General features: G+C 55.9%; 46 protein-coding genes, 1 tRNA gene, 1 pseudogene, 1 CRISPR repeat array and 1 riboswitch (2 of these 50 running past the window's edge). Of the genes and pseudogenes, 21 read left to right on the top strand and 27 right to left on the bottom strand.

Annotation, left to right across the window (positions count from 1 at the left end; genetic code table 11):
• The 4 genes in view from ACZ5EH_RS11795 to ACZ5EH_RS11780 are tightly spaced (at most 3 nt apart) and all read left to right on the top strand, a layout consistent with a single transcriptional unit that may run on beyond the window.
• Nucleotides 1–528: the 3' portion of a metal ABC transporter solute-binding protein, Zn/Mn family gene (locus tag ACZ5EH_RS11795; protein WP_464274077.1), read on the top strand. It extends 375 nt beyond the left edge of the window; only the last 528 of its 903 coding nucleotides appear in the window; its start codon lies beyond the left edge, outside the window; the stop codon is at nt 526–528.
• Between the two features lie 3 nt (nt 529–531).
• A complete protein-coding gene (locus ACZ5EH_RS11790; RefSeq protein WP_464274076.1) occupies nt 532–1,035 on the top strand; it encodes a hypothetical protein in 504 nt (167 codons plus the stop codon).
• Nucleotides 1,032–1,829: a metal ABC transporter ATP-binding protein gene (locus ACZ5EH_RS11785; protein ID WP_464274075.1), complete on the top strand. Its 798-nt coding sequence runs from the start codon at nt 1,032–1,034 to the stop codon at nt 1,827–1,829. The genes ACZ5EH_RS11790 and ACZ5EH_RS11785 overlap by 4 nt, the downstream gene beginning before the upstream one ends.
• Nucleotides 1,826–3,355, top strand: coding sequence for a metal ABC transporter permease (locus ACZ5EH_RS11780; RefSeq protein WP_464274074.1), 1,530 nt, complete (start codon nt 1,826–1,828; stop codon nt 3,353–3,355). Before ACZ5EH_RS11785 ends, ACZ5EH_RS11780 begins: the two co-directional genes overlap by 4 nt.
• 157 nt (nt 3,356–3,512) lie before the next feature.
• Here the strand turns inward: ACZ5EH_RS11780 and ACZ5EH_RS11775 are convergent, their stop codons facing one another.
• The gene (locus tag ACZ5EH_RS11775; protein WP_464274073.1) at nt 3,513–4,727 is read right to left on the bottom strand and encodes a Fic family protein; all 1,215 of its coding nucleotides are present in this window, start codon (nt 4,725–4,727) and stop codon (nt 3,513–3,515) included.
• 253 nt (nt 4,728–4,980) lie between these two features.
• Between ACZ5EH_RS11775 and ACZ5EH_RS11770 the strand changes: the two genes are divergently transcribed.
• Both ACZ5EH_RS11770 and ACZ5EH_RS11765 read left to right on the top strand, forming a co-directional pair.
• Entirely contained in the window at nt 4,981–5,958 is a 978-nt protein-coding gene (locus ACZ5EH_RS11770) for a 2-hydroxyacid dehydrogenase (RefSeq protein WP_464274072.1), read from the top strand.
• Nucleotides 5,959–5,970: 12 nt separating this feature from the next.
• Nucleotides 5,971–7,365: a glycerate kinase type-2 family protein gene (locus tag ACZ5EH_RS11765; protein WP_464274071.1), complete on the top strand. Its 1,395-nt coding sequence runs from the start codon at nt 5,971–5,973 to the stop codon at nt 7,363–7,365.
• A gap of 132 nt (nt 7,366–7,497) precedes the next feature.
• Here the strand turns inward: ACZ5EH_RS11765 and ACZ5EH_RS11760 are convergent, their stop codons facing one another.
• The 5 genes from ACZ5EH_RS11760 to ACZ5EH_RS11740 form a co-directional block, all read right to left on the bottom strand.
• Entirely contained in the window at nt 7,498–8,040 is a 543-nt protein-coding gene (locus tag ACZ5EH_RS11760; protein WP_464274070.1) for a hypothetical protein, read from the bottom strand.
• A 79-nt stretch (nt 8,041–8,119) separates the two neighbouring features.
• A complete protein-coding gene (gene selB, locus ACZ5EH_RS11755) occupies nt 8,120–10,057 on the bottom strand; it encodes a selenocysteine-specific translation elongation factor (RefSeq protein WP_464274069.1) in 1,938 nt (645 codons plus the stop codon).
• A gap of 101 nt (nt 10,058–10,158) precedes the next feature.
• Nucleotides 10,159–11,580 carry an aminopeptidase gene (locus tag ACZ5EH_RS11750; RefSeq protein ID WP_464274068.1) on the bottom strand — a complete coding sequence of 474 codons (1,422 nt, stop codon included), beginning with the start codon at nt 11,578–11,580 and terminating at the stop codon, nt 10,159–10,161.
• A 24-nt stretch (nt 11,581–11,604) separates the two neighbouring features.
• Nucleotides 11,605–13,044 (bottom strand): L-seryl-tRNA(Sec) selenium transferase, encoded by a 1,440-nt coding sequence (gene selA / locus ACZ5EH_RS11745; RefSeq protein ID WP_464274067.1) that lies wholly within the window; start codon nt 13,042–13,044, stop codon nt 11,605–11,607.
• Between the two features lie 54 nt (nt 13,045–13,098).
• Nucleotides 13,099–14,442: a bifunctional folylpolyglutamate synthase/dihydrofolate synthase gene (locus tag ACZ5EH_RS11740; protein ID WP_464274066.1), complete on the bottom strand. Its 1,344-nt coding sequence runs from the start codon at nt 14,440–14,442 to the stop codon at nt 13,099–13,101.
• Nucleotides 14,443–14,624: 182 nt separating this feature from the next.
• On the opposite strand from ACZ5EH_RS11740, the gene ACZ5EH_RS11735 reads away from it, so the two are divergent.
• A complete protein-coding gene (locus tag ACZ5EH_RS11735) occupies nt 14,625–16,940 on the top strand; it encodes a methyl-accepting chemotaxis protein (RefSeq protein WP_464274065.1) in 2,316 nt (771 codons plus the stop codon).
• 443 nt (nt 16,941–17,383) lie between these two features.
• Nucleotides 17,384–18,409: a CRISPR direct-repeat array (repeat unit 36 nt; unit sequence GCCGTGGTTCCCCTCCAAAAAGGACTGTGCTAGTCT).
• A gap of 100 nt (nt 18,410–18,509) precedes the next feature.
• On the opposite strand, the gene cas2 is transcribed toward ACZ5EH_RS11735, so the two are convergent.
• Genes cas2 through cas9 form a run of 3 tightly spaced genes read right to left on the bottom strand, consistent with a single transcriptional unit; the run spans nt 18,510 to nt 22,985 of the window.
• Complete coding sequence (gene cas2, locus ACZ5EH_RS11730) at nt 18,510–18,839, bottom strand: CRISPR-associated endonuclease Cas2 (RefSeq protein ID WP_464274064.1); 330 nt, start codon at nt 18,837–18,839, stop codon at nt 18,510–18,512.
• Nucleotides 18,829–19,767 (bottom strand): type II CRISPR-associated endonuclease Cas1, encoded by a 939-nt coding sequence (gene cas1 / locus ACZ5EH_RS11725; protein ID WP_464274063.1) that lies wholly within the window; start codon nt 19,765–19,767, stop codon nt 18,829–18,831. Before cas1 ends, cas2 begins: the two co-directional genes overlap by 11 nt.
• Nucleotides 19,743–22,985 carry a type II CRISPR RNA-guided endonuclease Cas9 gene (gene cas9 / locus ACZ5EH_RS11720; RefSeq protein WP_464274062.1) on the bottom strand — a complete coding sequence of 1,081 codons (3,243 nt, stop codon included), beginning with the start codon at nt 22,983–22,985 and terminating at the stop codon, nt 19,743–19,745. The genes cas1 and cas9 overlap by 25 nt, the downstream gene beginning before the upstream one ends.
• Before the next feature lie 613 nt (nt 22,986–23,598).
• Between cas9 and ACZ5EH_RS11715 the strand changes: the two are divergent.
• Nucleotides 23,599–25,077 (top strand): annotated as a pseudogene (locus ACZ5EH_RS11715) (sensor histidine kinase).
• Between the two features lie 52 nt (nt 25,078–25,129).
• Here the strand turns inward: ACZ5EH_RS11715 and ACZ5EH_RS11710 are convergent.
• The gene (locus ACZ5EH_RS11710; RefSeq protein ID WP_464274061.1) at nt 25,130–25,642 is read right to left on the bottom strand and encodes a hypothetical protein; all 513 of its coding nucleotides are present in this window, start codon (nt 25,640–25,642) and stop codon (nt 25,130–25,132) included.
• 532 nt (nt 25,643–26,174) lie between these two features.
• Here ACZ5EH_RS11710 and ACZ5EH_RS11705 point away from each other — a divergent pair.
• Entirely contained in the window at nt 26,175–27,086 is a 912-nt protein-coding gene (locus ACZ5EH_RS11705; RefSeq protein ID WP_464274060.1) for an AraC family transcriptional regulator, read from the top strand.
• Between the two features lie 26 nt (nt 27,087–27,112).
• On the opposite strand, the gene ACZ5EH_RS11700 is transcribed toward ACZ5EH_RS11705, so the two are convergent.
• Together ACZ5EH_RS11700 and ACZ5EH_RS11695 are read right to left on the bottom strand one after the other, a co-directional pair.
• Nucleotides 27,113–27,772, bottom strand: a complete 660-nt coding sequence (locus ACZ5EH_RS11700; RefSeq protein ID WP_464274059.1) for a cysteine hydrolase family protein — start codon at nt 27,770–27,772, stop codon at nt 27,113–27,115.
• A gap of 258 nt (nt 27,773–28,030) precedes the next feature.
• The gene (locus tag ACZ5EH_RS11695; protein ID WP_464274058.1) at nt 28,031–28,240 is read right to left on the bottom strand and encodes a hypothetical protein; all 210 of its coding nucleotides are present in this window, start codon (nt 28,238–28,240) and stop codon (nt 28,031–28,033) included.
• A 208-nt stretch (nt 28,241–28,448) separates the two neighbouring features.
• Between ACZ5EH_RS11695 and ACZ5EH_RS11690 the strand changes: the two genes are divergently transcribed.
• Together ACZ5EH_RS11690 and ACZ5EH_RS11685 are read left to right on the top strand one after the other, a co-directional pair.
• Nucleotides 28,449–29,765, top strand: a complete 1,317-nt coding sequence (locus ACZ5EH_RS11690) for an MFS transporter (RefSeq protein ID WP_464274057.1) — start codon at nt 28,449–28,451, stop codon at nt 29,763–29,765.
• A gap of 134 nt (nt 29,766–29,899) precedes the next feature.
• The gene (locus tag ACZ5EH_RS11685) at nt 29,900–31,276 is read left to right on the top strand and encodes an OmpA family protein (RefSeq protein WP_464274056.1); all 1,377 of its coding nucleotides are present in this window, start codon (nt 29,900–29,902) and stop codon (nt 31,274–31,276) included.
• 159 nt (nt 31,277–31,435) lie between these two features.
• Here ACZ5EH_RS11685 and ACZ5EH_RS11680 read toward each other — a convergent pair whose 3' ends face one another.
• The 14 genes from ACZ5EH_RS11680 to ACZ5EH_RS11615 all read right to left on the bottom strand — a co-directional run bounded on the left by ACZ5EH_RS11680 (nt 31,436) and on the right by ACZ5EH_RS11615 (nt 46,252).
• Entirely contained in the window at nt 31,436–31,594 is a 159-nt protein-coding gene (locus ACZ5EH_RS11680) for a YqaE/Pmp3 family membrane protein (RefSeq protein WP_464274055.1), read from the bottom strand.
• Between the two features lie 142 nt (nt 31,595–31,736).
• The gene (cobI, locus tag ACZ5EH_RS11675) at nt 31,737–32,483 is read right to left on the bottom strand and encodes a precorrin-2 C(20)-methyltransferase (protein ID WP_464274054.1); all 747 of its coding nucleotides are present in this window, start codon (nt 32,481–32,483) and stop codon (nt 31,737–31,739) included.
• The gene (locus ACZ5EH_RS11670) at nt 32,480–33,322 is read right to left on the bottom strand and encodes an ABC transporter substrate-binding protein (protein ID WP_464278295.1); all 843 of its coding nucleotides are present in this window, start codon (nt 33,320–33,322) and stop codon (nt 32,480–32,482) included. Before ACZ5EH_RS11670 ends, cobI begins: the two co-directional genes overlap by 4 nt.
• Nucleotides 33,291–34,136: an ABC transporter ATP-binding protein gene (locus ACZ5EH_RS11665; protein ID WP_464274053.1), complete on the bottom strand. Its 846-nt coding sequence runs from the start codon at nt 34,134–34,136 to the stop codon at nt 33,291–33,293. Before ACZ5EH_RS11665 ends, ACZ5EH_RS11670 begins: the two co-directional genes overlap by 32 nt.
• A complete protein-coding gene (locus tag ACZ5EH_RS11660) occupies nt 34,133–35,164 on the bottom strand; it encodes a FecCD family ABC transporter permease (protein ID WP_464274052.1) in 1,032 nt (343 codons plus the stop codon). Before ACZ5EH_RS11660 ends, ACZ5EH_RS11665 begins: the two co-directional genes overlap by 4 nt.
• 62 nt (nt 35,165–35,226) lie before the next feature.
• Nucleotides 35,227–36,132, bottom strand: coding sequence for a sirohydrochlorin cobaltochelatase (locus tag ACZ5EH_RS11655; protein WP_464274051.1), 906 nt, complete (start codon nt 36,130–36,132; stop codon nt 35,227–35,229).
• A 103-nt stretch (nt 36,133–36,235) separates the two neighbouring features.
• Nucleotides 36,236–36,423, bottom strand: a riboswitch (cobalamin riboswitch).
• A gap of 114 nt (nt 36,424–36,537) precedes the next feature.
• Complete coding sequence (locus tag ACZ5EH_RS11650) at nt 36,538–37,620, bottom strand: aminotransferase class I/II-fold pyridoxal phosphate-dependent enzyme (RefSeq protein ID WP_464274050.1); 1,083 nt, start codon at nt 37,618–37,620, stop codon at nt 36,538–36,540.
• 93 nt (nt 37,621–37,713) lie between these two features.
• Nucleotides 37,714–39,633 carry a chloride channel protein gene (locus ACZ5EH_RS11645; protein ID WP_464274049.1) on the bottom strand — a complete coding sequence of 640 codons (1,920 nt, stop codon included), beginning with the start codon at nt 39,631–39,633 and terminating at the stop codon, nt 37,714–37,716.
• A 19-nt stretch (nt 39,634–39,652) separates the two neighbouring features.
• Nucleotides 39,653–40,516, bottom strand: a complete 864-nt coding sequence (locus ACZ5EH_RS11640; protein ID WP_464274048.1) for a universal stress protein — start codon at nt 40,514–40,516, stop codon at nt 39,653–39,655.
• A gap of 138 nt (nt 40,517–40,654) precedes the next feature.
• A complete protein-coding gene (locus ACZ5EH_RS11635; protein WP_464274047.1) occupies nt 40,655–42,754 on the bottom strand; it encodes a tetratricopeptide repeat protein in 2,100 nt (699 codons plus the stop codon).
• A 56-nt stretch (nt 42,755–42,810) separates the two neighbouring features.
• Nucleotides 42,811–43,227, bottom strand: a complete 417-nt coding sequence (locus tag ACZ5EH_RS11630) for a response regulator (RefSeq protein ID WP_464274046.1) — start codon at nt 43,225–43,227, stop codon at nt 42,811–42,813.
• Nucleotides 43,228–43,426: 199 nt separating this feature from the next.
• The gene (locus tag ACZ5EH_RS11625) at nt 43,427–44,149 is read right to left on the bottom strand and encodes a metal-dependent hydrolase (protein ID WP_464274045.1); all 723 of its coding nucleotides are present in this window, start codon (nt 44,147–44,149) and stop codon (nt 43,427–43,429) included.
• 76 nt (nt 44,150–44,225) lie between these two features.
• Nucleotides 44,226–44,801, bottom strand: a complete 576-nt coding sequence (locus tag ACZ5EH_RS11620; protein ID WP_464274044.1) for a UbiX family flavin prenyltransferase — start codon at nt 44,799–44,801, stop codon at nt 44,226–44,228.
• A 2-nt stretch (nt 44,802–44,803) separates the two neighbouring features.
• Nucleotides 44,804–46,252 carry a menaquinone biosynthesis decarboxylase gene (locus ACZ5EH_RS11615; RefSeq protein ID WP_464274043.1) on the bottom strand — a complete coding sequence of 483 codons (1,449 nt, stop codon included), beginning with the start codon at nt 46,250–46,252 and terminating at the stop codon, nt 44,804–44,806.
• Nucleotides 46,253–46,393: 141 nt separating this feature from the next.
• On the opposite strand from ACZ5EH_RS11615, the gene ACZ5EH_RS11610 reads away from it, so the two are divergent.
• The 10 genes from ACZ5EH_RS11610 to ACZ5EH_RS11565 all read left to right on the top strand — a co-directional run bounded on the left by ACZ5EH_RS11610 (nt 46,394) and on the right by ACZ5EH_RS11565 (nt 56,205).
• Entirely contained in the window at nt 46,394–47,392 is a 999-nt protein-coding gene (locus ACZ5EH_RS11610; RefSeq protein WP_464274042.1) for a beta-keto acid cleavage family enzyme, read from the top strand.
• Nucleotides 47,393–47,673: 281 nt separating this feature from the next.
• Entirely contained in the window at nt 47,674–48,324 is a 651-nt protein-coding gene (locus tag ACZ5EH_RS11605; protein WP_464274041.1) for a helix-turn-helix transcriptional regulator, read from the top strand.
• A 20-nt stretch (nt 48,325–48,344) separates the two neighbouring features.
• Nucleotides 48,345–48,725 (top strand): RidA family protein, encoded by a 381-nt coding sequence (locus ACZ5EH_RS11600; RefSeq protein WP_464274040.1) that lies wholly within the window; start codon nt 48,345–48,347, stop codon nt 48,723–48,725.
• A gap of 31 nt (nt 48,726–48,756) precedes the next feature.
• A complete protein-coding gene (locus ACZ5EH_RS11595; RefSeq protein ID WP_464274039.1) occupies nt 48,757–49,695 on the top strand; it encodes a Bug family tripartite tricarboxylate transporter substrate binding protein in 939 nt (312 codons plus the stop codon).
• Between the two features lie 90 nt (nt 49,696–49,785).
• Nucleotides 49,786–50,235, top strand: coding sequence for a tripartite tricarboxylate transporter TctB family protein (locus ACZ5EH_RS11590; RefSeq protein ID WP_464274038.1), 450 nt, complete (start codon nt 49,786–49,788; stop codon nt 50,233–50,235).
• A 36-nt stretch (nt 50,236–50,271) separates the two neighbouring features.
• On the top strand, nt 50,272–51,807 hold the full coding sequence (locus ACZ5EH_RS11585) for a tripartite tricarboxylate transporter permease (protein ID WP_464274037.1): 1,536 nt from the start codon (nt 50,272–50,274) through the stop codon (nt 51,805–51,807).
• Complete coding sequence (locus tag ACZ5EH_RS11580; protein ID WP_464274036.1) at nt 51,804–53,171, top strand: MmgE/PrpD family protein; 1,368 nt, start codon at nt 51,804–51,806, stop codon at nt 53,169–53,171. Before ACZ5EH_RS11585 ends, ACZ5EH_RS11580 begins: the two co-directional genes overlap by 4 nt.
• A gap of 11 nt (nt 53,172–53,182) precedes the next feature.
• The gene (locus tag ACZ5EH_RS11575) at nt 53,183–54,565 is read left to right on the top strand and encodes a class-II fumarase/aspartase family protein (RefSeq protein ID WP_464274035.1); all 1,383 of its coding nucleotides are present in this window, start codon (nt 53,183–53,185) and stop codon (nt 54,563–54,565) included.
• An 84-nt stretch (nt 54,566–54,649) separates the two neighbouring features.
• On the top strand, nt 54,650–55,930 hold the full coding sequence (locus tag ACZ5EH_RS11570) for an L-cysteine desulfidase family protein (protein ID WP_464274034.1): 1,281 nt from the start codon (nt 54,650–54,652) through the stop codon (nt 55,928–55,930).
• Nucleotides 55,931–56,128: 198 nt separating this feature from the next.
• A tRNA-Arg gene (locus ACZ5EH_RS11565) sits at nt 56,129–56,205 on the top strand.
• Between the two features lie 476 nt (nt 56,206–56,681).
• Here the strand turns inward: ACZ5EH_RS11565 and ACZ5EH_RS11560 are convergent.
• Nucleotides 56,682–57,671: the 3' portion of a hypothetical protein gene (locus tag ACZ5EH_RS11560; protein ID WP_464274033.1), read on the bottom strand. It continues 306 nt past the right edge of the window; only the last 990 of its 1,296 coding nucleotides appear in the window; the start codon falls outside the window, past its right edge; it ends in the stop codon at nt 56,682–56,684.

The raw sequence follows: 57,671 nt of genomic DNA, 5'->3' as shown, positions 1-57,671 counted from the left end.
AATGCAGCCATATATATTACGAACATCACCCACGCCCTTTCCAAGGTGATGCCGGACAAGGCCTGGAAGTTCAAAGCCCGCGCAGCCCTCTATCTGCAAGAGCTCCGCGCCCTGGACGCCTGGGTTCGTATTCAGGTTGGGCGCATACCGCCGAATCAACGGGTCCTGGTCACCAGCCATGACGCCTTCAATTACTTTTGCCGGGAATACGGCTTTAACCCGGCAAACGGGTACATGAGTCTTGCGCCTGTAGGCTGGAGCACGGGCAGTGAAGTTGGCGCCGGCATGACCCCTGAGCGGCGCAAGCAGGTAGTGTCATCCATCCGGAAAAGCGGTGCAAAGGCTGTCTTCGTGGAAACAAGCGTGAATCCGAAGCTCATCCGCCAGATAGCCGAAGAAGCCGGTGTAGAAATCGGCGGCATGCTCTACTCCGACTCCATGGGAGAAAAAGGAACGGCCGGGGAGCGCTATATCGGCATGATCCGCGAAAATGTGCTGACCATCATCGGCGCTTTGACGGGGGAATAGCCCATGTCCACACGGCTCGCCCTTGTCGCACTTGTCTGGCTGGTAATAATCGGCGGCACCGCCCTGCTACAGCAGAAAGAGACACCCAAAAGTTCCACTGAAGCGCCAACTGAAATCTCCGTACAGGGAGACTACTCCCTGGAACTGACTCCCACGTTCAAGACGGAAAAAGACCCCTTTGCCCTGCAGGATGACGACTCGCAGCCTTCGGCGGTAACGGTGGCAGTCTCCGGCAAACAGTTTTTTGCCAGCGATGCCCTTGATGCTGACGTTCCGGTCCGCATCACCCTCCCCGAGGGACTGGTGGCAGGCGTCAACGAGATACTCGTCAAGGCCTCGCCCCCTTTGTATGAGGAAGGCTCACAGCCCCAGAGCAACGCCGTGCGGCTGCAACTGCTGCGAGGTGAAATCCCCATTGCCCAGGACACTTTCTGGGCGGAAGCTGGACAAAATGTTGTGGGCACCTTGCGTGTCACAATCGAAACCCCACACGGGGGAGAAGAATGAGCACCCCGGCGATAGAAGTCGAACACCTTACTGTCAGTTACGGGCCCAAGCCAGCCCTCCTGGATATTTCTTTGACCATAGACCCCGGTTTGCTGGTGGGCGTCATCGGCCCCAACGGCGGCGGCAAATCCACCCTTATCAAGGCCATACTCGGCTTTGTGAAACGCGACGTAGGGCAGGTACGCATCAAGGGGCAGACTGCAGAATCAGCCAAGGGTCTGGTGGCCTACGTGCCGCAACGTGGCAGCGTGGACTGGGACTTTCCCATCACAGTGGAGCAGGTCGCCATGATGGGGCGCTACGGGCATGTATCCTGGTTTCGTGACCCGGGGCCGGAAGACCGGCGCATCGTGGACGAAGCATTGACCATGGTCCGCATGCAGGACTTTCGCCACCGCCAGATAGGCCAGCTTTCAGGCGGCCAGCAACAGCGCGTATTCATGGCCCGCGCCCTGGCCCAGGGGTCGGATATTCTGCTCCTGGACGAGCCATTTGCCGGTGTGGACGCGGCAACGGAACGCGCCATTCTCGACGTTCTCGAGCGCGCCAAAAATGCAGGACGCACACTGGTGGTGGTGCACCACGACCTGACAACAGCAGCCGAGTATTTTGACCGCCTGGCGCTCATCAAACAGCGGCTGTACGCATACGGCGCCCCGGAAGCGGTCCTGCAGGAAGAGTTCCTGAGCGAAGTGTACGAAGGCACGCTCAAGGCCTTTGCGCTCATGGCCCAAGCGCGCGAAAACCAGGCGCAGCTGGACGCTGCAGCTAATGGAAAAGGAGCGGCATCATGATCGAGACGCTCCACCATCTATTTATCGCACCCTTCCATGAAGCATTCTTTCTCAAGTCGCTCATCGGCGGCGGCGTGGTTGCCATCGTCAGCGGCGTTATCGGCTGCCTGGTGGTGCTCCGGCGCATGGCCTTTCTGGGCGATGCCCTCTCCCATGCCATGATTGCCGGCGTTGCGGGGGGGTATCTTTTCATGAAGCTGCTCTTCGGCCTCGAAGCCTACGCGCCAGGCATGCTCATCGGCTCCCTGCTCGCCGCAGTGCTCACGGTAATGTGCATCGGCTTTGTCTCACGGGTCTCCCGCGTCAAGGAGGATACAGCCATCGGCATCATGTACACCGGCATTTTCGCTGCCGGCGTGGTGCTTGTTTCCATGTTCCGCAACTACATCCATATCGACCTGATGCACTTTATCATGGGCGACGTGCTGGCCGTGGGCGACGCCGACCTCTGGGCCTCCGCCATCACCTCGGCTCTTGTGCTCAGCATCGTCGTCATCATGTTCCGTCAATTCCAGCTCATCAGCTTTGACCCAGTCATGGCCGCCAGTATAGGCCTGCCCGTGGTGCTCCTCGACTACCTCTTCACCAGTTGCGTTTCCCTGGTGGTGGTCAGCGCCGTAAGCATGGTGGGCGTCATCCTGGTGGTAGGGCTGTTGATCACACCAGCCGCCACGGCCTACCTGCTCAGTGACCGGCTGGACAGAATGATGCTGCTCTCCGCCTTTTTCGGCTTCACCAGCGTACTTGGCGGGCTCTACCTCTGCGTCTGGCTCGATTCAGCAGGCGGCGGCGCAATCATGCTCTTTTGCACCTTGCAATTCCTGGTCGTACTGATCTTCGCCCCCCGCTATGGAATGCTCGCAAGAAAGATGCGCCTCAAACGCATGGTGCCGCAGCAACTGCAGGAAGACATTCTGGGAGCGCTTCTCAGAGCAGAACAGGCAGACCACCCTGCATTGTCCCTGGAGGACCTGCAAAAGAAACTCGAAGAAGAGCAGCACAAGCCCGCGGCTGTGGCCAGAGGCGCGCGCTCCATGGCGCAACAGGGAATACTGCAGCAGAAAGACAAACAAATCTCCCTGAGCGACAAAGGGCGCAACGAAGCACGACGCATCCAACGCGCCCACAGACTCTGGGAAGCCTATCTGGCCCATGTGGGTACCCCTGCTGCGGAACTGCACGAAAAAGCTCATGAGCTTGAGCACTTGCACGACAACGATGCCTACAACTACATCGACGACCTGCTCGGGCACCCCACCCTGGACCCCCACGGGGAGCCCATTCCGCAAGACCCCACGGCAGTGCGCCCCGGTGCGCGTGTGCCAGTAAGCCTGCTACGCGAAGGGCAGGCCTGCGTTGTAAGACTGCTGCTACCAGCCGCCGAAAATCTGGATATCAAGGAAGGCGACGCCCTCAGCGTGCTGCCCCGTGAAGACAACGGACAAACCTGGGTGCTGCAAAAAGGTGACGAAAACCTGCGCCTGACCCATGACGCGGCAGACGCCGTGATGGTAAGCTGCGATTAGCCTGGACGTAATACGCGTAGACGTTATAAGCGTAGACGTTATAAGCGTAGACGTGATTAGCGTTGACGTTATAAGCTTAGACGTGATGGAGACAGACTCCAACTACAGCGTGCGGGGGGGCTCCCTCGCACGCTTTTTTGATGCCGCACGTACAGTGTCACAGCGAACTCTCAGAGAAAGCGCCCGGGTCGCATAAGCCCGGAAAAATAAATTCCACGGCTCTGGCTGGAAAACCTATGGTATAAGGGGCGTTGCGGGATTCGTTTTCCAACAACCCTTCTGCCTCCAAAATCTTCACAACACCACGTGCGGTCTTGTCGGAAGTACCAATCAGATCGTGGACCTCTCCTTTGCCCAATGTGCCAAACGTAAAAACATGTATAAGAATCTTGGCGGCATGTTTAGGAAGAGGACCTTGCCCAGCCAAGTTTCCTTCGGAACGAAGTCTGCAGTAGTGCACGATATTTCTAGGCACAGCATCAACGGCCAGTAGTTTGTTCATGAATGCAGCCTGATCCAAGGCCGTCTCCAACATATACCGACAAAAATTACGCAGTCCCCGTTCGGTAAGGGCCCCCCTGCCATCGTAATCTCCCTGTCTTGGAACATCCGCTTTTGCCAAATATTCTTTGTAGCGTTGCTGATCGCGGGCGAGCCCCCTGCTCAACGTCCAGAGACCATACCCATCCAGCCCAGCGCATTTGAGGTAGGCGTCGGTGAACAGCCGCGCCACGCGGCCGTTGCCTTCCAGAAAAGGGTGTATCCAGAGCAGGCGGTGATGGCTGGCGGCCGCGGCCACAAGTCTTGTCGTCGCGGAAAGTTTGTCCAGCGCATAAACCTCCCCAAATCGAGCCAGCAGATGATGGAGATCACCTGCGTCCGGAGGCATATATCCGCCGACCGTGACATTTTCGCTCCGCAACTGGCCTGGAACCATACAGGCTTCGCGGCTGCCGTTGTCAGTCCTTTGTATAAGGAATTCCTCGGGAAGGCCTTCAAACAGCAGTAGGTGGAGCCTGCAAATGAATTCCAAGGTCGTTACATTGCTTGCATTTTGCAAACATTCGGCTTCAATCTGGTTTTGCGCCAAAATGTTTTGCTTATGTAAAAGCTGCAAACGCCTAGTTTTAGCGTCAACCGAGACCTGCCGTAGTCCTTGTTTGATATCGGCCAACGTTGTGCGCACCCCCTCTATGAGGTTAGAATAATAGCTATTTACATCGCGCAGAAGAATTTTGAGGGACTTTACCGTTGGTTCTGAAAGGCTTTGGCCGGAAAGTTTGGCCGATGCCTTGTAGACACTGACTGCCAGGTTTTCCAAATCTTCTCGCTGGGCGGGCAGCATGGGCTCCATGCGTGTAGCGACCGGCATAATCTCTCCTACTTTTACCAAAACTTTTACTGAAACGTCATTCCAATAACCATTGAAATTTTCTCATGTATTAATATTATATAGCATATTATTGTAGACTTCTATTATAATTATTTCCGAAACTTTTTCCGAAACTTTTTCGGTTGATTTTCCCTGACGCTCTCTTTGCGTTGCCCCCCGTGGTGGACATCCGCTGCCGCAATCCGTACTCTGCCGCCTATTCTTGTCATGTACCAAAACAAGGAGCACTTGCATGTATAAAGTCTTTGTTACCCGTAGGATACCGCAGGCTGGCCTGGATTTGCTGGCCGAGAAATGCGACGTGGAAGTTTACCCGGAAGACGGCCCCTTACCGCGCGAGAAACTGCTTGAAATTGTGCGCGACAAGCATGGCGTGCTCGGCCTGCTTTCCGACAAAATCGACGCGGCCTTCTTTGACGCCGCTAAGGAACTCAAGGGCTACGCCAACTATGCTGTCGGCTTCGACAACATCGACGTTCCAGAAGCCACCCGCCGCGGCATTCCCGTATCGAACACTCCGGACGTACTCACCGAAGCCACGGCCGAGCTGTCCTGGGCGCTGCTCTTTGGGGTTGCCCGTCGTGTGGCGGAAGGCGATCGCGACGTACGCGCCGACGCCTGGCCCGGCTGGGGGCCATTGCAGTATCTTGGCCAGGGCGTGACAGGCAAGACACTCGGCATTGTCGGCGCAGGGCGCATTGGCGCTGCCATGGCCCTGATGTCCAAAGGCTTCAAAATGCCCGTGTTGTACACCAACCACTCCGGACGCCCCAACAAGACACTGGAGCAGGAGCTTAACGCCAAACTCGTGCCCTTTGAGCAGCTGGTACGGGAGTCCGACTACATCAGCATTCATGCGCCGCTGACGCCCGACTCGCGCCACATGTTCAACGCCGCGACCTTCAAGGCCATGAAGTCGACAGTCATCATCGTCAACACAGGGCGTGGACCCGTTATTGACGAGGCTGCCCTGGTGGATGCGCTGCGTAACGAGGAGATTGCCGGCGCGGGGCTGGATGTGTACGAGCATGAACCCGCCCTGGTGGAGGGGCTGGCCGATTTGCGCAACACCGTTCTGCTCCCGCACGTGGGATCTGCCACCAAGGAAACACGCGATGCCATGGCCCTGCTTGCAGCCCGCAACCTGCTGGCCATGCTTGAAGGACGCGAGCCTGAAACCTGCCTGAATCCTGAAATCTACTCCAGTTAAAGGTTCCCCATCATGCATGACAATATCAAGGAATTGGGCATCATCCCTGCTTCACCGCCCCCTGCCGCCGCGAGCGAAAGCCGTCGCCCTACACTGGAACGCATCGTGCGCAGCGCCATTGCGGCTGTCTCGCCGCGCCAGGCCGTGCAGCGCACCGTCAAACTCGATGGCGACATCCTCACCGTGGCGGGCAGGGCCTACAACCTGAACGACTACAACCGTGTGCGCCTGCTCGGCGCGGGCAAAGCCGCAGCGCCCATGGCGGAAGCCCTGGAGGAAATCCTCGGCGACCGCCTCTACGACGGGCTCATTGTTGTCAAATATGGCCACACGCTGGAACTGAAGCACACGGAACTGCTGGAAGCAGCCCACCCCGTGCCGGACGAAGCCGGGGTAAAAGGCGCCAACGCCCTGCTGGAACGCGCAGAGGCCTGCGGCGCCAAGGACCTCGTGCTGTTTATGTTGTCAGGTGGCGCCAGCGCCTTGATCCCGGCGCCGCGTCCCCCTGTCACACTGGACATGACCCAGCAACTTACCCAGGCCTTGCTCGATTGCGGCGCCAGCATTGACGAAGTAAACGCCCTGCGCAAGCACGTCTCGCTGATCAAAGGCGGAGGGCTGGCCCGCGCCCTGCACCCTGCAACTACGGAAACCCTTATCATTTCCGATGTCGTAGGCGACCGGCTGGATGTGATCGGCTCCGGCCCCACTGCGCCGGATCAGAGCAGCTATCGCCGGTGTCTGGATATTGTGGGCAAATACGGCATTACCGACAGACTGCCCAAGGAAGTGAACAACCTGCTGCGGCAAGGCGCTGCCGGTGAACAGCCCGAGACTTGCAAAGAGCACGAGCACTGCTTCACCACGGTGCGCAACACAATCGTGGCATCCAACCGCATGGCGCTGGATCAGGCAGCCGCTGCGGCCAAGGAGGCGGGCTATACGCCTGTGATTCTGACCTCCCACCTGCAAGGGGAAGCCCGGGAAGCCGCCCAGGTGATGGTGGCCATGCTGCGCGATGTATGCACAGGACATGGCATTGCCAAGGCCCCGTGCTGCCTGCTTTTTGGGGGGGAGACCACGGTGACCATCCGCGGTACAGGAAAGGGAGGGCGCAATCAGGAGATGGCCTTGGCCGCCGGTCTTGCCCTTGAAGGCGTGCCCGAGTGCCAGGGGCGCGTTTCCCTGGTGTGTGCCGGCACGGACGGCAACGACGGCCCCACGGATGCAGCGGGGGCGCTGGTGCTGCCCGAAACCCTGGCCCACGCCAAAAGCATGGGTGCGGACCCCGTAGCCTATCTGGCCAACAACGACGCATACGCCTTCTTCAAACAGACAGGCACCTTGCTGCTGACCGGCCCCACCCTGACAAACGTGATGGACGTGGCCGTTTTTCTGGTGGACTAGCTGCGACTGACAGCCCAGCTTGTTTGCTGCGTCCGAGAACTTCCCCAAAAAGGGGTGGACATAAAAAAAGGCGGCCGCCACTGCATACTTGCAGCAGGCGGCCGCCTTGTCGTCATCTGAAATAGGGCAGAATCAGGCAAACCCCAAACAGGTAAGCCCCTTGTCGGAAAGGATAAGCCCCTTGCGTTTAACGCCGGAGCCGAGTTCCGCCTTGATACGGATCACAAACCCCTGGGCAAACAGCTCGTTGACGGAGCGCTGATCGTATATCCCCACCTCTTCCTGGGGCATGAGCCCGCCAAAACGGGGGATATTGGTGTAGTGGTAGACATCGGACAGAATCTGCCATTGCTCCTGGCTCAGGTGGGCGCACTCTCTGTGCGTCACTACCTTCTCCGCCCTGCGCCGTAACCTGGCCAGGGCTTCCGCATCACCCTCCGCCAGGTCCATCAGCAAAACCTCTCCTGCATCTGTAAGCTTGAGCAGCGTGGCTTCCTGCCCGCAGGCATAGCTGATCTGGATCCGCTCTATGAGCCCGGCTTCCACGAGTTCTGCAATACGCAGTTCGTCAAAGCACATGGCCAGCTTCATGGGCATCATTCCTCGGTACCGCTCGATTGTACTGAAGCTAGCGATATCCTGGAGAATTTCTTTATGTACAGCGTCGACTTGCATGGCGTACATATACTCCTGCCGCCATAACAATGCAACACATGACACATAAATGTAACAAATATGTACATACGAGCACAAACTAGCGTTTGCGCAATCTACGCTTGTCTCCAACGCGGACGGTGAGCTTTTCCTTATCCAGGTGTTCCAGCAGAGGAATGGCGAACTTGCGGGAAAGGCTGGTAATCTCGCGAAATTCCTGGGGCCCCATTTCCTCGTTCTCTTGCAGGTAGGCCACAACCTGGCCGCGTACCGTATCCAGGGCTTCCTTGGCGTAGAACATCTCTTCCTTGATCTTTACCAGCGCCCCTTCTTTCTGCAGCAGGGTCAGCACGGGTTGGGCCTCGCGCGGGGAGAGTTCCAGGGGTTCCAGCACGTCTTTCAGGTTTGGCGGGGTGACACCGCCCTGCAAATATGCCTGCAGGATGGTTTCGCGTAGTGTTTTCTGATCTGCAGCCAGGGAAACCTTGTGGTCTTTGTGGCGCAACACTTCCTGCTCCACAACCAGCTCCCCCTGCTTGAGCAGGCGTTCAAGGATGAAGTGCTGGAGTTTGGGTTTGAGTCGCCGCCCCCATGTGGAGGCCAGTGCCGCCCTTGAGAGCCCTTGCTTCATTGGCTCCTTGGCATGGAACGCCAATACCTGGTCAAGCGCGCCCTTTGCCAGTGTTTCCACCGTAGCGTCAGCAACGTACCAGCGTTCTTCGCGGTCAAAGAGAAAGGCCTGCTGCTTGCCCAAAAGATCCTGCAGCGCTTTTTCCAACCCTTTTGTTTCCAGGTTACAAAGTATGCGCAGGCGGGCGAAATTCAGGCCCTCCTTGCCGGCAAGACGCAAATGCGTCAGTACCCGGCGTTGTTCCACCTCCGCCACATTGCCGTCCACCTCTTCTTCATTCAGGCTGGCAATGCTGTTCACCGTTTCTGAAAAGCGCTTTACCTTGCGCCCCAAGGGGTTGAGGAGAACGCCCCCCGCCACCGTACGCAACGGGGAATAGGCGCGAACCACGACATGGTCGCCATGCACGCCCACCATTGGCTCTTCAAAACGCACCTGGCAGACAGCTTTCTCGCCTGGGGCAAGTTTGTCCCGATCCAAAAAATAGAGCCTGGCCAAGGTCTCTCGCGAGCCATGGTGGAAATGCACCTGTGTTCTGTGACGCAGCGCCCTTGGCGAGGACTTCAGACAGGAAAGCTCCACATCCCAAACCGCATGGGGGAACAGTGTGCCAGGGCGGGCCACCACATTGCCCCGCTCGATATCCGCCACTTCCATCCCTTGCAGATTCACGGCCGTACGTCGTCCGGCAGGGGCGGTCTCCACTGTCGATCCATGGGATTGCAGACCGCGCACTTTACTGCCGTGCTCCTGTGGATAGAGAAAAACCTCATCCCCCACTGAAATGCTGCCCGAGATCATCGTGCCCGTCACCACAGTGCCGTAGCCCTTCATGGTAAAAATCCTGTCCACTGGCAGCCGGAAAAGGTCGATCCTGCGTTTGGGCTTGAGTGCGGCAGCAAATTCGCCCAATTGTTGCCGCAGTTCGTCCATGCCTTCTCCGGACTGGGCCGAGACAGGCACCATTGCAGCATCTTCCAGAAAGGTTCCCTGCAGGAAATTGGCAACGTCCTCTTTGACCAACTCCAACCACTCTTCGTCCACCATGTCCAGCTTGGTCAACGCCACCATGCCGCGCTTGATGCCAAGCAGACTGCAAATTTCCAGGTGTTCCCGCGTCTGGGGCATCACGCCTTCGTCCGCCGCGATGACCAGCAGCACAAAGTCGATGCCGGCGGCTCCCGCCACCATGTTTTTAACGAAACGCTCGTGCCCGGGGACGTCCACTATGCCAAGGCGGGCTTCATCCCCTTCGCCGCCAAGGTCCATGAAGGCAAAGCCCAGCTCAATGGTAATGCCGCGACGCTTTTCCTCCTCAAGCCGGTCGCAGTCGATCCCGGTCAAGGTTCGTATCAGCGTGGTTTTGCCGTGGTCTATGTGCCCGGCCGTTCCCATGATGACAGGCATGCGCCCCTCCTCGGCTAAGGCTCTTTGCCAGTTGTAGTGCGTTCCCGGCGGTGAAGTTCCAGCAGGAGCTCCACCGCCGCACAATCACATTGCTGTTTTATCTAACTCTGCAAAAAGGCGCCAAAGGCTTTGACCGTGGCGTAGAGATCGGCCTTGCTGCTGATTTCAAAGGGGCTGTGCATGGCCAGAATCGGGGGGCCGCAGTCGATAATGTCCATGCCGTAGGCAGCCAGATATTTGGCCACCGTGCCACCGCCGCCACCGTCCACCTTGCCAAGCTCGGCCATTTGCCAGGGCACCTGGGCGCGGTTCAAGACCCCCCGCAGCCAGGCAACGTATTCGGCATGGGCGTCGTTTGCGGCGATCTTGCCCCTGTGTCCCGTGAATTTACAAAACGTGGGTCCATGGCCGATGAGCGCGGCATTGAGCTTTTCGTGCAGCTCCTGATAGTCCGGGTCCAGCGCGCCATGAACATCTGCAGAGATGGCCTTTGCATGCAGCATGGCCTCCCGCAGCGGCGTTCCGGGCTCCCAGGTCTGGGTCAGGGCTTCCAGACAGTATTCCAAAAACATGGACTTTGCGCCCGTGGACCCGTCGGAGCCGATCTCCTCCTTGTCCCAGACCACCAGCACCTGGGTATATTCAGGAGGTTCCTGTTCCTGCAGCATGGCCTCCATGGCGGCGAAAACGCAAATACGGTCATCCTGCCCATAGCCGCCAATGAGGGAGCGGTCCAACCCCACCCAACGGGCAGGCCCGGCCGGCACAGCCTGCAGCTCTGCGCTGTAAAGGTCTTCTTCCACAATGCCATACTTGGCGTGCAGAATCTCCAGCACATGGCGCTTTACCGGACTCTTCACCGTCGCCGAAGCTGCATCTTCATCCCCGTCGCCATTTTCGGCCGACTTCCAGGGCGCATGCCCCAGAACAATATTCATTTTTTCGGCTTCAAAAGCCTTGGACAATTTCTTTTCGTTCTGATCCTGCGCCAGATGCGGCAGCAGGTCGAGCACGGTGAAAACAGGCTCGTCCGCTTCTTCGCCAATGCAGACCTTCACCTTCTGGCCATCGCCCTTGACCACCACGCCATGCAGCGCCAGGGGGCGCGAAAGCCACTGATACTTCCTGATGCCACCGTAGTAATGGGTCTTTGCCTGCCCCATGTGGCAGTCTTCATACAAAGGGTGCTGCTTCAGATCCAACCGGGGTGTATCACCGTGAGCGCCCAACAGCCTGAATCCCTGTGAAAGGGGGTGCAAGCCGCGTCTGGCCACAAACAGGGTCTTGCCGCGAAATTCCCGCAGCACCAACTCCCCGGAAAAATCTTCTGTGTATCCGGCCTGGGCAAAACGCTCCAGCAGATAGTCCACCGTCTCCCGTTCGGTTTTGCAGGTGGAAAGAAACTCCAGATAGCGCCCTGCCAGGGCGTCCATGGCGTCACGGTCCTCTGCGGCGGCAAAGCGCTCCCAGCAATTTGTGGGGGAATATTCCAGCTCGTTTTGTTTTTTTTCTTCGTTACTCATTGTCTATCTTATTGGGTTACGGTTTCAGGCCTGTTGTGCGTCCAGCAGGCCAAGGGATTCGAGTGCCTGGCGCAAGGCATCGGCAACGGCGGCAAACTCCGCATCGTCCAGGGTGCGTGGGTCCAGGCAAAAAAGATCGTCCTCAATGCGCCCTATAAGCGGGGGGTCGGTCTGCAACAAGGCGTCACGCAGCGCTTCTGCCGAAGCGCCCTTGCACTCCAGGGTGACCAGTGTTGTAGGCAGTCCGTATTCCGGAAAGGAACCGCCCCCAACCCGTGACATGCCGGAACGCATACCAGTATCCATGGCGCTGGTCAGGGAGGCATCGCGCTTCAGCCGGCGGGCCAGCTTACGCGCCTTGGCCTGCAGTTCGTCCGGCTTTGCCGTAATCATGCGCAGCGTGGGTACGTTCTTGCGCGCAACCTCCGGGTCCAGATACTGGCGCAAAGTGGCTTCCAGGGCAGCCAGGGTCATCTTGTCTATACGCAGGGCGCGGTTCATGGGGTTCTTTTTGATGCGCTCGATGATTTCCTTGCGGCCTACGATGATGCCGGCCTGGGGGCCGCCAAGCACCTTATCGCCGCTGAAAGTGACCACGTCCGCCCCTGATGCGACGGCTTCCTGCACCGTGGGTTCGTGCCCCAGCCCAATGGGGCGAAAATCCATAAAGTTGCCGCTGCCCAGGTCTTCTATGACGGGCAAACCGCGCTCGCGTCCCAATGTCACAAGCTCCTCCAGGGTGACTTCCTTGGTAAAGCCGATGATCCGGAAATTGGAGGCGTGCACTTTCATCAACGCGGCGGTCTCTTCGTTGATGGCGTTCTCATAATCGCGCAGATGGGTACGGTTGGTGGCGCCCACCTCATGCAGTATGGCGCCGCTCTTGGCCATGACCTCGGGTATACGAAAACTGCCGCCGATCTCCACGAGCTGTCCGCGCGAAACCACGACCTCGCGCCCCTTGGCAAGGGTTTCCAGTACCAGCATCACCGCAGCGGCATTGTTGTTGACCACAAGGCCGGCTTCGGCGCCACTGACGCGGCACAACAGTTCTTCCACATGGCTGTAGCGCGAACCGCGCTTGCCCTTGGCAAGGTCGAACTCCAGGTTGGAATACCAGCGGTTGGCCTCGTGCACGGCGTGGATGGCTTCATCACACAGCAAAGAGCGCCCAAGATTTGTATGCACCACCACGCCTGTGGCGTTGATGGTTCTGCGAAAATGGGGGCGCGAACGCATGCGTACATACACAGCCAGGCGCTTGAGCAATGCCGCTTCTTCCAGCTGTTCCGGAGCGTTCAAAATGCCAGCGCGTATTTCCTCGCGGCAGAGGTCCAGAAACTCGTTGGCCAGGTCGCGCAACATTGTTCGCGGCGGGCGCGGTGCGCCCTTGCCTGTATTCTCCACGTCCAGGCTACGTAAAACCACATCAACAGAGGGCAACAGCTTGTAAAGGTTCGCCACCGGCAGCTCCCGTTGGCAGGCGGTCTGCAGCCAACCTGCGACAGATGTTACGGATTATTGCCAAACAAGTGTTTCGGGCCGCAGCTTAAAGAACTCGCCCAGCAAAAACAAGGAGCCACAGAGCAATACCGGCCTTTGCGGACTACTCTGCATATCTTTCAATGCGTCCATGGCTGCGGCCAAGTGCGGCATGGGGTGTGTGAGGCACCCGTGTTCCTCCAGGATAGCAGCGGCTGTTTCTGGTGCGGCAGCCCGTGGAATATCTGAAAGCGCAGGCAGATACACCGGCGCCCCAGTTGCCAGAGCGGCAAGAACCGGGGCCACCTCTTTCATGTCCTTATCCGCCATGAACGCCGCCACCACAGCCCGAGGGCGAATGTTTGCACTGGTGAGGGCGCTTTGCAACGCCAAAAAGGCATCCTCGTTATGCGCGCCATCCAGCAAAAGATATGGAAATCTGCCAGGCACCGCGGCAACGCTCTGCAATCTCCCCGGCAGGGCGGCATGCTCACAGACCCTGCGGCACAGCTCTTCTTCCACATCCACCCCCCGCCAACCGGCGATAACACGCCAGGCAGCCATTGCCAGCCGGGCGTTTTGGGCCTGATGCCCGCCCATCATACCCAGGTGGGGTGCCGGGTCAAAAGTAGTTGCGGGGGCCAGGTTTACCGCCATGAGCGGTGTGCCCCCTTCCTGAGATGCACGCTCCAACTCGCCCCATGCTTCTGGGGTTTGCGGGCTGGCCAGCCCCAGGCGGGCGCCCTGTCTGAGCGCATGCCCCTTTTCCTTGGCAATGGCGGCAACACCTTTTCCCAAGATGTGCTCGTGGTCCAGGCCGATACGCGTGATGCAGGCCAGGTGCGCGCCAAGGGCTGCGGTGGCGTCCCACCGTGCGCCGAGGCCGGCTTCGTACACGGCCACATCCACCCCCTGCTGTCCAAAAAATTCTGCGGCCATGACAGTCAGATACTCAAAATAACTGAGCCCCTCGGCACAGCGCATATCCTCGCCCGCATAATCAGTGGGCACCACGGGACCGGCCGCATAGACGGTGTTGGCCAGTTCCAGCCATTCGCTATCAGTGGCCATGCGCGCGCCTTGGGTATCGAGAATCATAATCCGCTCACGGGGGGAGATGAAATGGGGAGACGTGAAAAGCCCTACCCGCAATCCATGCGCGGCCGCCAGACGAGCCAGCAACCAACTTGTCGTGCCCTTGCCGTTGGTGCCGACAACCCGCGCCACCGTTTGGGTGGAACGCGCGCCAGCAGTAGCGTGCGCCAACGCACGCAAGGAGGACAGGACCCGTTCGAGCCCCAATTGCATGCGGAACTGTCCAAGCTGCTCCAGATATGCTTCAAAAACAGTAAGGGAAGCGAATTCGTTTGTGTTTGTCATGCTACCGGAATGTTACCCAGTGCCTTATGCGCAGTGGTTTGCTTTTCATTTATTTGCCAATGTGGACCTAAAAATGTAGCTTCTTTTTTCCGACATCGTGCAAAGGCATGCATACTTCAATCGGCTTTTCCTTTGCGTAATCCATCGGCCAAAACTCGTAATAGCAGCACAGGAGACGCGGTATGGGGCTCAAAAGCATAGGCGGCCAGCTTGCACTGGCTGTGCTTCTGGTCGTTGCGCTTACAATTGGCGCATTGGTCTTTTACGTCAACGGTTCCACCTCGTCCATGGCCTTGAAGCTGGAGAAAGGCACCATGCAGACTGCGGGGCAGTTTACGGCCAGCGTTGTTGACAATTATTTCGACAATGCCCTGGCCCTGGCGCAGTCTCTCTCGGCGCAGTCCGCTTTTCAAAGCGCGCTCCAGTCAGATTATTTTTTGAAGGACGCGAGCAAGATCATCCAGGACTTCCTCAAAGGCTACAAAGGACTGTGGGCCATCTGCCTTTTTGATTACGAAGGCTACGTCATGGCCGGCGTGGATGCGGCTGGACATGACATGACGGATATGGAGCTGGCTGCCACTCCTTATGTAAAGCATATTCTGGATACGGGCGAAGTCTACGTTGACCACGATATCCGCCTTGCAGGAGAACAGGAAAAAGCCGCGGTTTTCGCCGTGGCCGCCCCTGTTCTGGACCTTGGCGGGGACCTTGCCGGCGGTATTGTCATCTATCCAAGGTGGGACAACTTTGCTGACGAATTCATCAACCCCGTGACTGTGGGCTCCACCGGTTATGTCAGCATCATTGACGGGCAAGGCAGACTGCTTGCCGGGCCGCCCTCTGGCGACATGAGCGCCCTGATGGAGCTGTCCCCCCATGCAGATATGGCCAAAAGTGAAGGATTTGCGGAGTATGAGGTTGACGGGCACGCCAAACTGACCGCAGTGACGCCCCTCCCAATGGGCGAGTGGAAACTGCTGGTCACCGCGGACATGTCCGAACTGACGTCCACCTCCACGCAACAGCGCAACACATTGCTGGTGGCGGGAATTTGCATAGTGATTCTCCTGGTGGGGCTCATTGTCTTTGCCATGCGCAAACTGCTCATCGCCCCCTTGCATGCAATAGAGATATACACTGACCAGGTAGCCTCGGGGCAATACACTGCCCCCTTGAAAGGGCACTTCCGCTACGAGCTTGCCCACCTGGCAAGCAACCTCAGCAGAATGGTCGACAAGCTGAAGGCCGAGCTTGGTTTTACCCGGGGAATACTGGACTCCATATCCGGCGCATTTCCGTATCTGATTCTGGATAACGAATCCCGCATCACCCACACCAACGACATTCTTATCAAGACAATGGAAAAGCCTGGCACCCCGGAGACATATATCGGCAAAAAAGCGGGCGAGTTCTTTTTCAACGATGCCACCCGCTCCACCCGTTCGCAGCATGCCATCGAGAAAAATGAACGCATCTCAGGGGAAATGGAAGTCCAGACGGACACGGTCAAACGTATTTTGAGCGTCAATGCCAACCCCATCTATGACTTTGACGGCAAACTCACAGGGGCCTTCACCCTTTACTTCGACCTGACAACGGTGCGCGAACAGGAAGCCGCCATCCGCGAGCATAACGAAAAAATATCCGGTGTGGCGCGCCGCGTGGACGCCATCGCCACGGAAGTGTTCGCCGCAGTAAAAGACATTACGCAGCAGGTTGAGCAGGCGGCCCAGGGAACGCAGCGCCAAGACCAACGCACCCAAGAAACCGCCACTGCCATGGAACAGATGAACAACACCGTCTACGAGGTCGCCAGCAACGCCACCGCATCCGCTCAAGGGGCGGAGGACGCGCGCAACACGGCCCTGCAGGGGCAAAAAGCCGTTACCGAAGTTGTGGCTTCCATATCCGACATCAATAATCAGGCGGATGAACTGCAAAGCATCATGGCGGACCTTGGCGAACACGCCCAGGGCATTGGCCAGATAATCACCGTTATCGAAGACATTGCCGACCAGACCAACCTGCTGGCGCTGAACGCGGCCATCGAAGCGGCGCGCGCCGGCGAAGCAGGCCGCGGTTTTGCCGTGGTGGCCGACGAAGTCCGCAAGCTGGCGGAAAAGACCATGAGCGCCACCAAGGAAGTTTCACAAACTGTGGGGCGCATCCAGACCGGCACCGAGAAAAGCGTGATGGCCACCAAATCCGCGGCTTCCGCCATTGCTACCAGCTCCGAACTGGCGGAAAACGCCGGCCAGGCTCTGCGCGAGATAGTGCGCATTGTGGAAGGCAACGCCGACCAGGTCAGCGCCATTGCCACAGCGGCGGAAGAGCAAAGCGCCTCCAGCGAGGAGGTCAACCGCGCCATGGATGAAATCAACTCCATCGCCAGTGAAACGGCGCGGGGCATGCGCCAGGCCAGCGAGGCCATCGGCGCCCTGGAAGAACAAATGCGGCGCCTCATGGAATTGATTCAGGAAATGCAACAAGGTTGAAAAGACGATAACAAGAAGCCTTGACCCCAAGGGGCATGGCGATATAGTGAATGCTTCCTGCCGCGAGGGGTACTTCCCTTGCGTCAGCGTCCCAGTAGCTCAGTCGGATAGAGCATCGGCCTTCTGAATGGAGTGCCCCGGGGGAAACCCCGGGAGTAGAACCGGCCAAATTCGGGGAAGCCTTCCTGCCGCACACGCAGATGGTAATCCCGAGCCAAGCCGGGGGGCATACCCCCGGAAGGTGTAGAGACTAGACGGCCGGCGCCTGCGCCCCCTTGCGGGGCATGGCGAAGGGATAGTCCAGACCACGAACACGCACAGCGCGTGGCGGGGAAATCCGTGGTGGTACGCTAAGCCGACGGTCGTGGGTTCGAATCCTACCTGGGACGCCAACCGATCTTCAAGCCCCTGATTTTTCGGGGGCTTTTTTACTTTCAGGGTTTAGCTGTGGTTCCCTCCAAAAAGGACTGTGCTAGTCTCAGAACTGGGGCCATTACCGGCGGGCGTTAGCCGTGGTTCCCCTCCAAAAAGGACTGTGCTAGTCTTAAGTTCGTCCGCCCATTCATTGCACTTGGGCCGTGGTTCCCCTCCAAAAAGGACTGTGCTAGTCTCGGTACACTTCATGGACAACGACGCCAGCGGCCGTGGTTCCCCTCCAAAAAGGACTGTGCTAGTCTCACCTTTTGTGTTGGTCGGCGCGCCTTCTCGCCGTGGTTCCCCTCCAAAAAGGACTGTGCTAGTCTCTCGCAATTCGTCCGACAGAGGCGCCGCACGCCGTGGTTCCCCTCCAAAAAGGACTGTGCTAGTCTCAGTCATCAGGGTTTGAGATAAAAAAGGGTGCCGTGGTTCCCCTCCAAAAAGGACTGTGCTAGTCTCCCCTCGAAATGTTATAGTTTTCGAGGGGCGCCGTGGTTCCCCTCCAAAAAGGACTGTGCTAGTCTGGCAAAAGCTGAAACGGGAGAAGTCCCTGCGCCGTGGTTCCCCTCCAAAAAGGACTGTGCTAGTCTTCGAGATGTGGCCAGCAACGTTTTCAAACAGCCGTGGTTCCCCTCCAAAAAGGACTGTGCTAGTCTTTGGCCGGCGCTTCCATGCCGGCCAGGTCAGCCGTGGTTCCCCTCCAAAAAGGACTGTGCTAGTCTTGGCACCAGCGTCTGGGAACTGCTTACCATGCCGTGGTTCCCCTCCAAAAAGGACTGTGCTAGTCTCAGTTCTGTGAAACCCAGCCAATGGCGTACGCCGTGGTTCCCCTCCAAAAAGGACTGTGCTAGTCTAAGAAGGATTTGTGGGGTATATATAGTTGCGCCGTGGTTCCCCTCCAAAAAGGACTGTGCTAGTCTGGTTTGACAAGAACGTCCCTTCTGTGTCATGCCGTGGTTCCCCTCCAAAAAGGACTGTGCTAGTCTACTGGACGCAGCATCAAGCCAGCGTCACTAGCCGTGGTTCCCCTCCAAAAAGGACTGTGCTAGTCTGGATGGGATGCAACCTTCAGTTTTTCCCGGGGATATTCTAAATCCCCGGGACTTTTTCCACTAATCTTCACTCTTTGCACAACGCAACCTCTTCTGTTTTTTAAAAAAGCAGCAATTGTTGTGTTGCTGTTATCTCAACAGGCTTTTCCTGCCCCACAAGAATCTCCATGCGCGCATACTGCCTGTCTGTAAGTTCCAAAACGCGTACACTACCGTGTGGCGGCAAGCTTGCTCGTAAACGGCGCATATGTTTTTCTATGGCTTCGCGCCCCCGGCAGATGCGCATGTACACAGAAAGCTGCAACATATCGTACCCGTCTTTTAGCAAAAAATTCCTGAACTTGGACGCCTCACTCCTGTCCTTCTTCTCCTTGACCGGAAGATCGAAAAGAACGATCAGCCTCATGTAGCGCACCTCCTCACTGGGCATGCGTCCCTCCTCCGCTATCCGCCATCACCGGCAGAAGAATATCCTTGCCGTTTCCAGGAGAAAGAGTTGCACGAAACGCCTCAACGTATCGACGCACCCCTTCGAGCAATACATGCCTTTCTGTTTTCAGAAACACATCCTTATGGAGCACCATGGTCATGGCGCGCCTGTCGTGAATGTCGAGGTTTTCTTTCTCGGGCGAAGTGAGAAAAACGTTTCTGGCGTGCACATCCACCAAGGGGCGCAATGGCTCCAAAAGGTCATCCGCCAAATTAAAAGGATTTTGGTCGTTGGCGTGGTGCACCCCAAGTGAAGGCCAAAAGCCATATGCAGAAAGATACCGGGCGATGCACGCACGAACAATGGCGTAGCCATAGTCCAGCAGAGAATCGAGCCTGTCCCCTCTCCGTGGGGTGCGGCCACCGGTGCGCACCCCGCAACTCAGTCTGTACCCTGGCCAATACTGCCGGGCCGCCTGAGCCTCCACATTTCCAGTGTCCCCACTGTGAACTTTCTTGACCAGGGAAAGCAGCAATTGCGCCTCAGCCGTTACGCCACCAAGTTCAAGACTTAGCGCCTGGCTTTCAATCTTTCGCCTGACAATGGCTTGCCAGAGACGTTTCCTACGGGGCGATGTAAGGGCCATCTGCAGCCTGGCTGTCTGTGCCTGACGATGATAGCCGTTGCAAGGGAGAAGAGCGCCATTGGGCATGTGCCGCCTGTCAGTCGTAATAACCAGGCATCCATTTGCTGCAGCAGCGGAAAGCAATGCAGCTGTCAGCATCACCCGGGGGGTGTCCAGCACAACATACGCCACGTCTTCCAGGGGTACGGCAACAGAGGCGCCGCTTTCAGGCTCAACCAACAACCGTCCCTTGTTCAGGGAGATTCTAGCTGCTTCGCTCAAGTGCAGGCCGCGCCATGCCATGTCCGCGTCTCCCCTTTTACCAGATGCAAATTTCCAAGCCGATCAACACGGTATTTGTCGAAGCTCTTCAGATTCTTGACTCCCACTTTGATTGTCTCGGAGTGGTCATATGCAGCAGCCAATACTATGGCAGCTACGCTTCTGTCTGTACCTACATAATATCCCTCATGCACTTCACCATTATTTTTTGTTGCAACGACGTAGCAATTTTTGGTTATGGTAAAACAAAATGCAGATTCCGCGTCCATTAACAGCCATTCATCTTCATTTTTATTTCCCACAATGGCCTTGTTTGGTGGAGCTGGTTCAGAAATTTGACTCGCGTAGACTGGGACAAGGTAATACTTCCCCTGCATTTTAAAGACATCGGTACGTACTATGGAGGCATTGTCGGCCTGACAAACGCCACCTCCCCTTGGCAGTGTCACTCCGCTGGTAAAAGGCCCTCGTTTTATGCGCACGCGACGAATAACATCACCTTTGGGTGAATACGGTGGGGCGTCAGCTGGTTTTCCTGCATTGATCCAACCTTGCAGAATATCCCGCAGCCAAGCGTTACGTTCCAGGTCTTTGATGCGATCGAGATCCTTTAGGCTCAAGTCTTTTACGGCTTTACGTTCATACAGCATCGCAACAGCTTCGCCATTCGCATCAGTTTCCTGTCGTATCTGCCGCAACGTATCTTCGTGAAGCCGCCCCTTTTCTTTGCCGCGCTCTTTTCGAGAAACAAAGACGCCACGCAGCAGACGAGCGGTATCTTCCCTGAAATCAGGCCATGGGAGTTCTAGGTCAGGAACAAGCCGATACTTATCCTGCCACGTATCCATCCGCTGGTAGGCTCTCGTAAGACGCTGCAGCATGCCCTCGCTGCAAAGAGCAACTAAAAGAGCGTCTAAGGCGTGGTGTCTGTCCCCGATTCGCCTGCCATGAGCGTCTTTTTTCAGGCTCTCCACCCCCCATGCTCGTCGCAGGTCAGAGGTTATTCTTCCTGGTCTGACAAAAATCCTTCTTATACCGCTGCCGTCTTGTCTTTGCATGGGAACATTAAATTCCTGTTCATATTCCTTGGCCAGCCATTGTAATGTCAATTTAGCTGCATAACTGCTATCGTGCTTGTTACGCTCGTGAAATTTCCCCTCCATTTCACTATCCAGATTCTTGAGTGTATAGTTGCGCTTCTTGAAGCCCTTTATCCGCAAGGAACGAACCCACTCTTCAAAAACGTGCCACGTCTCAGGATGATCTTTGCCTATCCACTCGTATGGAGTACGTCCTGCCTTGGCCTGATTAGCTTCAACTCTTACTAGGCAGAGATTGTAAAATCGATTGTCGAAAGTCCTGCTACGGGGAAGGATGTGGTCGATCTGCGCAGCATTAGGTCCGTCCAACAATTCCACGGGAGAGATGTGCCCCTGGTTACCGGCATAGGCCTGCCTTCCTCCATGATCTTTCCAGAGTAGATAATATGCGCACTGCTCCCCCTGTTCTTTCCAAAGTTCGTAGCGCATGAGTTCCGTCCTGGACACATGCTCAGGATTCTTTCCCACCAATTCGGCGAATCGGTTGCGATGCACTTCTCTTTCATCCGTGCGACGATCAAGTCCCTTTTTGATTGCGTTTCTATCTTCAACGCTCTTTCCTACATCTCGCAACAATTCGACATGCACCCTTCCTGGGATAACACCAAGTTCATACACAATAGTCTTAAACTGCCTGCGAACCTCACTCATGATGCGCTGCACAACTGGATTTCGCACAGAATGCATATCCACTTGCCGCGCGGCCGCATGCTCATAGCCCACTTCCTTGCATCCAAGATCGTAATCACCGGTATCTATCATATGGGGCAAAATGGACTGCATGGCCTTGAGCGATAGTTTTGCCACCTGACGAAAATTGGCGAACCGCCCCTCTTTCAACGCCATGAGTAAAGCTTTTCGCTCTCTTTCTTCGAGTGGTAAATTTTGCATACCTGCCTCGATGAGAGCGAGGTCATCATGGATGGTAAAAAGCCAAGCCAAAGAGTCGACAACCAGCTGCCCATCAGACATTCTCTTTTGCACGAGTCTTTGGAACCCCTCCCATCCCAAGACGGAGGCGAAGATATAGCTTCCCTGAGTACACCCACCACTCATGCCCAAAATGTCCTTACTTTCCGGGTCGGTAATCTTTCCGTTTGCGTCCTTACGTGCGTAGTTAAGCTTATCGAAGCTGGCTTCCTCTCTACCAAGCCTTTTTTTCAATTGTTTGAAAGTCAAGCTCTTCTTTTTTCCAACTTCGCCCACAATTGCTTTCACTTTTTGTGGAGGTATTCGCTCAAGGTTTCCGCCCGGACTGCGCAAACGCAGGGTGCTCAGTTTCTGGGCCAAGCGAAAACGCTCGGCTGTATACGATTTTGCAGGAGCTCGTTTTTCGTTTACTTCAAAAAGGCAATAACCGATCAAGTCTTCACGACTTTTCAAGGGTTTCTGATCAAACGCCAAAGGTCGATAGGCCGATAGAAGTTCATCTGTTGCTACGTTACTTCCATACTCACGCTGTTTTTCAAAAAGCAGAATAATTTCGTCCTCAAGCAACTTTCGGAGCAGCGTGCGTTCATACACTGGCTTGCCGTCGATGCCAGCCCTATTCCGCTTGCGAGGAAGCTCAACCATGTATTCTCCTACAGTCCTACAACCTGCCTCGCGAAAGCGTTCTTCCAAATGGCTTACCGCCTGCAACATTTTTCCTGTTTCGGAGTTGCTAGCACTGGATTTGTCTGCCTTGCTGTTAGATTTAAACCCTCTATGTTTTGCAATATGCAACATGACTACAGCTAATTCTTCAGGTGATAGTAACGTGTCCAAACCCTTTTTCCGTAAAAGCCATGGATCATGTTGGCGTTGATTTACAGGCAAGTGCAATTGTTCTGGACTCAACGACCCAATAAGGCCAAATTCTTCAAGCAATTCTCTAATTCTTTTCATTCTCCAACGCCGCCGCCGAATTGTTACTCGCTGTCGTTTCGCAGTCTGCCGCTGCTTGCTGAGCAATTCTTTGGTCTTGGGATTTTCAGGCACGTCGAATGTACGAACTCCTAAAGCAGGAAAACTTCTCCCGCCCTTTCCTTCATAATTATAAATTGAGGCCATACCGTCAGGCTGCAATCGGACCATCGCCCACCCTATTGAGCCTATCCCGATATCTAATCCAAGACATACGCTCTCATCCAGATACATATTGTTGGCCTCCTACTTGACATATTATGATTACATGAGTAGCTTCTATATAGCACAGTTCATTCTGGAGCGGAACCACGGTAATCTCCAGAGAAGCCGGCCGCCCTGCACTGCAATGGTACGGGGCGGCCGTGGTTTGTTCTGGTGCTAAAATACACTCTCCACTTTTTCAGCCAGTACTTGGATGTGCCCCCGTTCGTCATAACCAATCATTCTGCGAGCACTTCCTTTTCTTGCTGCACAGAAAAATCATGTGCTGTTCAAGTATATGAGCAGTTCATAAAGGCTTGCGCAGCGATACGCGCCTTCAGCTTCGCTTCACCAAGCCGCAGCAAAGTAAAAAACAATAAAAATAAAATGCTTAGCACAATCAGACATTACCCATAGGGCTTTGACAAGCTTTTTCAATTCAGCTAGGTGCTTCGTCTACACTGCATGCAGCACAGTGAGCACAGTGAAGGGCAAGGGCTTAGTACAGTCATGCAATATCGATTTATGGTCTGCTTTTCATGCGATATTGCGATCTACCACGCCTTTAAAAACGCTCTTTTTATACAAAGTATTCATTCATCACACCAAGTATATACAGCGCTATCATTGAGTATCGTTTCCAATGGCAACAACGAATAACAGCCATGGGCTTCCTGGCCAGAAAAGAATGGTGCGAACGTACACCATGGTGTTTCTTGGCTATATTGGGATTGTGGTAATATTTGCCTTTTTGGTCGGCCACTACCAGAAACAAAAGCAGATGGCCGAGATTGACCGGCAGCTCCATACAGCAGCCAGCGCCCTGAAATTCATGCTGGCGGATGATTTCCACGACCGCGCCGTGGATGCGGATTCCATATCCTTTGAAGAAGAATTGAAAAATCGTCGCGCCATCTCGCAGTATGCTTCCCAATCCGGCTTTGTGTACGCCTACACGCTTGTTGAAAAAAATGGCGCGTTTTACTTTGCAGCGCCAACCGTGACCGAAGAAGAAGCAAAAGAGCGCGAACGCTGGTATTTCTACCCTTATAAGGATGTGCCAGAGGAGTTTGTGCGGGCATGGCGTACTGGGGAAGCAACCTACGCCACCTATTCCGACCAGTGGGGGACCTTCCGCTCTGTGGCCCTCCCCCAGACATCTGCTGGGGGCAGGCGGTATCTTGCCTGCGTGGACATGGATATCTCCTCTATTAAAAAGCTGCTTTATCGAGAAGCTGCTCTCGGTGGCGGCATTGCATTACTGCTCATTTTCAGTTCTTTTCCATTACTGCTCTTGTATCGCCGATCACACGCCATGTACGTCGGCGTTCTAAAACATACGAACGCGGAGCTCTCCAAATCCAATAAGCAGTTGGCCATTTTGGATGCAGCCAAGTCTTCCCTTTTGAACAAGGTTTCCCATGAACTGCGAACCCCGCTGACCTCAATTATGGGTTTTGTGAAGCTTTCTGAGCGTGAGTTCAGGCGCCATTTCGCCCCACTTGCCATGGGGAAACCGGAACTGGAAGCCAAACAGAAACGTATCGACAACAACCTGAACACAGTTTGGGCGGAAAGCGATCGCCTGCGGCGTCTCATCAATGACTTGCTGGATCTTTCCAAAATCGAATCGGGCAAGATGGAGTGGCACGACGAAAGGATTTCACCAGTAACGGTGACAGAAGCTGCCCTGGCGTCCGTGAGTGGCGAATTGGAAAAGAAGCAAGAGGTGGAACTGACGCTGGAGACCGAAGGTGACTTGCCACACATTTTTGCCGAGTCGGACAAAATTCACCAGGTGCTCATCAACCTGCTCAACAACGCGCTCAAGTTCACCAATCGAGGAATGATACGTGTTCAGATATCGCGTCACGCCGGCTATGTGTGCTGGGATGTGCGTGATTCCGGCATTGGCATCCAGCCTGAGGATCTGGGCAAAGTATTTGACGAATTCCACAGTTCGCCACACAACGACACCCTGCCCGACCCGCGCTAAGGTACGGGGCTGGGGCTCACCATTTGCAAACAGATCATCGAACATTACGGGGGGTCAATTTCCGTGACGTCGAAAGTAGGCGTGGGAAGCACCTTCACGTTCTTGCTCCCCGCCATGGGCGCGTAGCCGACTGTTTTAGTGCAGGATTACAGCCGTGCACCATACTACAGAAAGGGCATCAATATTGTGAAGACGATCTGCGCCGGCGTGGCGTCAGCACGGAATACGGGTCCGAGCGGACGCATTCATCAAAAAAGAGCTTGGCATTCAATAGTTGCACAAATCCGTTGCGCACGCAGTCCTTGTTTGAATACCCCGCCGTTTCTCGCATAAAGCTTTTGAGGCAGCGTTCTATTCTGAACAGTTTCGACCGCATATACTGAACACATTCACTGGTTGACGCATGCCCATTCAGATGCAGTAATGCATACGCTGATGAAGCGTACGCTTTGAAAAGCGCCTTTTCGATCTGTTCGCCAAAGTCATAGCAATCCGTGATGGCCACAAATGGGTAGAACGTGTTGCACCCGGACATGGCAAGCATGTTGATCATGAGAAAGGCAAAGCACGATGATGCGTTGCTTTTCACCGAGTAGGTGCAGTTTTCGCTTTTTCTGATAAGGGTCGTGGCGGCAAAGGAAGGGACGTCAGAGAAATCATGGATGATGGATCGTATATCCTGGAAGACCATGCAATTTCTCTCACCCCCCGCGGTACATTTGACATCACCGTCCTGCATAAGACCATGCGGGTACGTTTTGCGCGCAGGATTTTCAGGTACTTGGTATTTAAATCTAATACCATGTTCTTTTATTCTAACATAAAACACATGCATTATCTTCACCTCTTACGCGCCAAACGTAAAAAAATATTCACGCAACAGTACCACTTCTTTTTTCCCTTTACTCGCTACAATCCGTAAACACAACCCACAGAGTCAGTATTTATTTTATCAAGTCAACAAAACTAGTATTTTACGATAAAGTATTACATTTAGTAACAGTTCATGGCCTCTTGATTCATAAATACTAATAAATATGATTTTATATCTAATCATGCGTAAAATGATCTTGCGAATCATTTTCAACAAACACGGGGATGTGGTCGCACATCAATACTTGTTCCAGCCATGAACGCCTTGCCATCTTCCAGATAATGGCAAAAAACGTCAAGACGAGACACGGCCCTGCCACTATCTTTGCCACAGCAATCGGAGGAAAGCGATGCGGGAAACGACCGTTCGCAGCCATCGCCACAGGCTGGCGCAAGTACTTGCGCATTTGGACAAAATAGGAGTGGAGGCTGGTGTCGAGAGCATGCCCAGATTGGAAGAACTGGCGGAGATCGCATGCATGTCTCCGCACCATTTCCACCGGGTTTTCAAGGCATATACGGGGTTGCCAGTCAAAAGCTATGTGCGCAGGCACAGGCTTTTGCTCGCCGCAGACAGACTCACACGCAGCAGCCAAACCATACTGGATATTGCCCTGGAATCCGGTTTCGCCAATCACGAGACCTTTACGCGCGCATTCACGCAGATATTCGGCATCACGCCCGCAGCGTATCGAATGCGGGCATTGGCCAATGGGCAAGCAAACGCGAACGATGGACTTACTCCATTGCCTGCGCCTCCGCCACCGCAACCCACTGCAGGAGAAAACATGGACCTGAACGTGAAGACATTACCCACTATGACGTTAGCCAAGGTTCGCCACACTGGCCCCTACAACAACTGCCAGATAGCCTGGGACAAACTGTGCATTTGGGGCGCTTCCAAAGGACTTTTTGGACCGCAAACCATGTTTCTCGGGATCAGTTGGGACGATCCGGAATCCACGCCACCTGAAGAAATACGGTATGATGCGTGCTTCACCCTGCCTGATGGCGCATCAACGGAAAGTGATGCGGACGTAACGATAACCACACTTCCCAGTGGAAACTACGCCACCACCCTGCATAAAGGCCCCTTCTCCGGGCTGGAGGCAGCGTATAAACAGCTCTATGCCGCCATCATCGCACGGGAGGAGCTCCAACTGCGGGATGCCCCTGCCATGGAAATCTACCTCACTGATCCCAAAACAACGCCGGCAGAGGAATACCTGACAGAAATATGCATTCCTCTGGAGGACCGCTAAAACAGGGGGCGCAAGCCCCCTTTTTCTCACGGGAAAAGGATCATATCGCTGCGCGAAATGTGGATGCGCTTACGCGTGGCAGGCCCTGTCTCCAAAAGATGCACGGTTGCCTGTTCCTTGTAGATGTCTTCCGCCGACAGGCAATCCACCGGGAGGATGACATCCAGACCTCTGAAACCGGCTGCTGTTGCCGTGTGCAATACAGCGCCATGGGCCGCCGTACCCGTAACGATGACAGTATTCACCCCTTTGTCAGCGAGAATCCGCTCCAAGTCGGTCCGCCAAAATTTGTCTACGCTGGATTGTACGATCGGCTCGCCCTCAAGGGGCGCAACCTCCGGCAGGATGGTCTCTGGCGTCCCCTTGCTGGTCAGGCTGAATACCACTGACAGACCTGCGTTCCGGGCCTTGTGCAGCAACGAGGCGATGGCGGGCACGCTCGCCACACAACGGGGGCGCCTTGCGTCGTTGCATGTGCGCTCTTCAATATCGAGCACCAACAAAGCCGTGGCGCCAGGGTCCACTTCCACGCGCTCCAGATTCAGGACATGAGGCGGCGTAACGCGCCCCCATTCCTGATCTATGCTTTTCCCTGCCCCGAATGCACTGGACGCAAACACCAACATTGCGGCAACAAGCACAAGGCTCCCTTTCCAGTTTTTCAGAACGCGAGGCTTAGCGTGCATGATGGACCTCCACCTGTTTCATGTGGTTATCTTTAGCATACAATTTTAGACAGTTAGTGCTTTACATAAATACATCAAAAGGGCAGGCGGCCATGAGAAAAAGTCCTCTGAAATACACCTTTCCATCTGAAATAGCATCACAAATTCCAGAAATTTGAGGGAGAAGGGAGTATGCCACAGATCAGGGGGTACAGATCTGTTGGATACGGCAGGAGTAAGCCGGCCCCAGCTCCGATCAGAGCCCGGGGAACAACGTGGTCAGACCTGGTCGCTTTCCTGAGGTCTGGAGGAGTAGTGCGTGCCAGTCTGTCCAGCAGCAACGGGGGAATCTTCATGGGGCCTACCTGGCTCCATGCGCTCCCGCAGCAATTCTGAAAGCAGGCTGGATACGCTCGTCCCTTTGGTTGCAGCCTGGGCATGCGCCCACTGCACCACGTCTCCTTCAAGCAATACAAACGCATGTTTCATAATCTGGCCTTATAGAATAGATTACTTGTTCTGACAATACGGTTTTTATAAAAACTCTATTCCCTTTTACTTCATGGCGTTTGGGTTTCATTCGACTTTTTTTACGTGCGAAACGCCACACTTTGAAGAAAACGCCTCCACTGACGAGAATGGCAATAATTATCCCCAACATATTGTCTCTGCTTAATTTTTGTGGCATAGGCAACGCATGATAAACTGGAAACGCTACTCGGATCCCTGGTACTCAGGCTATGCATTTCAAGGGGCCGTCGTCCTTGGTGTGGCTCCTATCCTCATTCCCCTTATCGTTGGCAATGCAGCCGGTTCTGCAGAAGCGGGTCTTGTGGTGGCGGCTTTTTACGCCGGACAGCTTTCCGCGCCTTTTTTGGGCGGACTGACCGACCGTCTGGGCATTCACCGCGCCGTCTATTTTCTGGGGTATTTGCTCCTTGCCGCGGGTCTGGCGGCCTTTCCGTTCGTTTCCGGCGCCGGCTTCTGGCTGTTGCTCGCCTTGATACAAGGCATGGGCGCCGCCGCCACCAATACCGTGGCGGCCATGTTCATTGTGGAAACCAGGCCAAAGGACGAATGGGATCCGCGTATCGGCTGGCTGCAGACATTTTACGGCCTTGGGCAGGCGCTTGGGCTGGGGCTGGCGGCCTTGCTCCAGATGGAACCCGGATGGGGCATGGTCATCGCTGCAGCACTGATGCTGCCCGGCATCTGGCTGGGGCGCATGGGGCTGCCCAAAACCGAGCATCCTGCACGCGCAGCCAAAGTACCAAAATTCAGCCGACGCACACACAGACAGCCCCGCACGCCCTTTGGCATGCTGCATCACTATGAAAGCATCCTGACAAAAGACGCGGCCAGGATACTCCTGTTCTGGAGATCAGCTTTTGGCCTATACCTGCTGAGCTGGTTCCTGTGCATGCTGGGCTCCTGGCTGATTTACAACCTGTATCCGCTGCTGATGCAGTCCGCCTATGGCATCAATGCAAGCCTTTCCTCCCTGTATTACGCCGTGGCCGCTGGAATCGGCATTTTCGTGTATGCGCCGTCAGGAATATTGGGACACAAGATCGGTGACGGCCCGGTGGTCATGCTGGGCATTCTGGCCAGCATTATTTCAGCGGGGGCTATGGCGTTCCTGGCGCACTTTGATACGCAATACAACTCCTGGCTGGTTCCAGCGTTCTTTATTCTAATGCCTGTCGCGTGGTCACCGCTCATCGTTGCCGGTACAGCACTTACGGCACAACTGGCCACAATAGCGGAGGGCACGGCCATGGGGGTTTTCAACGCCACCACCGCCATTGCCAGTGTACTGGCCGCCCTTGGCGCAGGATACATTGCAGAATTCACAGGATACAAGGCAGTTCCCATAGTGGCCGTGGTATTGCTGCTGCTGAGTGCGGCAGTCTTGTTGCCAGTACTGCGACTTGCCCCAGGGGGGGGCACAACGTCTGCACCGGCAAACGATACTGCTTCAAACGAGAACGAACACTCTGCGGCCGCGTCCTGATATGCGCAAGAGAGGGGCATTGCAGCACTTCTCTTGCCATCTTGCCCGGCCCGCGATAGACATTTTATAATCTGGTTAGCCAAATTCATATCCGCGCCCGGGGCTGGCGCGAAAGACACCAAGGAGATTGCGGCATGGCAAACACCGGTTATGCACGGCGATTTCGGCCAGGGCAGCAGGGCAGCACTGCAGTCTGGCTGCTTACCATTCTACTTCTGCTTTTCGCCATCGCTACGGGATACGTATGGTATAAATACGCCACACAGAGCGATCTCCTCAGCCAACGCGAAACCGAACTGACGAATCTGGAGCTGGATTTCGAAAGACTGCAACGCGACCTCGATGATGCAAGCTCGCGCACCAGCACCGCAGAAAGACGCATCTCAGATCTTGAGAGGCAGCTGCAGCAACTGGATACAGCCCAGTCTCAGGCTTCCGACCTGCAAAGCCAGGTAAACGAGCTGAAAAACAACGCGCTCACCGCTGCAACACAACTTCAGGATTGCCAAGAACAGGCAAAGGCGGCGGAAGCCGCCAAGGCGGAGTTGCAGACGCGCATTACTGCGCTTGAAGCAAAAATCAAGGATGAGGAAGCAAACAAGGCCAAGCTCGAAGCTGCTATTGAAGAACTCAAACAGGCAGAAGACATGGGTTCGGATGCAGCCTCGTTGCAAAAGCAAGTCGTCGATCTCAAAAAAAGACTCGGTTCTTGTCAGGAAAAGCTCGATGCGTTGCAACTTGATGCTAAAGCGCGTGAAAAAGCCGACGCTGCAGTTTCCAATGCGGCCAGGCAGGTGCCTGATATTGTCGTAACACAGCAAGACGCAGCAAAGCCTGCCGGCCCCTCAAAAGAAGAACTGGCAGCCCAGGCGGAAGCACAGATCAAGGATTGCGAAGCCCTTGCCGAAGAACTGGAAGCGCTGCGCGCCAAAGGCGAACCAGCCGACGCAACGCGCATTGGCGAATTGGAAAACAGCCTGCAGCAGTGCCACTCCCGCGCCGAAACACTGCAGGAGCACTACAAGGCCGAAAAGCAGATGGCTGAGGCCTATCAGGACATGATTGAAAGCCTGCGGCAGGAAATCCACGACAAGGACGTCCGCATCAAGCGCATCCAGAATCGCCTGGAAATAGACATCCTGGGGCACATTCTCTTCAAGACCGCCAGCACCCGCATCACCCCACAGGGGCAGGAACTGCTGGGAAGAATCATGCCCTCGCTGCAATCCATCGAGGACCGGCAACTTTACATTGTAGGGCACACCGACGACAGAAAAATCGCTCCCAATTTTAGACGCAAAATCCCCAGCAACTGGGAGCTATCAGCCGGGCGGGCGGCATCTGTTGTTCGCTATCTCATTGATAATGCCAATATTCCGCCTTCACACCTGGCTGCTGTCGGGGTGGCGGACACCCAACCGGAAGCGAGCAACGACACGTCTGAAGGACGCGCCAAAAACCGCAGGGTGGAAATCATCGTGGGCGCCCCCATTCTTGGGAAGACCAATTGACCCATTGTATGTCGCCCTTATCAAGGGCTGCCGCTCTGTATGCCCGCTGAACCGCCTATACGTTTGTGACAACAAAGAATCCCCCCTGGCAACGCCAAGGGGGATTTTTTGTTATGGAGCGCCCGCGACACGGGCGCTTATATCGTTACGTTTGTCCGGCTATTTCTTGGCAATAATCCAGATGGCGTGCACCAGACCAGGAATATACCCCAACAGCGTCAGCAGAATGTTCAGCCAAAAATGACCACCAAGACCAACCTGCAAAAAAACGCCCAACGGGGGGAGAAGAATGGCAAGCACTACGCGAATGATATCCATGAGGAGGCTCCTTTGTTGCGGGATTTAAGATTGCACCATGCAGCTACCTGTAGAACATGGTGCAGCAATCTTAAGTATATGCCACCAGAACCAACATTTGGCAAATACCCGATCAAGCAATACCCTCAAACCACACGTTCTTTTAGTTGAGGGGCACTTCCTCCGCTTTCCTGCCCTTGCGCTTCATAAGCAGCAGCGAAAAATAGTGCGGTGTTTCAGTCACTGCATCCAGGTCTTCGCAAATACGCTCCCCTTCCATGCCAAGGCGTGAGCAGAACAGGGCGCGCTCGAACGAGCCGGCCTGCCGTACCATGTTCACTATGGCAGGATAGTTCTTATAGGCCTTCAGGACTACGGCGTTTTCCGCACTGTCACACAGCTTTTTGAAACGCTCTGCATCAGCCTGGCCAGAGGTCAGCACCAGACTTTCCCCCGCACTGACGAGCACGGTCCGCGAACTGGCAGCAGCGGCCTGAAAGGATGTGATTCCAGGTGAAACACGTATCTGAATCTCGGGCCACCCTGTCTGGAGTTTTTCCATCAAATAGCCGAAAGTGCTGTATATAAGTGGATCGCCCAAAGTCAGAAAGGCGCCGTTTTTTCCCGCCAACATATGGCTGGCCACCGTTTCTGCATTTGCGTTCCAGGCGTCTTCCAGTCGCTGCTTGTCATGGGTCATGGGAAAGCCCAATTCAATGACGTCAACACCGTCAGTCATGTGAGGCGCGGCAATCCTGTGCGCTGTGGAAAAATCATTCTTCGTGGAAGAGGCCGCAAAAACAACGTCCACTTCGCCCAGAATGCGAACAGCTTCCAGGGTCAGCAATTCCGGATTTCCCGGCCCTACCCCCACCCCCCAAAACGTTCCGGGGTTCCTAACCTGATTCATTGTTTTATCTCCTTCCTGGTCTCGCCGTTGTGCAGCAGCCAGGCCAATATTTCTACAGCATCAACGCTCTGTGGCCCGGGGCGGGAAAACCGCCGCTCGTCCACAACATGAAATTTCCCTTCCCTGACACAAGCAAGGGTACGGAAATGCTCCCGCGCATCCAGTGGAAGCGGGTCAGGATTCATGGGGCCGCGTTGTACAAGGTAGACTTCGGGATTCAGAGCCAGGAGCGCCTCTTCGTTGAGCCGCACCAGCTTTTTACTTGTTTCCAACACATTACGCCCCCCTGCGGCATGAATCACGGCGTTGACCATGGAGCCGCCCCCTGCTCCCAACAAGTTGGGGTAGCGCACCTCAAAAAAAACACTGGGCCGTGGGTGCCCCTGCACTTTTGCCGCAACACTGGCAAGCCGCTTTTGCATGGACGCCACCAGGCGTTCTCCACGCTCAGGCACCCCGGCCAGGGTGGCAATACGTTGAATGACAGAAAACAGCTCTTCAAAATTTCTGGCCCGGAAAAACGCCGTGGCAATGCCATGGCTCTCCACCTGCTCCAGGGGCAGGGACGCGTCTTTGCGCCCTCCCATTTGCAACACGAGGTCAGGACCCAACCCCACCAGAATCTCCACATTGGGGCGCATGTGCGTGCCTATCTCGGGCACAGCGGTAACGGCTGCACTGTCGTCTGCAGCCGTGCGCGCAACAATGGCGTCCTGCAATCCCAGCGCCAGCAGAATATCGGTCAGCCCTCCATACAGTGGGGCAATCCGCGTTGCCGGAGCCTGCAATACTACTTCACGACCACGATCATCTACAATCTCCGGTCCCGCCGCCCTCACCGGCCAAGCCTGAATGAGGCCGCACAAGATCACGGCCAGATAAAAGCAAAGCCTGTGGCGCGCCCGAAACCGGGTGTTCTGTAATGACAACAGAGGTTCCATAAACCTTCTCCAAAACTTCCTTGCAAAACACCTGGTGCGTAGGGCCCTGGGTGATGATGCGCCCTTTTTCCAAAAACACCAGCCGTGAGCAATACAGTGCGGCCAGATTCAAATCGTGGCTGGCCATGAGCACGGCCACGTTTTGGCGACTGCGCCCCGCCAATACATCGCAGGCGGTCACCGCATGGGCAGGATCCAGTCCCGAAACAGGCTCGTCCAGCAGCAAAACCTTTGCTTCCTGGGCCAAAGCCCTTGCCAAAAAAGCCCGCTGCAATTCACCGCCGGAAACCGCACCTGCGCGACGCCCTGCAAGGGAAATGATGTCCGTATCTTCCAAAGCCCGCCGGACAGCAGCACGGTCTCCCTTTCCGGGACCATGCCAAAACCCCAGATGCGCGTAGCGCCCCAGCATGACAATATCTTCCACTGTCATGCCGTCAGGCGCCTCTCCCCGCTGCGGCACACAGGCCACCAAGCGGGCGCGCTCCCTGGGGGAGTAGCGGGCCAGTTCTTTACCTGACAATAAAACGCTACCGGCAGCAGGCGCCAATACCCCTGATAACGCCTTGATAAAGGTGCTTTTACCGCTACCATTGGGGCCAAGCAGCCCCACAAATTCACCGGCCTGCAGACTGAGGCTGGCTTCCCGCAATGCTGTGGCGCCGCCATACTCGCAAACAAGTCCGCTGGCTTCCAGAACCGCAGCGCTCATGAGATTCTCCTGCTGCGTACGCCGAGAAGCCAGCAGAAAAAAGGGCCACCCAGCAGCGCCGTCACCACGCCAACGGGGAGCTCCGCCCCACCCTGGAGAATGGAGCGTGCCAGCACGTCCGACCAGAGCAGCAAAGCCCCTCCCGCCAGCATACAGGCCGGCAAAAACAACCGGGCCGGCAGACTGGCGGTCAGGCGAATAAGGTGCGGCACCACCAGCCCCACAAAGCCGATGACGCCGGCAACAGCCACAGCAGCAGCGGCCATCATGCTGGCACCGAGCAGCAGGCACAATCTGGCGCGGGGGACATTAACGCCGAGTTGCGCGGCCTGTTCTTCGCCCAGGGCCAGTAAATCCAATTCTCTGGCATACAGCGCGACCAGCAAAGCGCCAATGACAAACCAGGGCGCAAAAAGCAGCATCTCATGCCAGCCGCGCCCCTGAAAGCTGCCCATGAGCCAGAACACGATGCTTGTTACGGAATCCTCGTTAAGAGCCTTGATAAGCGAGATGCAGGCAGCCAGGAACGTGGACACCACCATGCCGGCCAAGACAAGTGTCTCGCGCCTGAGCCCGCCCGCAAGCCGCCCCAACACGAGAACACCGCCAAGGGCTGCTATCGCGCCTGTCAATGCGGCCAGCGGCAGCAGCAGGGCGCCGGATAAAACAGGCAGCAGGATTCCGGCTTCTGCACCAAGGCCGAGGGCAATGGCGAGGCTTGCGCCGCAGGCTGCTCCTCCTGAAACACCAAGGGTGAACGGGTCCGCCAGAGGGTTGCGCAAAAGTCCCTGGTAAACAGCCCCGGCGACTGCGAGAGCCGCCCCAGCCGACCAGGCGAGCGCCGCACGGCTCAGACGGAGTTCAAGCACCACAACACGCCAGCTTTCTGGCAAGTGCGCCCCACCCCAAGGATTCAGGGCAGACAAGACATCTGCAAGCGGAATGTCCCAAGGGCCAAAGAAACAGGCAAGGGGCAGGCAGACCAGCGATAAAATCGCGAGCAAAGGGAGTATCCAGTACCGCTTCATACGTCCGTGCGTTGCTCCCTCGTTTGACTCTCTGACCCTTTGGGATATCCGCCCATTTTTTTCTACCTTTTTATATGCGCCATGGCGCCGTCAAGACGCTGCAGCCACAATTCTGCGATGGGTGGCAACTCGGCCAGACCATGCAACACGGTTTCGCAGGCTATGCCGTCCTTTTCAAGCACGCTTTTCCAGGAGTCATCTTCGTCGCCAGCCATGTCGTTGCGCGCATGGTCGCCCGCCACGGACATGAGCGCCAGAAGCGTGGCTTTTTTATAGCCTTTTTCCTTCAAAAAGGATTGGACGTCCTCAAGCGTGGGAAAACCTTCCACCGTACCTACGACCACAGAAGGATCCAGACGGGCAAAGTGATACTGCAACGCGGGGTACACGACATCTGCAGGGTGATGGGTGCCGTGCCCCATAAGCACCAGCGCTGCGCCATCACGCTTTTCCGCCGGGTACAGGGAAAGCAGGGTCTTGGCAAAGGTTTCCAGATCGTCATTGGTGCTCAGCAAGGGGTAGCCTACGAAAATACGCTTTATTCCCTTTGGCATGCCTTGAAACGCATGCGCCGTGCGCACCAGCGAGTGGTACTCTTCCCCCGGTATCACATGCAGGGACTGCACGACCACCTCTGTGAAATTCTCATCCGCCATCTTGGCCAGCGCTTCGGCCGGTGAAGGTATGACCTCGCCCTCTTTGGCCAGCTTGTGTCTGATGATCTTTGAAGTATAGGCCCAACGCACGGCAACGTCGGGGTAACGCTTCTTCACCATGGCGTCGATTTTTTCAAACGATACTTTGGCTTCAGGAACGCTGGTGCCAAAGGAAACAAGCAGAATACCTGCCTTGTCTTCACGTTTGTCGCCATGGGCCTGTACATCTGGAACCTGAGCGGAAAGCAGGACGAGGGAAAACAGCAGACAGAACGCAGCAATACGCCGCAATGTGGAATGCATGATGCGCATGCTTCCTCCTTGAACGGAAGGGGCCTTGAAATAGGGGCGGCTGTACACCCCTAAGACGGGGAGGCGCTTGCCGGTGCAAAAGCCCGTTGAACCGGCAGCGAATATCAGACGCGGCCTCAGGCAGGTCTTCCGGCTCACCCCACCCTGTCCCGGCCTTCCCAGAGCTCTGCTCCAGTGGCGCACACGGGGACGGGCGACTATACTTCAGGGGCTTACGGCGGCGGGTCCGCTCGCGATTTGCACGCGATTCCCTATTATGCAGCGAACTGCACCTGAGAGGCGCTGAAGATACTGAGGGCGGTCAGGGAAGTCAACGTAAGGCGCAAAATGGCAAAACCACAGACAATCTCATGCCTGTGGTCATATAAGCCGCTACTACTTCCGGTTACTTCGTACGCATCCGGCTCACCTGTCCAGCCATTCCTCCCAGACATCCAGGGCTTCAGGAAAGAAGCTGCGTCCGTATCCTACACGGAAACGGTCAGCAGGCACTTCACCCAGCCTGGACTGGAAGACCGAAGCAGGCATCAAAAGCACCCCGGCCTGCTCCACCAGCTTGTCGGCAAAAGCGTCTACACCTTCGTTGCCCAGGTAGCGGGAAAAGGCAACACACCCGGCATCAGGCTCGTACCATTCAAAAAGACCTGCGTGACGCGCGAAGAAATCCCTGAGCAGTTCGCGGTTTTCACCCGCCAGCACGCGATTCCGTTCCAGCAGCGCATCCCCCGCTTCCAGGGCAATAAGCGCCAACAGTTCGCTGGGCGCGCTGTTGCAGATGGAAAGATAGTGCTTGAAGCGCTCCATACGTTGCAGCAGTTCCGTATCCTGACAGGCAATCCACCCTATACGCAGACCGGCCAGACCGTAGGCCTTGCTCATCACGCCCAGGGAGATGCCCCGTTCATAGATGCTGGCGGCAGCAGGCAGCCTGCTGGCGGCGTCGCGCTCCATGCCCCGGTAGACTTCATCGGAAAAGAGCCAGGCGCCCTGCTTGCGACACATCTCCACCAGGGCGTCGTAGCGGTCGCGCTCCAGGATGGCGCCCGTCGGGTTGTTGGGAAAATTGATGGAAACCAGTTTCGTTGCAGGCCGCATGGCCGCCTGCACCTCGCCCATGTCCAGGTTCCACCCGTCCTCCTCGTGCAGCTTCAGGCCAGAAACATCACACAGGCTCATGGGCAGGGTTTCGGCCGACTGATAATTGGGGTGGCAGACCAAGGCGTGGTCGCCTGCTTGCAGCAGCGCATGCATGGCAATGAAGATGCCCTCTTCCGCACCGGCAAAGCAGAGCACGTTTTCCGGACCTAACCCGTCATAGAGCCCTGCTATGGCCTGGCGCAAGGCAGGCGCGCCCCATGTTTCCGTATACCCCAGGGAAAGTTTATCCCATTGTTCACGACGCTCAGGAGACGCCATGGCCAGCAGTTCAGAAATGGGTAAGGACTCCATATCAGAACCGGCAACATTGAAACGGGCTGTAAACTCCACCGTGAAAAGCGTTTTTCCAAAGCGAATTCAGGCAGATGACGCATTAATAGCCTCCAAGAACAGAAAACATTGTAAGAGAAGCAGAAACGGGGATCAGATACCGGCTGCCATTTTGGCCTGGGCGCTCTTTTCTTTCATCTCGCGTACACGGTCATTGTAGAAGGAAATGACCTCACGGCGGCCCAACATGCCCAAAAACACGCTGGGGTCGTCCGCCCGGACAACGGGGAGCCGCTCAATATTTCTAAGGGTGAACTTGTTCAGCACCGTGTTCAAGTCCTCTTCCGGGGTGGTTACGATAATATCTTTAAGGGCAAAATCCTTTACCAGCACCAGGTTCTCGATCTCATCGGCAAACAAAAATTCGCGGATGTCATTGCTGGAAAAAATGCCGCTCAGGCTTCCCTCTTCATTCACCACAGGGAAATAATGCTGATTCGTACAGCAGAACAATTCCTTGAACTGTTTGAAATTCATATCTTCCGGCACCACAGCCACCACTTTTAGGGTACGGGCAAGGTCGCGTACCTTATAGGCCTGGAGGATGTCCAGAAAGAAATCCCCCGCATGGGCCGGAGATTCATATTTATTGCGCACTTGCTCCACATAGATACTGAATTTTTGGGAAAAGAGATGGCAAAGAAAACAGACCAGCAAGCTGGGCAGCAGCAAGTGATAGGAATTGGTCATTTCCGAGACCATGATGATGGTGGAGACAGGGGTGCTGGAGACCGAGGTGAAAAAACCGGCCATGCCCACAATGACGAAGGCGCCTGGTTCATCCACAATGCCGGGCAGAAACATATTGAAAAGCAAGCCCACCGCGCCGCCCAGGCAACCGCCAATGACCACGGAAGGACCGAACACGCCCCCTGATCCGCCAGAACCGATGGTGAAGGAAGTGGTCAGAATCTTGCCAAAGGCCACCCCCAGCAGCAAAAGCCAGGAAGCCTCGAGAAAAAGCGACTGCTGTACGATGCCATACCCAAAAGCCAGGGTCTGGGGCAGAAAAAAGCCCACCACTCCTGTCAGCAGTCCGCCGATGGCCGGCTTGATATGGTTGGGAACCTTCCATGACTTGAAGAGATTGTGGATACCGTAGAAGGTTTTGACATACAGCCAGCCGCCAGCAATCAACACCATTGCCAACACGGCGTAGGGTCCAAGCTCCAGGGGATTGGCAAAATGGAAATCCGGCGCCTTGAACAGCGACCCCCAGCCGAAGAACAGGCAAAAAATACAGTATGCTACGACTGATGAAATGCCGGAGGGAATAAGGGCGTCAGATTCGAATTCCGATTCACTGTAGAGCACTTCCGAAGCAAAAAGCGCCCCTGCCAGTGGCGCCCGGAAAATGGACCCAACGCCGGCGCCGATGCCTGCCGCGAGCATGATACGGCGCTCTCGTTCCGACAATTTGAGTCTGGTGGCGAGAAAGGAACCAAAACCGGCGCCGATTTGCGCAATTGGGCCTTCACGGCCTCCGGAACCGCCCGTGGTCAGCGTGATGGCTGAAGCAATCGTTTTGATGAAGGGCACCCGCCCTCTGATGATGCCGCCCTTGTTGTGGTAGGCATCGATTGCCGCGTCTGTGCCGTGGCCTTCCGCCTCCGGGGCAAATGTATAGACGATCCAGCCGGAAACAATACCGCCAAGGGCCGGAAGGATAAGCAACAGCCAGCGATTGAAAGGCGTGTCCGTATGCGGCAGCAGGGGGTGCTCGCCGGCGGGCGCCTGCGGCCTGTACCCCGCCAGGGAGTCCATGAAGTAATGCATACCCAATTCACAAAGGAAATGGAAAAACACCGATCCCAAGCCGGCGACGACACCGATGGAAATGAATATCAGCAGCCCTTTGCTGGCTTTTTTCACACTATCCGTGAAAATACTCTTTTTAAGAGCAGAAAGGGGGCCGCCCCTTTGGGGGGATGAAGCAGGCGGCGGGACTGATGCGCCAGGGGGTATCTGCGCGTCCAGAATATCTTTGGATGCCGACTCGTCTGACTTGCTCATTGCCGCGTTCTTACCTTGTTCAGGTCACTGCCACGGTGGACATGCCATCTATGGAAGGGGCGCGGGAGGCATAGCGCGGCCCCACAACAAGCAAATTGTTGGGCAATTCGCTCAAAACCATCTCCATGGTGCTGCCAAAGACCACTTCCCGAATAAGTCCATGGCCAAAAGCGCCCAAAATCGTCAGCGCATCGTGTGGCATAGCCATGAAATTATCCTCCAATTCCCCCTGCTGGAAAAAGAACCACTCGCGAACGACTCCGTGCACATCAGCCAGCAGGCCTCGTTGTTGCAGGATATCTTCATAATATGCCTTGTCGTGCCCTTTTGCCTGGGTAAACACATCCAGCGGCAAGCCGCTTTTACGAGCAATGGCAAACCCCAACCGCAGCGCTGCAACCGCCGTATCAGACCCTCCGAACAGCACGGCGATGGAGTGCCACGGTTTGAAAACACCCCCCGTCAGCAACACGGGAAAAGGCGCTACACTGACAATGCGGCGCACTTTCGGCCCTATGCGAACAGGGCCAATCTTGGCTGTGCCTGCAGACATAACACGGGGGCAGCACATGTAATCGAACCGGGTCGAAACATCCGGCAGATTGGAAGCCGTAAAACCGGCAGGGTCTTCCAATACCGGCTCCAACCCCATGCCCCTCGCCAGGGCAAGACAATGGCGCTCGGCCGTGTCCCTGTTGCGCAAATAGGAAGCATCCAGGTCGATTTGCACGGCGTCGTGCTCAAAATACATCAGGAATTTTCTATCCGGAGGGAAAAAAACATGGGCCCGGGCTTTCAGCGCAGCGCAAAAATGCAGCGACTGCAGCCAGGTTTCCCTCCCAATAGGGGTGTTGCGGTACACGTGCAGCAAAGTGGGTTGCATGCCATTCCCTCTACGATTTCGATTGTCTCCAGCATAGGGGACCTGAGCAATTGTTGCAACCCATTGCAACAAAACGGGGTATTATCCCCTCCACAGCAGATTTACAGGCGTTGTAAGCTGGCTGTGGCCGTGCCGGTGTCAGCGGCTTATGCGGTTTCGGTCTAACGCGGCAAGATTGGTGCAGATTTGACGCAAAACGTCACTGACTGTCTGGTTGGCGTAAAACTCAGGCTTATCCACATATTCGGGGTGACAAATGGCGGCTTTGGTCAAAAAGCCCGCTGCCTCGGCCATGTCGCCATGCATGTCTATAATCCGCAGACACTGAAATTTGAACTTGTTGTAGGCCACCAGCCTTTTGGGATAGGGCACCTTGCGCATGTCTTTGACCAGTGTCTCCAGGTATTCGCCGAAATCCCTGGTTTCCTGTCGCTTGCCTTCGCTGCATTGCTCGCGCTTGTTTCGCAAATAATTCAGGATCAATTTGCTGGAAGCCACTTGCTCACGCAAAAAGAAATCGGGCATCACCTCCACTATGTGCTGCAGCAACCGGAAGGTACGCTTGTCGTTCTTGGCGATGAGGCGTTCCAGTTTATCCTGTAGTTGCACCGACTTGGTCACCAGCAGGGGCACCCGCAAAGAACCAAGCCTGAAGGCGATGCGGTCAAAGACCTTTGCAAGGGAATACAGCACCTTATTCAGGTGCGGGTTGTTGTAGAACATCTCGTTTTTGGAAAGGGACGGGTCATTGTGGAGCGCAACCACAATCGCCCCGGCAGAGTCGATGATCCGCTTGTCTACACTGTAGCTCACTGCCAGATTGTAATACACAGCCGCGCTATTTGGCGGATGCAGGGCCAACAGCTTCTGGTAAACTTCAATGGCCTTGCTGGCGCCGATCTGTTTGCGCACCACGATGCCAAGGTGAGTGATTTCGCTGCAGGCTTCGGCAAATACCTCTGGGACATCGGCAGCTCGGAAAAACAGCTCTTCAGCCTCGAGCCAATTTTTGTCATCCATGGCGGCAAGACCCAAAAACAACAGCTGCCTGGGCTCCAGCGCACTCGGGTCGGCGCTGGCAATCTTCTTGAACGAGTCGCGGGCCAGGTCGCCAAAGCGTTTGACCATGGGGTGGCGCTTACCCAGCACACTCTTCAGGTCCAGCTTCATTATCTCGCCGGCCAACTTGGATATGCCTTCCGTATTCTGGGGTTCACCACGCTCTGCGTTTATGGCCTGAATGCGTTCCGCCTTTTTGAGCGCGGCCTCAAAGTTCGCTAGAGCATCTTCCAAAAGCTCCATAATGCCGGGGCCGTCTGGCGACTCCCCGTTCCCCACCCGCTCTTTTACCTGCTCAACACGAACATTGCCGATCTCCTTGTTGGGCTCGGGGATACTCTCGGCAACTTCCTCCGCCTGAGAAAAACGCAGCAGGGCTTTTGGGTACTGGCGCACCTGAACATACACGCGGCCGCTTTCAAGATATGCTTCCGGGTCCTGGGGAAAAAGATCGATAGCTTTTTTGAAGCATTCAATGGCGTGCTCGAAATCGCCCCCTGCCCTGGCCTTCTGGCCATTGCGCATCCAGGTGTCGGCCTCTGCCTTGCGCTCTGAGAGCTCACGCTCCTCACGCTTTTGCATCAGGCGATCAAAAGCGCCCTCTCTGTGGGGGAGGTATTCTTCAAGATATTCGCGCAGTTCCTCCAGGCGCTCCATGATCTGCTCTTTCATGCGCAGACGGTAGAAGTTGGGGTTCAAACCGCTCAGGGACTCCTGCGGTTTGAGGATGAAGCAGCCCGTGACGCCAAAACCGGCAACCGCGGCTATGGTTTTCTCCCGCTTCTGGGCGAACTGGATATCCGGAAACACAGGCACGCACTTGGCGATGATGTGTGCGGCGCCTTTTTTCGAACGCTGCAAAACCAAGCTCAAGTCATTGAAGAAATCGGGGAGCTCCTTGACGACTTTGCCCTGCCCACCCTGGCCGTAGATGATAAGTGGCGGGTTGATGAGAAATATGCCCTGGCTCTGCACCAACAACGCGCCAAGCCGGCGCACGTTATCCAGGTATCCCCCTTCAGTAGGGTGCACTTTGACATTCATGAATCCAAGAATGGTCAAAATGACCCCCAACTGCTCGCGCAGGGCCTTATCGCGCACAAAAAGATGCAGCGGCTCTTCTTTATAAGGAGCGAGGATGTCTTCAGAAGACGCAGGACGGGCTGATTTTTTGGCCATAATCCCCTGTCACGCCTGGCAGAATTTTATAGCTGCAGCTCTTTGACGAACAGGACTCAGCCTTTGGCGGCGTCGCCCTGACACGACTCTCCCATGCAGAAGTCGCGTCGGGCCTTGATAATGACTTCGATCTTCTTGCGCAGGATATCGGATTTGAAAGGTTTTGTGAGATAGTTGCTCACACCGAGATGGATGGCTTCCATGATATTCTCTGGTTTTGATTCAGCAGAAACCATCAGAAAAGGGATATGCTTGTAACGATCATCGGAGCGTACCTCCCGCAGCAGGTCGATACCTTTCATACCCGGCATGTTCCAGTCACAAATAATGAAATCTATCTTTTTTACGTTCAGAACATCCCAGGCGGCTCTGCCGCAGTCAGCCTCTGTTATCGAGCCACACTGCATATCTTTGAGCGTACGCATAATGATGCGTCTCATGCTGTGGGAATCGTCCACAACAAGAAAGTTCATTTTCGAGGTCTCGAAAGCGCATCGCTCTGCCATCAATACTCAGCCCCCGCTCGATGGCAGCCCGTCAAAAAAAGGCGCCACAAAGCCCACTTCTGAAAAGGCGGCAGCATGCCCCCCTTCCATTATTCACTCACGTTACGTCGCGCCCACCGCCACTCCCCCGAAAGGAGGCGGACTTCCCCCCTACACTTAAACTACATCAATCACACCCACATGTATCAACAGGGCGTTCCAAGGTCACGGTCTGCCCGGGCTCCAATTCCACCAGCCGTGTATCAGGAGCCTGCTCTCGCAGATGGTGCACAAAGGACTGCGTGCTCTTTTCCAGCACGGGGAACGTGCCCCAGTGCATGGGCACCACGGCGTCGGCGTTCAGCAGATTGCATGCCATGGCTGCCTGGCGCGGGTCCATGGTGAACACCCCCCCTATGGGCAACGCGGCCAGGTCAATGGAATACAGTTTGCCCCACAATTCCATGCCGGAGAAAATTCCCGTATCGCCAGCATGGTAGATTGTGTAGCCATCTTCAAGCGTTATAATATAGCCGACAGGCACACCCGAATCAGAAGAATGGTAGGCCTGTGTCATGGTGATGGTAGCCCCGTTCACCGTCAGAGCGCCGCCGATGTTAAAGCCGATACCGTTGAGGATTTGTTCTTCGGGCACGCCCTGCTCCACCAGCTTGCCCGCAGTGCCGACAACAGCCCCGACCATTGCGCCCGTGGCCTTGGCGATTTCCACGGCCTGCCCGACATGGTCACCGTGGTCATGGGTCACGAGCAACACATCCGGTTTGGCAATGGAGCAGCAATCCACGCTGCATACCGGGTTGCCCTCGAAAAAAGGATCTATGAGGATATTCACATTGGCGCTTGCAATCTGAAAATTCGAATGTCCGTGCCAGGTGAGTTTATGTTGCATTGCTTGACTCCTTTTCTTCTTTCTTATCGGGGTAGCAGCATCCAAGGAAAAGGTCTCGGATTATTCTTCCTTTTGGCTACCCATTTTCACCCCAGCGTGGGCCAAGGCCGTGTTCCAGCCCCAGTTGGTCCATAATGCGACCAACTACTTGTGCAAGCAGCTCTTCCACGCTTGAAGGACGGTGGTAAAATCCGGGCATGGGCGGCAAAATAACGGCGCCCGCTTCTTTTGCAGCAAGCAAATTCTTGAGATGTATGGTCGAAAGCGGCGTTTCCCGTGGTATGAGAACAAGCTTGCGCCCTTCTTTCATGCAGACGTCGGCTGCGCGATGCACAAGGTTGCTGCCCAGACCATTGGCTATAGCGGCCAGGCTCGCCATGGAACAGGGGCAGACCACCATGCCGTCGTGCCGCCAGGACCCGCTTGCAGGTCCGGCGCCTACCTGACGCTGATCGTACACTGCCGCCGCCTTGGCTGCCAGCGGCTCTATATCCATGCCGTTTTCAAGCTCCAATACCAGCTTTGCCGCATCGGAAACTATGAGATGCGTTTCACACCCCGCTTCCTGCAAGGCATCCAGGAGCATCACGGTATAGGGCATACCGCTGGCTCCCGTAACGGCAACAACTATACGCTTTCCTTGCGACGCCACGCTTACTCCAGTCCCAGTTTGGACCACACGCTATCGATACGGGCCTTGGTTTCCTCATCCATGACAAGGCTATCGGGCCACTCGCGAAAATGACCGTCTTCCGGTCCCTTCTTGGTGGCGTCGATACCGAGCTTGCCCCCGTAAAACGCCGTGGGAGAAGCATGGTCCAGAGCGTCCAGGGGACCCTCTACAATAACAAGATCACGCCGCGGGTCAACATTGTTGCCAACGCGCCAGAGCACTTCAGACGTGTTCTGCACATTCACGTCCTTGTCCACCAGCACAATGATCTTGGTGAACATCATCTGCCCCATTCCCCAAAGCGCGTACATGACCTTGCGCGTCTGTCCGGGGTAGCGCTTGTCCATGCTGATGAAGCAGAAGTTATGGAAAACGCCTTCCAGAGGCAGATTCATATCCACCACCTCAGGCAGCTGTTTTTTGATCAGCGGCAGAAAAATACGTTCCGTGGCCTTGCCCATGTAGCAGTCTTCCATAGGGGGCGGTCCCACCAGTGTGGCCGGATAAACAGCGTCCTGCCTGTGGGTGATGCACTCCACATGGAAAACGGGGTAATCGTCTGCAAGGGAATAATAGCCAGTATGGTCGCCAAAAGGTCCTTCGCGCCTGCGCTCATGCGGATCAACATAGCCTTCCAGCACAAACTGGCTGTTGGCCGGCACCATCAGATCCACGGTCTTGCACTTTACCAGCTCCACGGGGCTCTTGCGCAAAAAACCGGCGAACAGAAACTCATCCAGTTCGTCCGGCAACGGCGCGGTTGCCGCATAGGTGACAGCGGGGTCCGGCCCGATTGCCACGGCAACCTCCAGCCGCTGGTTGCGGCTCTCGGCCAGGTGGTAATGGTAAGCGCCCCCTTTGTGGCGATGCCAGTGCATTCCCGTGGTGCGGCGGTCAAAGACCTGCATGCGGTACATGCCCACATTGCGCACACCAGTATTTGGATTTTTGGTGATGACCAGCGGCAGTGTGATGAACGGTCCGGCGTCCTGGGGCCAGGTCGTCAGCACCGGCAGTTGTCCCAAGTCCACGTCCGCGCCTGTAAGAACAACGTCCTGACAGGGAGCGCGCTGCACTTCCTTAGGGAAAATGTTGGCCACGCGCTTTATCTTGGGAATCATCTTCAACTTTTTCATCATGCTGTCGGGTTTCTCGATCTCGAGAAACTCGTTCACGCTCTCACCAATTTCGTCGAGCTTCTCCACTTCCAGAGCCATATGCATTCGCTCATACGAACCGAAAGCATTGGTCAAAACAGGAAATTTGGCGCCCTGAGGGTTTGTGAACAGCAAGGCTGGACCAAATTTTTTACTGACGCGGTCAGTAATTTCCGCGATTTCGAGTTTTGGATCGAGCAAAACATCAACGCGCTTGAGCTGATTTCTCCGCTCAAGCTCTTTCATAAACGCCTGCAAATCCTTGTGGGGCATGAAAAACTCCTTAAAAACATGGCATGGTGCGATTTCTGAGAGTACAACAGCGGACTTGTGAATGACAAGTGAAAGAGGCACCCCCGCCGAGAAGAGCTTTTACCCACGCCCTGAGAGGTGTTGCGGGTAAAAGATGCGGGTATGCCGGGAGAATTGACATTACCGCTTCTCAGGGGCAACGTGACCCCGCTTTCCATGCCGGGCGATGTATTTATCATAAAATCTGTACAGCCCACGGCCGGGAGCCAGGAAAACGCCATGCAGCAGGAACTCATCATAACATGCGCCCTGACCGGGGCCGGGGAGACAACGGCGAAAAATCCCAATGTCCCCGTGACGCCTGAGCAAATCGCCCGTGCAGCCCTCGAGGCCAGACAGGCCGGCGCTGCCATTGTCCACATTCATGTGCGCGATCCTGAAACCGGCGCCCCCGCCCGGGACTTCCACCTCTATCAGGATGTGGTGACACGCCTTCGTGAAGCCGATTCCGACCTGATCATCAACCTCACCACAGGGATGGGGGGCGAGTTCATCCCAGATGAAACCACCCCAAACGTGGCCGCGGCTGGCAGTGACATGGCATCGGCAGAGGAACGCATAGCCCATATCCGGGCCCTGGCGCCGGATATGTGCTCGCTTGATTGCGGCTCCATGAACCTCCGCGATGTGACCCTTGTTTCTTCAGCCAACCAGCTCCGCATCATGGCCAGAGGCATCCGCGAAGCAGGCGTGAGACCGGAGCTGGAAGTTTTTGACCTGGGGCACATCCAGATGGCCAAACAGCTCATTGCCGAGGGGCTTATCGCCCCACCCCCTCTGTTTCAGTTGTGCCTGGGGGTTGCCTACGGCGCGCCGGCCGACGTGAGCTGCATGCTGGCCATGCGCAACCAGCTTCCGGCCGACGCAATATGGAGCGGTTTCGCCCTTGGCCGTGACCAGTTCCCCTTTGCCGCCCACGCCATGCTACTCGGCGGCAACATCCGGGTGGGGCTGGAAGACAACCTCTACCTTGAAAAAGGCGTGCTGGCGGATAACGCCAGCCTGGTGGAAAAGGCCGTACAGCTCGCCAGGCTGCTTGGCCGTACACCTGTTACCCCCGACCGCGCACGCGAATTGCTGCACCTACCGTTTCGTCCGTAAAAAGCGCCCCCTTCATGATGCATAAGCCCTGCCTGGCCTAGCATCGCCCTGCTTTCCCTTCTAATCGCTCTGGTATCCCTCCGCATCACCAGACAAGCCCCAGTGCGCCCCAGCACGGACACACCTGTATTTCAGGGGCAATGCAAAATTGTAAAAAAAGCTCGATCTTTCAACAGCTTCAACAAAAAACCACTCAATTCAACAAAAATTGTTGACTTCAACAAAAATATAAAACACATTCCAATTTAGCAAAGACGTAAAAATGATTTTCAGGATGTCTTATGAACCAAGAAAATTTAGCCATTTTTGAAACAATGAAGCGGGTTGCCGACGGCCTTTCCAATGCCCTGGGCAAACGGTGCGAGGTTGTCATCCATGACTTTTCCGATCTCAGCGCCTCGCTCATACATGTTTCCGGAGACCTGACAGGGCGAACCATCGGCGCTCCTATTACCGATTTGATCTTCAAGGAATACAAGGATCAAGGGGATGCGGTCACAGACCTTTCAGGATACCGCACCATCTTCAACGGCAGAATCATGAAGTCCTCCACCACGTTTTTACGCAATAGCGAAAAAAAGGTGATTGGGTGCATGTGCATCAATATAGATGTAACAGATTTCATGAACGCCAAGGCGACGCTGGACGAATTTACGCAGTTCACCCAGGATTCCCCTTCCGCCAATGAACGTTTTGCCTCCACTTTTCACGAGACTTTGGAGTCAATTCTGGATGAAATCGTGATGGAAATGGGCAAATTGCCCGCCACCATGGATAAAGATGAACGTTTGGAGTGCATCCGACGGCTGAACACCCGGGACGTTTTCGTCTTCAAGGGCGCTGTCAACCAGGTTGCACGCCTTTTCGGCGTAACACGCTATACCATCTATAACGATTTAAAAGAGATCCGCGAAGGCGACATAGTCGCCTGAAAACGGCACGAGGAGGTACAATGCAAGCCATTTCTACTGAAAAAGCACCAAAAGCTGTAGGCCCTTATTCCCAGGCTGTGCAGGCGGGCGAGTTGCTGTTCGTTTCCGGCCAGTTGCCCATTGACCCTGCAAAGGGCGCCTTGATCGAGGGGTCTATCCAGGACATGACGCGACAGTGCCTGAAAAACCTTGCCGCCATTGTTGAAGAAGCTGGCGGGGCCCTGAAGGATGCCGCGAAGATCACCGTTTTCTTGACCGACATGGCTGATTTCGCCGCTGCGAATGAAGCCTACAAGGAATTTTTCACCCCGCCGTATCCGGCGCGCAGCGCAATACAGGTTGCGGCCCTGCCGTTGGGTGGGAAAATCGAAATCGAGGCCATTTTTTCGATCTCATCATAAACAATCCGAGGAGGATATGATGCACCGCCTGATGACTAAACTGATTCTTGCTGTTGCTCTCGTGGTTATGGCTGCCGGCATGGCTTTCGCTGCCGATTACCCCACCCGCAACCCCAAAATCATTGTGCCTTTTGCTCCAGGTGGCGCAGTGGACTTTACCTGCCGCCTGATTGCTGATGTAGGCTCCAAGTTTTTTGACGGTAAAAAAATTGTTGTGGAGAACATGCCCGGCGGCGGCGCCGTTATCGGTCAGACTTACGTGTCTCAGGCCAAGCCTGACGGCTACACCATCCTGGCCTACACCTCCTCCGTGGTGAACAACCCCATCACCAAAAAGACCACCTACACCCACAAGTCCTTCCAGACTGTCGTGATGTACTGCTTCGACCCTGAAGTTCTCGTGGTTTCCAAGGATTCTCCCTACAAAACCCTGGAAGAATTCATCAAGGCCGCTCAGGAAAAAGAACTTTCCGTCGCCACGCCTGGTTTTTCCACCTCGCACCACGTTGCCGCACTGGTCATGGAAAAGAAGGCCGGCGTGCATTTCAGCTACATTCACAATGAAAGCGCTGCCATGCAGCTGCAACAGCTGATGGGCGGCCATGTTGACGCAGGCTTCATGTCTTCCGGCGAAGCCCTCGGCTACATGAAGGATGACAGCATCCGCGTGCTGGGTATCATGCAGGAAGAAGCTCACCCCGAGTTCCCCGGGGTTTCCACCTTCCGTGAAGCCGGTGTGGACATGCTGTGGGGCACCTTCCGCGGCCTGGCCGTGCCCAAGGACACCCCCAAGGACATCGTCGATTACCAGGCTGCTGCCTTCAAAAAGGTGATCGAAGATCCCAAGTTCAAGGAAGATATGAAAAAAGCCGGCTACCCCGTGGTCTACCGTGGCCCCGAGGAGTTCGCGAAGTACGTAGACGGTGTGGCTGAAGTCATGCAGGAAATCCTGCCCACGCTGAAAAAATAGCTACTATCCGGCTCCCCTCGTTTCATGGCCGTGTACTGTATACAAACATGAAACGAGGGCGCCCCTTGCCGTTCATTCCGGAGGAGCTCCATGCTGCTAAAATCCGTCAACACATGGCTTTCCATTGTTTTCTTTGCTCTGGGAGTGGTCGTCTTCTCTGTCGCTTCCGGGTATGATGACGCACCTTCCAGGTTCCCGGTCTTGTTGGCCATTTCGTTCATGGTTCTTTCCGTACTGCTTTTCATCAACACCATGATCGCCTTACGCCTGCAAAAGAAGCCTGCATCCACCGCCGCCAATGCGGGCCGCTTCATCATGCCGGCCTTTGTCACCGTTGGCATGTGCGCCTACGCAGCCGCGTTGGATTTCGCCGGTTTCATCGTGCCTTCCATTTTTCTTATGCTCTTTGTCGGCTGGATACTGGGATACAAGCGTTTCGGTTTGTTGTTGCTTGTCTCGCTCCTTTTCGTGCTGGCTGTCTATGGCGTCTTTGGCCTGCTTCTTGGCGTCCCGCTGCCACGACCGCCTTTCATGGAATAACTTCCAGCATACATTTTTCTTTGTAGAGAGAACGACATGGAACATATTATCGCCTCACTCCTCCATTTGGCAGACCCCACGGTTTTCCTGTTTCTGCTCGGCGGCGTCGCCATCGGCCTTATCGTCGGGTCCATTCCCGGGCTCAACGACAGCATCACCCTTGCCGTCCTCATTCCGGTCACATTTTCCATGCACCCGGACTATGCCTTTCCGCTGCTGGTGGGCATATATTGCGCGGCCTGCTACGGCGGATCCATTCCCGCCATCCTGTTACGCATCCCGGGCACGGCGTCATCGGTGGTCACGGCCATGGATGGACACGTCATGGCGCAGAAGGGGCAGGCCGGGCAGGCATTGGGCATTTCCACCTACAGTTCGGTTTTCGGCGGCATTACCAGCTCCATCATTCTGCTCTTCTTTGCCCCAATCCTGGCAAGCTACGCCCTGAAGTTCGGACCGCCCGAATATTTTGCCCTGGCGCTGATGGGCCTTTCCACGGTGGCCGGCATGTCAGGGGGCAACGTCATCAAAAGCCTGATTGTCTGCCTTATCGGCCTGCTCATCTCCACCGTGGGCATCAGCCCGCTGACAGGCTACCCCAGATTCACCTTTGACAGCCCCAACCTGTTCGACGGCATCCCGTTCATTCCCATGCTCATCGGTCTCTTTGGCGTTACCAGCGTGCTGGAACTGGCCGAGACCATCTGCGACCAAAGACTGCGCAGGAAAGCCGGCGAAAACGTTGAGGTCACCATTCCGCGCATTGGCCGCATCATGTTGCGGTGGCCCATGATCAAGCGGCTCCTGCCAACCTGGCTTGTCAGCTCCGGCATCGGCAATGTCATCGGCATCATCCCGGGCGCAGGCATGCTCATGGCCATCTACATGGCATACGACCAGGCCGCGCGCACGCACAAGGACAAGGAATTCGGCACCGGCATACCAGAGGGCGTCGCCGCGCCAGAAGCAGCCAACAACTCCGTTGTGGCCAGCTCCATGGTGCCCCTGCTCTCCCTGGGCGTCCCCGGCAACTCCACCTCTGCTCTCTTTTTAGGGGCGTTGCTGATTCAGGGACTCAGGCCCGGTCCTTCGCTGTTCCGCGATACGCCGGATATTGCCTACCTTATTGTGGTTTGCTTCCTGATCGCCAATATTCTCATGGCGCCCTTGGGCATTTTGCTGGGGCGTACGCTTTCCCAGCTCATCTTCAAGCTGCCGCGGGAGATCCTGGGAGCTGCCATCTCCATTCTCTGCCTGACGGGCGCTTTTGCCGTGGGCAACAATATTTTCAACATCTGGGTCGCCATCGCTTTCGGCGTAATCGGCTATATTTTCAACAAGTGCCGCCTGCCGCATTCGCCGCTGATTCTGGCGGTCGTTCTGGGCGCCATGATGGAGCGCGGCCTGTTCCAGAGCCTCACGCTCTCGCACGGGTCGTTGATGATTTTCGTCACCCGCCCCATTAGCCTGGTGCTGCTCATCGGCGCTGCATTCTTCATTGCCACGCCGCTCATCAAGGCCGTCTACCGGCGCTATAAATACGGCGCCCCCGCCAATGGAGCAGCGATATGACGGAATCCTTCTCCAAGACGCTGGCGGCGTATATCTGCTCCGTAAAGGCAGCTGCGCTACCGCAAGACGTGAAGCACAAGGCGGGGCTCTGCCTTATCGACTACCTTGGCGCGGCCTGGAACGCCCATGGGCATGAACTGGCCGACACATACACCGTGTTTGCCACGGCCATGTCCGGATGGCACACCGGCGTTGCCAGCATCATCGGCGGCAAGAATCTGCCCCCCGTGTGGGCGGCGTTCGCCAACGCCGCAAGGGGGCATGTGACTGAAACCGATGACGGGCACAGACAGTCCATCATGCACATCGGCGTAGTGGTGATTCCCGTGGTGCTGGCCCTGGCCCAGGAGCGAGAACTGCCCGGCGAAACCATGCTGGAGGCCATTGTCTGCGGCTACGACCTGGCCATCAGGGCTGGGGAATGTTTTGGGCCGGAACACTACGCCACCTTCCATACCACTGGAACAGCAGGCACCTTTGGCGCTGCCGCAGCAGCTGCAAAGTGCTATGGGCTGGATGAACTGCAGACCATTTGGGCGCTGGGACATGCCGGCACTCAGGCAGCAGGGGTGTGGCAGTTTCTGCAGGACGGCGCGGTACGCGCCAAACCCCTGCACCCCGCCAAGGCAGTGCAAAACGGCATCCAGGCCGCCCTACTCGCTGCATCGGGCATAGAGGGCGCCACCCACATCTTTGAAGGCGAAAAAGGCCTGTGCGCCTACGCTTCCAAAGCCCCATTGTATGAAAAGCTGACCGAGGGCCTTGGTTCGTCCTTCAAGATTTCAGAAGTCAATTTCAAGGGGTACCCCACATGCGGGCAGACCCACAGCATGCTGGATGCGCTTTCTACCATCATGCAGCGTGAGCAACTGCGCCCGAAGGATGTGGAGCGCATAGACGCTTACGTTTACCAACGCGCCATCGATATTGCAGGCATACCTGAGCCCGCCAACCTGGAGCAGGCCAAGTTTTCAAATCAGTTCTGCCTGGCGTTTCTGCTGAACAACGGCGCCCTCACCTTTGCAAACTTCACGGAAACCGTCATTGACGACCCCGCCGTGCGGGAGCTCGCCAAGAGGGTGAAGTTAATCTTTGATCCGAAGATGGACGCCGGTTTTCCAGCCAGTCGCCCTTGCAGGGTGGAAGTGCATTGCAAAGACGGACGCGTGCTTTCCCAAGAGAACCGCTTTCGCAAGGGCGATCCGGAAAACCCCATGGACGTTGCAGACATGGAAGACAAGCTGGGGCAACTCACCGGAGAGCTGCTTTCGCCCCAGCAACGCAAAAATATGGTCGCCTGGGCGCTGGATTTGGAAAACCGCCCCGGTGTGGAGTCTTTTCTGTTCACCATTAGTAACTCCTGACGAGGATACCAATGCCGCATATCATTGATTCTGAATTTTACGGGGCCAGCTGGTGCACACCTGAAATGCGCGAGTTGTTTGACGACAGCACCCGCTACCAGCGCTGGCTGGATATTGAAGTGGTTCTGGCCGCTGTGCAGGCCGAACTGGGCGTGATTCCCGCGGAAGCCGCTGCCGAAATCAAGGCAAAGGCCCGCGTGGAAGAGCTTGACACCGACTTCATCAAGGAAGAACTGCAAAAGACAGGGCACTCCCTGGTGCCTTTGCTGAAGGCCGTCCAAAAGCGCTGCCAGGGCAACCTGGGCGAATACATCCACTATGGCCCCACCACGCAGGACATTGAGGACACAGGGGGCGTTCTGGAAATCAAGGCAGCCTCCAAACTGCTCTTTCGCGATCTGGCGCGGCTGGAAAAAACCCTGCTGGAGCTTTCCGAAAAGTACGCCACCTTTCCCATGGCGGGGCGCACGCACAATCAGCAAGGCCTGCCCATCACCCTGGGGCTGAAGTTCGCCAACTGGGCGGCAGAGCTGCGCCGCGGCATGGAGCGCGTGAAGGACATGCGCAAACGCGTGTTCATCGGTATGCTGCATGGCGGCACTGGCACCATGGCCGGGCTGGGCGAAAAGGCCTACCCCACTGCAGAGCGTGTGATGCAAGAGCTGGGACTGGACCTCCCCCCCACCGGGTGGGGCAGCGCCCGCGACACCATGGCCGAGTATCAGAGCGTGCTGGGGCTGCTGGCCGGCACCATCGGCCGCATTGCCAACGAAATCTTTCAGCTTGCGCGCACCGAGATCGGCGAATTTCAGGAACCCCTTGGCGAGCACTACGTGGGCAGCAGCACCATGCCCCACAAACGCAATCCCGAGGTCACAGAATTTGTCGTAGCCATGACCCGCGTGGTCATGAGCAACGTGCAACTTGGCCTGCAATCCATGGTGGCCGAGCATGAACGCGACACCCGCGCCTGGCGGCTGGATTGGCACTCCGTTCCCGAAAGCAGCATGATGCTGCACAAGGCGCTCTCCGCCCTCGTCTTTGTGGTGGAAGGCCTTTGTATCGACGAGGAGCGCATCACCCAGAACCTGGACATGCTGCACGGCATGCTCTTTTCCGAGGCGCTCATGTTCCGCCTGGGCGAGAAGGTCGGCAAACAGACCGCCCACCACCTGATACGCGACACCATCCTGGCCGCCACGGCGCCCAAGGGTAAGACCTTCCGTGAACTGCTCTTCGACAGTCCGGATATCTCCGCCAATCTCTCCCAGGAAGAGCTGACCGAACTGATGGACTACTCCAAGCACATCGGCCAGTCCGAGCGCCAGGTGCAGGACGTCATCGCCGCGGCCAAGACGCTTGGTGCAAGCGACGCCGCATTCATGGAGTGTTGAATAATACCTGCCCGCCTCTGGCGGGCGTGCATCGCCGCATCATAAATAAGCGTACGTCACAAGAGCGGCACCAAGGAGTATCGTATGGATCTGCATGATTTTTTCTCAAATGAAGTGAAACCGGCCATGGGCTGTACCGAGCCGGTGGCAGTGGCCCTTGCGGCTGCATACGCGGCCCGGGAATTCGAAGGTGAGATTGAAAGCATTGACCTCGATGTGTCCCTGAACATTTACAAGAACGGACGGGATGTTGGCATCCCGGGGGCAAAAGGCCTACGCGGCAACCGCATTGCCGTGGTCCTGGGGGCATTGGCCGGCGACGCCGACAAGGGGTTGCTTGTGCTGAGCGACATTCCAGAAGACGTGGTGGACCGCGCAAAGGCCATGGTCGATGCCGGCAAGGTAACGGTCAATGTTCAGGACGAAGGGCCGACCATCTACGTCGGCGTCACCCTCCGTAATGCTGGCTGTGAAGTCAAAGCCGTGATTCAGGACCGCCACGACCTGCTGGAGAGCGTGGTCAAAAATGGCGCTGTCACCTACGAACGCCCGAAAACCGAGGCCAAAAGCGTGGCGGGACTGCCCCCGTACCTGGAAGAGCTGATGACCAAGGACATTCAGGACCTTTGGGACCTGGCCAGCTCCCTGGACGACAAGCTCGAGGCCTACATGCTGGAAGGCGTGGAAATGAACATGACCGTGGCCAAACAGGGGCTGGAAGGCTCCTGGGGGCTGGGCGTGGGCGCCACCCTGCAAGATCATAAGGACAACAGCGGTCTGCTCGCCTCTGTGAAAAAGCTGGCCGGCGCGGCCGCGGACGTGCGCATGTCTGGTAAATCCATGCCCGTCATGAGCAGCGCAGGCAGCGGCAACCATGGCATTACCGCCGTCATCCCCGTGGCCACCGTGGCCGAGGCTGTGGGCGCGTCAAAACGCCAGTTCGCCGAGGCCGTGGCCTTCAGTCACCTGGTCACCGGTTACGTAAAAACCTACACGGGGCGACTCACCCCCATCTGTGGCTGCTCTGTGGCGGCCGGAGCAGGCGCCGCGGCTGGTATGGTCAGAATTCAAGGGGGCACTCCGGAAATGGCCGAACACGCCGTGGCGTCCCTTATCTCCTCGCTCATGGGTATGCTCTGCGACGGCGCCAAGGGCTCCTGCGGCCTCAAGGTCTCGGCCGCTGCGGGCGAAGCATACGCCGCCGCCCTGATGGCCATGGACAAACGCGGCGTGCAACAGGACGAAGGGCTTGTTTCCCCGGACATCCGCACCACTGCCGTGGCCCTCTCCAACCTGTGCACCAAGGCCTTTGCCAACACCGATAAGGTTATTGTGGAGCTCTTGCAGCTCCGTCCCGATAGTTGATCCTCCCAGTTGTGTTGTCGCCACAAGGGGAAGCCCGGCTTCCCCTTGTGGACGTCCTTTCCTCACTCCGAACCCCACAATCACGCAATCTTACGCCATTTCCTGCCCGCACCTGCCTTGCAAAGGCTATTTTATCCTCGCCCACTGCAACTCCAGCGTTGACAGCGCCCCTTGCTCAAGCTTATAAGTACACTCTTCGGGCAATTAGCTCAGTTGGATAGAGCGTTGGCCTCCGGAGCCAAAGGCCACAGGTTCGAATCCTGTATTGCCCACCACAATTGCCTTTTACAAAAAAGCCACAAAGCTGCGGACCGCGTTTTTGTGGCTTTTTTGTTTTCAAAATTTTGTCGCTATTCCCCTATCCCCTTACATATCAACAGGAGCAGAAGGTTGCACAATGGTGATCATGAGCCACTCGTTTGCCGGGTAATTACCGGCATAGCGCCACGGATTTCGTGTTCAAAGTTAACATACTATCCGAAACGAGACACGTAAGACGTTAACACCTGGTTCGACCACATGACACATCATCAAAAGCATAGATATCCCCCAACTATAATGCCGTAGCCGTGGTTCAGGCGCGTATTTCTCTTTGATTCAGATTACCAGCCAGAAAGCCTTTTGAAACGGCTTTCCCTTAAAAAGAAGGAGCACGTCCGAAAGAGAGACAGCGAAAAAGCCTGGAAGCAAATCTTCCAGGCCTTTGCAATGTCTGGTGCTGCTGGGAATCAAGTTGGCTGCTTTCTGAATATCATCCCAGTAATGAGGCGCCCAAAGCTGTCTGGTCCAGAAAATTCGCAAGTTTGGTCGATTTAAGCGCGACGGCAAGACCTCCGTTACCAGAACAGAAAAGGATCATGACCGAATCCTGCAGAGTCGGAGGACCAAGCCTTGCAGGAGCCAGGGGCAGGTGGAGAAGCAGACGACAGTCCGTACCAAAATGCAGATCACTATAGCGTTGAGTCCAACTGCTGATGAGAGCAAGGGTGTCCCCCGGTCCTGGGGTGCAGCCCGACTTGATGGAGGCCGAGAAAGACTTTACCGATGCGCGTATCGCAGCCGGGTCCGTATATTCCTCTGGGCAGAGCAGAAAACCAAGCTGGTAATTACCCGCATGGCGTGTCCCGATCTCGGGAGTTCGGTTGCGCGAATTAATCGCAATAGCTCCCATGCTTGCCTGGCTTCTGGTCAAAAACCACGATGCGAGTATGTCGTTGGTCGATATCCAGGGGATGGCGTCTGTCCCCTGATACATTCGTTTTTGCTCTGCCACCCATTCCATATTAACCTGAAACAAACCTCCGCTGAATGTAGCCTTTTTTGCTGGAACATCTTCTTCTTCTCCGTGGGTCAGCCCTATGGCTTCGCGCGTTTCTTTCGTGCACCACAGCGCTTTTGACTCCACCAGCCAGTTTAATTTGCTGTTGGAAGATTGGGCGGCGCCGGATCTCGGAATCCACATACTTCCGGGTAAGCCACCGGTGGCTTCTAGCACTTCCTGGAACGACGTGCTCCGTTCAGGCATCAATGAAACCACGGCCTCCGACGGGTTAAGCATCTGGTATATACGATATATAGTGAAGCCGTCTCCAAGGATATGGCTCATGGAGACAACAATCATGAACCGGCCATCACTCCCCGTGCAGAGTCGTGTTTTAAATAGCGGTTCACCTGTATTCAGACTAGTAAAACCATGCTTCGTAAATATTTGTGACAAGGAAGGGGAAAGCGGCATGGTGTA

Source organism: Desulfovibrio biadhensis (assembly GCF_055388615.1).
The sequence above is the reverse complement of the archived record's forward strand: the minus strand, read 5'-3'. Positions and strand labels throughout refer to the sequence as shown.

Excerpts from the sequence above, each read along its gene's own strand:
- ACZ5EH_RS11750 (WP_464274068.1), bottom strand. The coding sequence starts at position 11,580 with ATGAGTAACGAAGAAAAAAAACAAAACGAGCTGGAATATTCCCCCACA.
- ACZ5EH_RS11665 (WP_464274053.1), bottom strand. The coding sequence starts at position 34,136 with ATGAGCGCTGCGGTTCTGGAAGCCAGCGGACTTGTTTGCGAGTATGGC.
- ACZ5EH_RS11635 (WP_464274047.1), bottom strand. The coding sequence starts at position 42,754 with ATGGCCAAAAAATCAGCCCGTCCTGCGTCTTCTGAAGACATCCTCGCT.
- ACZ5EH_RS11690 (WP_464274057.1), top strand. The coding sequence starts at position 28,449 with ATGATAAACTGGAAACGCTACTCGGATCCCTGGTACTCAGGCTATGCA.
- ACZ5EH_RS11765 (WP_464274071.1), top strand. The coding sequence starts at position 5,971 with ATGCATGACAATATCAAGGAATTGGGCATCATCCCTGCTTCACCGCCC.
- ACZ5EH_RS11645 (WP_464274049.1), bottom strand. The coding sequence starts at position 39,633 with ATGAGCAAGTCAGACGAGTCGGCATCCAAAGATATTCTGGACGCGCAG.
- cas9 (WP_464274062.1), bottom strand. The coding sequence starts at position 22,985 with ATGTATCTGGATGAGAGCGTATGTCTTGGATTAGATATCGGGATAGGC.
- ACZ5EH_RS11700 (WP_464274059.1), bottom strand. The coding sequence starts at position 27,772 with ATGCACGCTAAGCCTCGCGTTCTGAAAAACTGGAAAGGGAGCCTTGTG.
- ACZ5EH_RS11780 (WP_464274074.1), top strand. The coding sequence starts at position 1,826 with ATGATCGAGACGCTCCACCATCTATTTATCGCACCCTTCCATGAAGCA.
- ACZ5EH_RS11680 (WP_464274055.1), bottom strand. The coding sequence starts at position 31,594 with ATGGATATCATTCGCGTAGTGCTTGCCATTCTTCTCCCCCCGTTGGGC.
- ACZ5EH_RS11625 (WP_464274045.1), bottom strand. The coding sequence starts at position 44,149 with ATGCAACATAAACTCACCTGGCACGGACATTCGAATTTTCAGATTGCA.
- ACZ5EH_RS11695 (WP_464274058.1), bottom strand. The coding sequence starts at position 28,240 with ATGAAACATGCGTTTGTATTGCTTGAAGGAGACGTGGTGCAGTGGGCG.
- cas2 (WP_464274064.1), bottom strand. The coding sequence starts at position 18,839 with ATGCCCAGTGAGGAGGTGCGCTACATGAGGCTGATCGTTCTTTTCGAT.
- ACZ5EH_RS11660 (WP_464274052.1), bottom strand. The coding sequence starts at position 35,164 with ATGAAGCGGTACTGGATACTCCCTTTGCTCGCGATTTTATCGCTGGTC.
- ACZ5EH_RS11770 (WP_464274072.1), top strand. The coding sequence starts at position 4,981 with ATGTATAAAGTCTTTGTTACCCGTAGGATACCGCAGGCTGGCCTGGAT.
- ACZ5EH_RS11685 (WP_464274056.1), top strand. The coding sequence starts at position 29,900 with ATGGCAAACACCGGTTATGCACGGCGATTTCGGCCAGGGCAGCAGGGC.
- ACZ5EH_RS11585 (WP_464274037.1), top strand. The coding sequence starts at position 50,272 with ATGGAACATATTATCGCCTCACTCCTCCATTTGGCAGACCCCACGGTT.
- ACZ5EH_RS11735 (WP_464274065.1), top strand. The coding sequence starts at position 14,625 with ATGGGGCTCAAAAGCATAGGCGGCCAGCTTGCACTGGCTGTGCTTCTG.
- ACZ5EH_RS11760 (WP_464274070.1), bottom strand. The coding sequence starts at position 8,040 with ATGCAAGTCGACGCTGTACATAAAGAAATTCTCCAGGATATCGCTAGC.
- selB (WP_464274069.1), bottom strand. The coding sequence starts at position 10,057 with ATGCCTGTCATCATGGGAACGGCCGGGCACATAGACCACGGCAAAACC.
- ACZ5EH_RS11580 (WP_464274036.1), top strand. The coding sequence starts at position 51,804 with ATGACGGAATCCTTCTCCAAGACGCTGGCGGCGTATATCTGCTCCGTA.
- ACZ5EH_RS11640 (WP_464274048.1), bottom strand. The coding sequence starts at position 40,516 with ATGCAACCCACTTTGCTGCACGTGTACCGCAACACCCCTATTGGGAGG.
- ACZ5EH_RS11615 (WP_464274043.1), bottom strand. The coding sequence starts at position 46,252 with ATGCCCCACAAGGATTTGCAGGCGTTTATGAAAGAGCTTGAGCGGAGA.
- ACZ5EH_RS11790 (WP_464274076.1), top strand. The coding sequence starts at position 532 with ATGTCCACACGGCTCGCCCTTGTCGCACTTGTCTGGCTGGTAATAATC.
- ACZ5EH_RS11570 (WP_464274034.1), top strand. The coding sequence starts at position 54,650 with ATGGATCTGCATGATTTTTTCTCAAATGAAGTGAAACCGGCCATGGGC.
- cas1 (WP_464274063.1), bottom strand. The coding sequence starts at position 19,767 with ATGGCATGGCGCGGCCTGCACTTGAGCGAAGCAGCTAGAATCTCCCTG.
- ACZ5EH_RS11740 (WP_464274066.1), bottom strand. The coding sequence starts at position 14,442 with ATGACAAACACAAACGAATTCGCTTCCCTTACTGTTTTTGAAGCATAT.
- ACZ5EH_RS11605 (WP_464274041.1), top strand. The coding sequence starts at position 47,674 with ATGAACCAAGAAAATTTAGCCATTTTTGAAACAATGAAGCGGGTTGCC.
- ACZ5EH_RS11575 (WP_464274035.1), top strand. The coding sequence starts at position 53,183 with ATGCCGCATATCATTGATTCTGAATTTTACGGGGCCAGCTGGTGCACA.
- ACZ5EH_RS11710 (WP_464274061.1), bottom strand. The coding sequence starts at position 25,642 with ATGGTCTTCCAGGATATACGATCCATCATCCATGATTTCTCTGACGTC.
- ACZ5EH_RS11600 (WP_464274040.1), top strand. The coding sequence starts at position 48,345 with ATGCAAGCCATTTCTACTGAAAAAGCACCAAAAGCTGTAGGCCCTTAT.
- ACZ5EH_RS11595 (WP_464274039.1), top strand. The coding sequence starts at position 48,757 with ATGACTAAACTGATTCTTGCTGTTGCTCTCGTGGTTATGGCTGCCGGC.
- cobI (WP_464274054.1), bottom strand. The coding sequence starts at position 32,483 with ATGAATCAGGTTAGGAACCCCGGAACGTTTTGGGGGGTGGGGGTAGGG.
- ACZ5EH_RS11705 (WP_464274060.1), top strand. The coding sequence starts at position 26,175 with ATGCGGGAAACGACCGTTCGCAGCCATCGCCACAGGCTGGCGCAAGTA.
- ACZ5EH_RS11590 (WP_464274038.1), top strand. The coding sequence starts at position 49,786 with ATGCTGCTAAAATCCGTCAACACATGGCTTTCCATTGTTTTCTTTGCT.
- ACZ5EH_RS11610 (WP_464274042.1), top strand. The coding sequence starts at position 46,394 with ATGCCGGGAGAATTGACATTACCGCTTCTCAGGGGCAACGTGACCCCG.
- ACZ5EH_RS11785 (WP_464274075.1), top strand. The coding sequence starts at position 1,032 with ATGAGCACCCCGGCGATAGAAGTCGAACACCTTACTGTCAGTTACGGG.
- ACZ5EH_RS11655 (WP_464274051.1), bottom strand. The coding sequence starts at position 36,132 with ATGCGCATCATGCATTCCACATTGCGGCGTATTGCTGCGTTCTGTCTG.
- ACZ5EH_RS11775 (WP_464274073.1), bottom strand. The coding sequence starts at position 4,727 with ATGCCGGTCGCTACACGCATGGAGCCCATGCTGCCCGCCCAGCGAGAA.
- ACZ5EH_RS11630 (WP_464274046.1), bottom strand. The coding sequence starts at position 43,227 with ATGAACTTTCTTGTTGTGGACGATTCCCACAGCATGAGACGCATCATT.